The 57,671-nt window shown below is 43.9% G+C and carries 59 protein-coding genes, 1 tRNA gene and 1 pseudogene (1 of these 61 running past the window's edge); 42 read left to right on the forward strand and 19 right to left on the reverse strand.

Annotated elements, in window-relative coordinates:
- Positions 1-991, reverse strand: a 991-nt coding sequence (locus HQK80_00460) for a hypothetical protein (protein MBF0220695.1), incomplete at its 3' end; no start/stop codon positions are given.
- A 301-nt stretch (positions 992-1,292) separates the two neighbouring features.
- Between HQK80_00460 and HQK80_00465 the strand changes: the two genes are divergently transcribed.
- The 3 genes from HQK80_00465 to HQK80_00475 all read left to right on the forward strand — a co-directional run bounded on the left by HQK80_00465 (position 1,293) and on the right by HQK80_00475 (position 4,061).
- Positions 1,293-1,643 carry a transposase gene (locus HQK80_00465; protein ID MBF0220696.1) on the forward strand — a complete coding sequence of 117 codons (351 nt, stop codon included), beginning with the start codon at positions 1,293-1,295 and terminating at the stop codon, positions 1,641-1,643.
- Positions 1,644-1,783: 140 nt separating this feature from the next.
- The gene (locus tag HQK80_00470) at positions 1,784-3,025 is read left to right on the forward strand and encodes an ATP-binding protein (GenBank protein MBF0220697.1); all 1,242 of its coding nucleotides are present in this window, start codon (positions 1,784-1,786) and stop codon (positions 3,023-3,025) included.
- Between the two features lie 169 nt (positions 3,026-3,194).
- A complete protein-coding gene (locus HQK80_00475; protein MBF0220698.1) occupies positions 3,195-4,061 on the forward strand; it encodes a hypothetical protein in 867 nt (288 codons plus the stop codon).
- Positions 4,062-4,377: 316 nt separating this feature from the next.
- Here HQK80_00475 and HQK80_00480 read toward each other — a convergent pair whose 3' ends face one another.
- From HQK80_00480 to HQK80_00500, 5 genes are all read right to left on the reverse strand, one after another.
- Complete coding sequence (locus HQK80_00480) at positions 4,378-5,037, reverse strand: small multi-drug export protein (GenBank protein ID MBF0220699.1); 660 nt, start codon at positions 5,035-5,037, stop codon at positions 4,378-4,380.
- Between the two features lie 192 nt (positions 5,038-5,229).
- Complete coding sequence (locus tag HQK80_00485) at positions 5,230-5,409, reverse strand: hypothetical protein (GenBank protein MBF0220700.1); 180 nt, start codon at positions 5,407-5,409, stop codon at positions 5,230-5,232.
- A 60-nt stretch (positions 5,410-5,469) separates the two neighbouring features.
- On the reverse strand, positions 5,470-5,631 hold the full coding sequence (locus tag HQK80_00490) for a hypothetical protein (GenBank protein MBF0220701.1): 162 nt from the start codon (positions 5,629-5,631) through the stop codon (positions 5,470-5,472).
- A gap of 146 nt (positions 5,632-5,777) precedes the next feature.
- Complete coding sequence (locus HQK80_00495; protein ID MBF0220702.1) at positions 5,778-6,098, reverse strand: hypothetical protein; 321 nt, start codon at positions 6,096-6,098, stop codon at positions 5,778-5,780.
- A gap of 90 nt (positions 6,099-6,188) precedes the next feature.
- Positions 6,189-6,371 carry a hypothetical protein gene (locus tag HQK80_00500; protein MBF0220703.1) on the reverse strand — a complete coding sequence of 61 codons (183 nt, stop codon included), beginning with the start codon at positions 6,369-6,371 and terminating at the stop codon, positions 6,189-6,191.
- A gap of 360 nt (positions 6,372-6,731) precedes the next feature.
- On the opposite strand from HQK80_00500, the gene HQK80_00505 reads away from it, so the two are divergent.
- From HQK80_00505 to HQK80_00615, 23 genes are all read left to right on the forward strand, one after another.
- Positions 6,732-7,520 (forward strand): response regulator, encoded by a 789-nt coding sequence (locus HQK80_00505; protein MBF0220704.1) that lies wholly within the window; start codon positions 6,732-6,734, stop codon positions 7,518-7,520.
- A 579-nt stretch (positions 7,521-8,099) separates the two neighbouring features.
- Positions 8,100-9,317 carry a response regulator gene (locus HQK80_00510; GenBank protein MBF0220705.1) on the forward strand — a complete coding sequence of 406 codons (1,218 nt, stop codon included), beginning with the start codon at positions 8,100-8,102 and terminating at the stop codon, positions 9,315-9,317.
- Between the two features lie 85 nt (positions 9,318-9,402).
- On the forward strand, positions 9,403-9,852 hold the full coding sequence (locus HQK80_00515) for a response regulator (protein MBF0220706.1): 450 nt from the start codon (positions 9,403-9,405) through the stop codon (positions 9,850-9,852).
- A gap of 58 nt (positions 9,853-9,910) precedes the next feature.
- Positions 9,911-10,426 carry a CBS domain-containing protein gene (locus HQK80_00520; GenBank protein MBF0220707.1) on the forward strand — a complete coding sequence of 172 codons (516 nt, stop codon included), beginning with the start codon at positions 9,911-9,913 and terminating at the stop codon, positions 10,424-10,426.
- A 38-nt stretch (positions 10,427-10,464) separates the two neighbouring features.
- The gene (locus HQK80_00525; GenBank protein ID MBF0220708.1) at positions 10,465-11,958 is read left to right on the forward strand and encodes an SLC13/DASS family transporter; all 1,494 of its coding nucleotides are present in this window, start codon (positions 10,465-10,467) and stop codon (positions 11,956-11,958) included.
- A gap of 175 nt (positions 11,959-12,133) precedes the next feature.
- Positions 12,134-13,558 (forward strand): sigma 54-interacting transcriptional regulator, encoded by a 1,425-nt coding sequence (locus tag HQK80_00530; GenBank protein MBF0220709.1) that lies wholly within the window; start codon positions 12,134-12,136, stop codon positions 13,556-13,558.
- Between the two features lie 25 nt (positions 13,559-13,583).
- Positions 13,584-13,937 carry a hypothetical protein gene (locus HQK80_00535; GenBank protein ID MBF0220710.1) on the forward strand — a complete coding sequence of 118 codons (354 nt, stop codon included), beginning with the start codon at positions 13,584-13,586 and terminating at the stop codon, positions 13,935-13,937.
- Positions 13,934-15,667 (forward strand): two-component sensor histidine kinase, encoded by a 1,734-nt coding sequence (locus HQK80_00540; protein MBF0220711.1) that lies wholly within the window; start codon positions 13,934-13,936, stop codon positions 15,665-15,667. Before HQK80_00535 ends, HQK80_00540 begins: the two co-directional genes overlap by 4 nt.
- Positions 15,668-15,675: 8 nt before the next feature.
- The gene (locus HQK80_00545; protein ID MBF0220712.1) at positions 15,676-16,053 is read left to right on the forward strand and encodes a response regulator; all 378 of its coding nucleotides are present in this window, start codon (positions 15,676-15,678) and stop codon (positions 16,051-16,053) included.
- Between the two features lie 58 nt (positions 16,054-16,111).
- Positions 16,112-16,801 carry a HAMP domain-containing histidine kinase gene (locus HQK80_00550; GenBank protein MBF0220713.1) on the forward strand — a complete coding sequence of 230 codons (690 nt, stop codon included), beginning with the start codon at positions 16,112-16,114 and terminating at the stop codon, positions 16,799-16,801.
- 177 nt (positions 16,802-16,978) lie between these two features.
- The gene (locus HQK80_00555; protein MBF0220714.1) at positions 16,979-17,494 is read left to right on the forward strand and encodes a Na+/H+ antiporter subunit E; all 516 of its coding nucleotides are present in this window, start codon (positions 16,979-16,981) and stop codon (positions 17,492-17,494) included.
- Positions 17,494-17,799: a pH regulation protein F gene (locus tag HQK80_00560; GenBank protein ID MBF0220715.1), complete on the forward strand. Its 306-nt coding sequence runs from the start codon at positions 17,494-17,496 to the stop codon at positions 17,797-17,799. The genes HQK80_00555 and HQK80_00560 overlap by 1 nt, the downstream gene beginning before the upstream one ends.
- On the forward strand, positions 17,793-18,134 hold the full coding sequence (locus tag HQK80_00565) for a monovalent cation/H(+) antiporter subunit G (GenBank protein ID MBF0220716.1): 342 nt from the start codon (positions 17,793-17,795) through the stop codon (positions 18,132-18,134). The genes HQK80_00560 and HQK80_00565 overlap by 7 nt, the downstream gene beginning before the upstream one ends.
- Positions 18,131-18,394 carry a DUF4040 domain-containing protein gene (locus HQK80_00570; GenBank protein MBF0220717.1) on the forward strand — a complete coding sequence of 88 codons (264 nt, stop codon included), beginning with the start codon at positions 18,131-18,133 and terminating at the stop codon, positions 18,392-18,394. The genes HQK80_00565 and HQK80_00570 overlap by 4 nt, the downstream gene beginning before the upstream one ends.
- The gene (locus HQK80_00575) at positions 18,391-19,140 is read left to right on the forward strand and encodes a sodium:proton antiporter (protein ID MBF0220718.1); all 750 of its coding nucleotides are present in this window, start codon (positions 18,391-18,393) and stop codon (positions 19,138-19,140) included. The genes HQK80_00570 and HQK80_00575 overlap by 4 nt, the downstream gene beginning before the upstream one ends.
- Positions 19,141-19,548 carry a cation:proton antiporter subunit C gene (locus HQK80_00580; protein ID MBF0220719.1) on the forward strand — a complete coding sequence of 136 codons (408 nt, stop codon included), beginning with the start codon at positions 19,141-19,143 and terminating at the stop codon, positions 19,546-19,548.
- Positions 19,542-21,083, forward strand: coding sequence for a monovalent cation/H+ antiporter subunit D family protein (locus HQK80_00585; protein MBF0220720.1), 1,542 nt, complete (start codon positions 19,542-19,544; stop codon positions 21,081-21,083). Before HQK80_00580 ends, HQK80_00585 begins: the two co-directional genes overlap by 7 nt.
- Before the next feature lie 2 nt (positions 21,084-21,085).
- A complete protein-coding gene (locus tag HQK80_00590; GenBank protein ID MBF0220721.1) occupies positions 21,086-22,564 on the forward strand; it encodes a monovalent cation/H+ antiporter subunit D family protein in 1,479 nt (492 codons plus the stop codon).
- Between the two features lie 27 nt (positions 22,565-22,591).
- Positions 22,592-22,846: a hypothetical protein gene (locus HQK80_00595; protein MBF0220722.1), complete on the forward strand. Its 255-nt coding sequence runs from the start codon at positions 22,592-22,594 to the stop codon at positions 22,844-22,846.
- Positions 22,839-24,638 (forward strand): Na(+)/H(+) antiporter subunit D, encoded by a 1,800-nt coding sequence (locus HQK80_00600; GenBank protein MBF0220723.1) that lies wholly within the window; start codon positions 22,839-22,841, stop codon positions 24,636-24,638. Before HQK80_00595 ends, HQK80_00600 begins: the two co-directional genes overlap by 8 nt.
- A gap of 66 nt (positions 24,639-24,704) precedes the next feature.
- A complete protein-coding gene (locus HQK80_00605) occupies positions 24,705-25,955 on the forward strand; it encodes a mechanosensitive ion channel (GenBank protein MBF0220724.1) in 1,251 nt (416 codons plus the stop codon).
- Positions 25,956-25,989: 34 nt separating this feature from the next.
- Complete coding sequence (locus tag HQK80_00610; GenBank protein ID MBF0220725.1) at positions 25,990-26,250, forward strand: AF1514 family protein; 261 nt, start codon at positions 25,990-25,992, stop codon at positions 26,248-26,250.
- Between the two features lie 164 nt (positions 26,251-26,414).
- Positions 26,415-26,491, forward strand: a tRNA-Arg gene (locus HQK80_00615).
- 207 nt (positions 26,492-26,698) lie between these two features.
- On the opposite strand, the gene HQK80_00620 is transcribed toward HQK80_00615, so the two are convergent.
- A complete protein-coding gene (locus HQK80_00620; protein MBF0220726.1) occupies positions 26,699-26,908 on the reverse strand; it encodes a helix-turn-helix transcriptional regulator in 210 nt (69 codons plus the stop codon).
- A 156-nt stretch (positions 26,909-27,064) separates the two neighbouring features.
- Here HQK80_00620 and HQK80_00625 point away from each other — a divergent pair, with 156 nt between their 5' ends.
- Together HQK80_00625 and HQK80_00630 are read left to right on the forward strand one after the other, a co-directional pair.
- Entirely contained in the window at positions 27,065-27,301 is a 237-nt protein-coding gene (locus HQK80_00625) for a hypothetical protein (protein ID MBF0220727.1), read from the forward strand.
- Positions 27,294-27,856, forward strand: a pseudogene (locus HQK80_00630) (DUF3596 domain-containing protein). Before HQK80_00625 ends, HQK80_00630 begins: the two are co-directional and overlap by 8 nt.
- A gap of 502 nt (positions 27,857-28,358) precedes the next feature.
- Here the strand turns inward: HQK80_00630 and HQK80_00635 are convergent.
- The 9 genes from HQK80_00635 to HQK80_00675 all read right to left on the reverse strand — a co-directional run bounded on the left by HQK80_00635 (position 28,359) and on the right by HQK80_00675 (position 39,776).
- A complete protein-coding gene (locus HQK80_00635; GenBank protein ID MBF0220728.1) occupies positions 28,359-29,588 on the reverse strand; it encodes a cation diffusion facilitator family transporter in 1,230 nt (409 codons plus the stop codon).
- A gap of 14 nt (positions 29,589-29,602) precedes the next feature.
- On the reverse strand, positions 29,603-30,145 hold the full coding sequence (locus HQK80_00640; protein MBF0220729.1) for a phosphatase PAP2 family protein: 543 nt from the start codon (positions 30,143-30,145) through the stop codon (positions 29,603-29,605).
- Positions 30,136-30,993: a (d)CMP kinase gene (locus HQK80_00645; protein ID MBF0220730.1), complete on the reverse strand. Its 858-nt coding sequence runs from the start codon at positions 30,991-30,993 to the stop codon at positions 30,136-30,138. The genes HQK80_00640 and HQK80_00645 overlap by 10 nt, the downstream gene beginning before the upstream one ends.
- 185 nt (positions 30,994-31,178) lie before the next feature.
- On the reverse strand, positions 31,179-31,379 hold the full coding sequence (locus HQK80_00650) for a hypothetical protein (protein ID MBF0220731.1): 201 nt from the start codon (positions 31,377-31,379) through the stop codon (positions 31,179-31,181).
- A 108-nt stretch (positions 31,380-31,487) separates the two neighbouring features.
- A complete protein-coding gene (locus HQK80_00655) occupies positions 31,488-31,736 on the reverse strand; it encodes a hypothetical protein (GenBank protein MBF0220732.1) in 249 nt (82 codons plus the stop codon).
- A gap of 298 nt (positions 31,737-32,034) precedes the next feature.
- Positions 32,035-33,396: a sigma 54-interacting transcriptional regulator gene (locus HQK80_00660; GenBank protein ID MBF0220733.1), complete on the reverse strand. Its 1,362-nt coding sequence runs from the start codon at positions 33,394-33,396 to the stop codon at positions 32,035-32,037.
- Between the two features lie 406 nt (positions 33,397-33,802).
- Positions 33,803-34,087, reverse strand: coding sequence for a hypothetical protein (locus HQK80_00665; protein ID MBF0220734.1), 285 nt, complete (start codon positions 34,085-34,087; stop codon positions 33,803-33,805).
- A gap of 93 nt (positions 34,088-34,180) precedes the next feature.
- Positions 34,181-35,386 (reverse strand): response regulator, encoded by a 1,206-nt coding sequence (locus HQK80_00670; GenBank protein MBF0220735.1) that lies wholly within the window; start codon positions 35,384-35,386, stop codon positions 34,181-34,183.
- Between the two features lie 148 nt (positions 35,387-35,534).
- Positions 35,535-39,776, reverse strand: coding sequence for a response regulator (locus tag HQK80_00675; GenBank protein MBF0220736.1), 4,242 nt, complete (start codon positions 39,774-39,776; stop codon positions 35,535-35,537).
- 249 nt (positions 39,777-40,025) lie between these two features.
- Between HQK80_00675 and HQK80_00680 the strand changes: the two genes are divergently transcribed.
- The gene (locus HQK80_00680; GenBank protein MBF0220737.1) at positions 40,026-40,412 is read left to right on the forward strand and encodes a response regulator; all 387 of its coding nucleotides are present in this window, start codon (positions 40,026-40,028) and stop codon (positions 40,410-40,412) included.
- Between the two features lie 86 nt (positions 40,413-40,498).
- Here HQK80_00680 and HQK80_00685 read toward each other — a convergent pair whose 3' ends face one another.
- On the reverse strand, positions 40,499-41,014 hold the full coding sequence (locus tag HQK80_00685) for a metal-dependent transcriptional regulator (GenBank protein MBF0220738.1): 516 nt from the start codon (positions 41,012-41,014) through the stop codon (positions 40,499-40,501).
- 206 nt (positions 41,015-41,220) lie between these two features.
- Between HQK80_00685 and HQK80_00690 the strand changes: the two genes are divergently transcribed.
- Positions 41,221-43,233: a ferrous iron transporter B gene (locus HQK80_00690; GenBank protein ID MBF0220739.1), complete on the forward strand. Its 2,013-nt coding sequence runs from the start codon at positions 41,221-41,223 to the stop codon at positions 43,231-43,233.
- A gap of 63 nt (positions 43,234-43,296) precedes the next feature.
- Positions 43,297-43,947, forward strand: a complete 651-nt coding sequence (locus HQK80_00695) for a metal-dependent transcriptional regulator (GenBank protein MBF0220740.1) — start codon at positions 43,297-43,299, stop codon at positions 43,945-43,947.
- Between the two features lie 199 nt (positions 43,948-44,146).
- Here the strand turns inward: HQK80_00695 and HQK80_00700 are convergent, their stop codons facing one another.
- Positions 44,147-45,520, reverse strand: a complete 1,374-nt coding sequence (locus HQK80_00700) for an HDOD domain-containing protein (protein MBF0220741.1) — start codon at positions 45,518-45,520, stop codon at positions 44,147-44,149.
- 113 nt (positions 45,521-45,633) lie between these two features.
- The gene (locus HQK80_00705; GenBank protein MBF0220742.1) at positions 45,634-48,147 is read right to left on the reverse strand and encodes a response regulator; all 2,514 of its coding nucleotides are present in this window, start codon (positions 48,145-48,147) and stop codon (positions 45,634-45,636) included.
- A gap of 197 nt (positions 48,148-48,344) precedes the next feature.
- Here HQK80_00705 and HQK80_00710 point away from each other — a divergent pair, with 197 nt between their 5' ends.
- From HQK80_00710 to HQK80_00760, 11 genes are all read left to right on the forward strand, one after another.
- Complete coding sequence (locus HQK80_00710; GenBank protein ID MBF0220743.1) at positions 48,345-49,016, forward strand: hypothetical protein; 672 nt, start codon at positions 48,345-48,347, stop codon at positions 49,014-49,016.
- Between the two features lie 172 nt (positions 49,017-49,188).
- Positions 49,189-49,695: a hypothetical protein gene (locus tag HQK80_00715; protein ID MBF0220744.1), complete on the forward strand. Its 507-nt coding sequence runs from the start codon at positions 49,189-49,191 to the stop codon at positions 49,693-49,695.
- 118 nt (positions 49,696-49,813) lie between these two features.
- On the forward strand, positions 49,814-50,884 hold the full coding sequence (locus tag HQK80_00720) for a rod shape-determining protein (GenBank protein ID MBF0220745.1): 1,071 nt from the start codon (positions 49,814-49,816) through the stop codon (positions 50,882-50,884).
- 112 nt (positions 50,885-50,996) lie between these two features.
- Positions 50,997-51,395: a hypothetical protein gene (locus tag HQK80_00725; GenBank protein MBF0220746.1), complete on the forward strand. Its 399-nt coding sequence runs from the start codon at positions 50,997-50,999 to the stop codon at positions 51,393-51,395.
- Positions 51,396-51,512: 117 nt separating this feature from the next.
- On the forward strand, positions 51,513-52,376 hold the full coding sequence (locus HQK80_00730) for a hypothetical protein (GenBank protein MBF0220747.1): 864 nt from the start codon (positions 51,513-51,515) through the stop codon (positions 52,374-52,376).
- 4 nt (positions 52,377-52,380) lie between these two features.
- Positions 52,381-53,373 carry a hypothetical protein gene (locus HQK80_00735; GenBank protein MBF0220748.1) on the forward strand — a complete coding sequence of 331 codons (993 nt, stop codon included), beginning with the start codon at positions 52,381-52,383 and terminating at the stop codon, positions 53,371-53,373.
- Positions 53,366-54,310, forward strand: a complete 945-nt coding sequence (locus HQK80_00740; protein MBF0220749.1) for a hypothetical protein — start codon at positions 53,366-53,368, stop codon at positions 54,308-54,310. Before HQK80_00735 ends, HQK80_00740 begins: the two co-directional genes overlap by 8 nt.
- An 83-nt stretch (positions 54,311-54,393) precedes the next feature.
- Positions 54,394-55,983, forward strand: coding sequence for a HEAT repeat domain-containing protein (locus HQK80_00745; protein ID MBF0220750.1), 1,590 nt, complete (start codon positions 54,394-54,396; stop codon positions 55,981-55,983).
- A 2-nt stretch (positions 55,984-55,985) separates the two neighbouring features.
- Positions 55,986-56,663: a hypothetical protein gene (locus tag HQK80_00750; protein ID MBF0220751.1), complete on the forward strand. Its 678-nt coding sequence runs from the start codon at positions 55,986-55,988 to the stop codon at positions 56,661-56,663.
- Positions 56,660-57,433: a hypothetical protein gene (locus HQK80_00755; protein ID MBF0220752.1), complete on the forward strand. Its 774-nt coding sequence runs from the start codon at positions 56,660-56,662 to the stop codon at positions 57,431-57,433. Before HQK80_00750 ends, HQK80_00755 begins: the two co-directional genes overlap by 4 nt.
- A 37-nt stretch (positions 57,434-57,470) precedes the next feature.
- Positions 57,471-57,671 carry the 5' end (the start) of a hypothetical protein gene (locus tag HQK80_00760; GenBank protein ID MBF0220753.1) on the forward strand. It continues 363 nt past the right edge of the window, so the window shows 201 of its 564 coding nt (coding positions 1-201); the start codon lies at positions 57,471-57,473; the stop codon falls past the right edge of the window.

The raw sequence follows: 57,671 nt of genomic DNA on the forward strand, positions 1-57,671 counted from the left end.
AATAGGTTGTAGGCGGGAAATTATTATACTCTGAGATATCGATATTAAGACCTGCGATGTAAAGAAGATTACGTCCTTTGTACTCATCACCGCGTCGTATTGATTCGACAACTCTGGCAAACTCAAGTTGAACATTGATTTTTGCGGCAAGCAGAGGTGGATTTTTGGCAGTGACAATTTTAGGCATAAATTCGATGAGGTTTCGTTCCAGGAGAATAGACTCATCTGTTTCGTGAAAATCCTCTCGAAAAAAGAAAACATCTGACGTCAAGAGGTTCCCGATGGCTTCGCCTCCTCCCGATTTCCATTGATAATTTGTAGCGTCAATACGTTTTCTGAACTCTTCGGAAACTTCAAAGGCGTGCGATGTACTGTGTACTTCCAGCGGTTTTATGTGACCGTCATTATCGACCTTGGCAATATTGTTTAATCGCAGAACCAGTCCGTTCTTTACTGGGTGTGAGCCAAAATCAACGAAAGAGTTTTTGGCTGTAATCAAATAGCGGCCCCGCTCCCCCCGATGCAGAAAAATACGGTCCCGTGCAAATCGATACTGTTCAAGGTACGGGGTAATAACATGGGTAAGTTTACCGCAAGAGTCAGAAACACAGGTGCCGAGCATTTTAGGGCGTACATATTTACCATAGACTCCACTGTCAGGGTCATAACCGACATGACTGGCCTGGACAATAACGAGATCCTCGCCGTGGTGAGCATGGGGACCATGACGGTTAATGGCAATAATTCCACCAACTCGGCCATGATTGAATGGGAAGGTGCCGAAATGTTTCGTAAGAAGAATAATTGGCAGACCCTGGTTCTCATCAGAACAAAAAGCTCTGGATGGCATGATGTAACCCTTTCTGAACTTCAGTTCCATGCAGAAATTATAGAGTCGGGGAACAAACTCTGCGTAGGGGATGGCCATGCCATCAACCGTGAATGGTGCAAGTTCGCGGATTATTTCAGGGTCACGATATTTATTTGGCACGCCTCTGTCTCCTTCTTGTTGGTGATCTAAATTTGGGGGCATCAAGGTGTTACATTACGAAACAGATACCATTAAATTAACCCATTTTCAATATGAGGAAGAGGAAAAAATGTATGCAGATTCAGAACTCTTGATCTGCGGGAATGGCCGTTGGCACCAAAAACAGATTTTTTTGGCAAATATCTATCCGGCAGGCCTGCCAGCAAGCTCATAAACAAGAAGAGAGTAAATAGGAGAGTAAATAGGGTCAGAGTAAAATTAATCCTTGAATTACTTTACTACACCCTATACAAAGAAAATTATGCCACGACTCCCGAGAATAACACCAATAGATCTGCCGGTTCATGTGATCCAACGCGGAAACAATCGTCAGGTTTGCTTTGTATCTGACGAAGATCACGGAGCATATGCAGGTTGGCTCAAAGAATATTCCAAGAAATACAGAGTTGATATCCATGCCTGGGTTATGATGACTAACCATGTGCATTTACTTTGTACTCCCCGGCAGGCGGGAGGCATAAGTAAAATGATGCAGTCCCTGGGTCGTAGATATGTCCAGTATTTTAATTTCGAATATGACCGGTGCGGGCCGGGATGGTTACAGATCCTGGAGAGTATCGTTGGTCCAGTTATGATTTTAATTTTACTCTGACCCTAATTACATGCTAATTACATGTGTGCTAATTACATGTGCTAATTACATGTGTTTTATGTGACAGCATTCCGAGATTTACGTACTTGAATTCCGATATTTACGTTGATAAATTCCGAAATTTACAATATTTTGAGCCGATGAACATGACATCTCTATACCCGCGAAGAATCGAGGCGCGCATCGCTGAAGCCTTGCTGGACACGCCCGTTGTTCTGCTGGCAGGTCCTCGCCAGGCCGGCAAAACAACACTGGTGGGCCAGATCGCCGAACAGCAGGGGCTTCGCTATCTGACCATGGACGATGAGCTGACACTCTTGTCAGCACGGGAAGATCCGGTTGGTATGATTCGCAGCCTGGATCGGGCTGTGATCGATGAAATCCAGCGTGCGCCCCAATTGTTGCTGGCCATCAAGAAAAGCGTGGACGAAGATAGACGGCCCGGACGATTCCTGCTCACTGGCTCGGCCAACTTGATGGCGCTGCCGACTGTGGCCGACTCGCTGGCTGGCCGGATGGAGACGTTGTCGCTGTTGCCTCTGTCGCAAACCGAAATCGAATCGCGCTCCGCAAACTGGATAGATAGTGCCTTCACTGGTCGGATTCTCAGGGCAGATCAACCTGCCCTGGGTGGTGATCTGATCGAGCGGGTGCTGCGCGGCGGGTATCCTGAAGCGATCTTGAGAACGTCTGCCAAACGTCGTGTGGTTTGGGCACGGCAGTACATTGAGGCCATCATCCAGCGCGATGTCCGCGATGTGGGTGGTATCGAGAAGCTGGATCAGTTGCCACGATTCCTGCGCGCCTTGGCGCAGACGGCTGGCCAGATGTGCAACTACACCCAGCTTGGCGGCCAGGTGGGTCTGGATGGCAAGACGGCTTCTCGCTATGTCAGTGTTTTTGAGCAAATGTACCTGCTCAAGCGTATCGAGGTCTGGGCCCGCAATAGGCTAAACCGGGTGGTCAAGACACCGAAGCTACAGTTCATCGATTCGGGCTTGCTGACCACACTGCTCGATTTGAGCGGCGAAGAGATTCAGCAGGACCGCACGCGGTTTGGCAAGGTGCTGGAGACGTTTGTATTTGGAGAACTGCTCAAGCACACCACCACAGCGGACGGCGACTATCGCCTGATGTACTACCGGGATGCCGACAAGTTCGAGGTCGATGTCGTGATCGAAAATGCGGCTGGAAAATTGGTATGCGTAGAGATCAAAGCGTCGGCCACCGTCAAGGAGAATGACTTTCGTGGGCTGAAAAAACTCGCCAGCCTCGCGGGTGATCAATTCAAGCTGGGGGTGCTGTTGTACGACGGCCCCGAGACGATGCCGCTGGGTGGTGGTTTATGGGCGGCTCCGTTGTCCACTTTGTGGGGGACGTAGAAGTCTAAAGTAAATTTTGTATACAAAGTTTGTGAGTATTTTATAAAGTTATTAATTGAATGTGCTCATTATGTCTTTTTATTGAAGAGAAGAGGAGTTGCCATTGTATAGGCGGTGGTTTTACGCATGGTAACTGTGTCGCGCCAAGACGCTACGTTAGGAGCCTTATTTGGGAAAAAGCAAACGATTTAAACATTTACTGAAATGTGAAGAAAACGGATCTCTTTGGCAGGGTTCTGGCCGCCTTCTGTTGCCCTTTTTTCTGTTACTGTTCATACCAGGCTGTGGCGCGAAAGGAATCTGTACGTCCGGAGATTGTCTTAATGGTGCGGGCAGCTTTACCTATGAGAGTGGCGAGATATATACCGGTGATTTTATAAACGGCAAACCAGTGGGCTCGGGAGAGTTACTTTACCAGGATGGCAAAAAATATACTGGTGAACTTGTTGGAAATTTAGCGCATGGTACTGGAGAGTTGCTGCGGCTGGATGGCTCAAAATATGTCGGCATTTTTATCGATGGCAAGTTCGCTGGGCCGGGGAAATTGGTTTTTCCTGATGGCCAGGAACTCCTCTGTCAAATGGTTGATGGTGTTTTTGTCGGTCAACCTCAGAATGAAACAGGAGGGACGGAGGTTGCGGTTGAAAATGTCGTCAGCGCTCCACCAACCGATGAGGCAGCCGCCGAAGAGGGTATGGAGGAAATAGCTGCCGAACAGTTGATAGATGATGCCGACAGCGAAGAGGTTATAGGAGATGTAAATGACACTCAGGCCGTTGCTGCTGGAACCTGTATCTCAGGAAACTGCATTGATGGTCAGGGCGGCTTTATCTATACAGACGAAAGCTTCTACAGCGGCTTTTTTATAAACGGCAAACCCGAAGGTCGGGGCGAGCTGAACACCAGTAAAGGGGACTATTACATCGGAGAGTTCAAGGGTGGTCTTTATGACGGGCAAGGCAGATTGGAGCTCCCTGATGGCAGCATCCTTGAAGGGGTGTTTGTTAAAGGAAGCCTTGATGGTATAACATATTAAGCAAAGCAAGTTTGGGTCAAAGAGTTTCACGAACATTTTCCCCAAGATTTTAATTTTACTCTGACCCTAATTACCTACTCTGACCCTAATTACCCTAATTAATAATTAATTATAATTTGACCCTAATTAATTATAATTAATTCCCTAATTAATTCCTCTGACCCTAATTAATTCCAATAAGTTCAAATTAAACCAGAAGTAAAACTCTCTCTGGTTGTGGTTGTTACTGTAATGCCGGTATGAGCCTACGACCCGTGCATTTCTGGTTCAGCGCATTGAGCCGGAAGTTTTGTTTCTCTGGTACCATGAGTGCAACTCATTTTTTACTGAAAAAGTTTTTAATGTTTCGGGCGTAGGAGATTAAGACTACGGCGATAATTGCTGCCAATATATAGCGAATTGCATTGAGGTGTAGTTCCAGGTAGTCAAAGAAAGTAGTCCAGATGACAATTGCAGCCAAAGTTCCTAGGAGAGTCGCTGAAAAATTCTTTGCGATTTTAAACTTAAGCAGGGATCCAATAATTGACCCTACAACAGGCCCAGTAACTGGTAGAGGCGCCATAACAAAGAGAAAAAGCCCCAGCCAGCCATACTTCTCTATTTTTGCCTTATGATTTCTTGCTTTACGTTCAAGCTGTATAGCGTAAAATCGTATGACTCTAAATTTAATATAATTATTGATGGAAAGAATTGATATTGAATAGGTAAAGCAGACAATAAGAACTTCCAGATAGAAATTATAGCCAATCGTCCAAACATAATTGAACCCATTCATTATGCACAAGCCAATGCCTGCAGCTCTGCCACCAATGGCATGGGCAGCAAAGGCTAAACTTAAGGCATGCACCATTTTAGCATCAGACGTATAAAAAATCCACGCCGCTCCTACCAGAAGAAGGCTCATGATAACACCCACACAGAAGATCAGCCATTCTATGGTGTTATAAATTCTGATACATTTTATTTTTTTAGCCATCTCAGCTTAATGTCCATACTAATCGGGAAAGTCCTTCTCTCTAATTGAATATTATTGGGCTTATTCAATATCATAATTTAGAAAAGCAGGCAATAAAAGTATACGTAGACGATCTCAAACCGTCATATAAACACTTCTTGGTCCAAATTTCACCCTGAATGGTTATTGCTTAGCGTTAAAAATCGTACTCTATCATGTGAGCCAAACACACTTTACACACTTTAAAAACAGCATGGGCAGCAGCACCAGGTCGCAGAGAATAGCCAGGCCCAGGGTAAGCGAAATCAGCAGGCCAAAATTCCGCAACGGTACAAAGGGGGAGGCTAGAAACCCCAGGAAGCTGCCGCCAGCCACCAGGGTGGTGGAGAGCATAGCCGGACCTACATGGTTGAGGGTATTATTAAGACGTTTGAGGGTGTTGTGCTGATCGTTTTATTGCTGCTGCCAGGTATGTAAAAAATGGATAGTGTCATCCACTACGACTCCAAAGACAATACTGGCCACCTTCACAGTCGCAACACTTAATTCAGATGAAATTGTTCTGGTCAGAACTGTCATCCGGCTGATCTCTTCAGACCCTTGGCTTGGTATCATAGGTAAATCGAATTCGGCGCCATTGGCGGTGGCAATCGACTTGAAGTTATAAGGATTATTGCCGAAAAAAAAAGAGAAAATGGGTAACTATTTCCTGCTCAGCTAATTCAGAAAGTATCGCGGAAAGTTGGCAAGGGGGGATGGTTTTAGAAAACGAAGCAAGCGGGGCATTGTGGCCGGAATTGTCTTTTAAAGGACAAAACCACAGGGAAAAGTGTTGCTGATGAACGGCTCGATAATTCGTCCAGGACAGCAGTCAGATACCAGGCGCCTCCGAGATAGTAGGCGTGTTCTGTTAAACGGGAAAGGCTTGCCTTGATGCGACTGATAATTTCGTCAAGATGTTCCGGTGAACTTTCCTGCTCCGGAAAGAGCAGAATTACGCTGCTTTCAACTTTCTGTAAGGTGAAAATAGTAGAAGAAAGGGCGCGGTCAACCCCAGGGATTTGTTCAAATTCCTGGGCCATATCTTTGAGTTTGGGGTAGGGCAGGTCCGGGAAAAGAATAACGAGTGGGTCACTTAACTGATGCTTTTTACTGAACTCCTGAAAATGCTGTCAGTTCACATCCCCGTCAGTCTGCCAGACATTGATGGAGTTGTCTGCTTTGATGCCAGTGGCTGCGTAACCCAGGACGAGTGAGCATAGAAGAATAAGCAGGTAAATAGGTCGGGCTTGTTGTCGGATAAATTCAGCCAGTTTCAGCCAGGCTGTTGTGTTTTCATCTCTGTCCGTTTTCAAGACTCGAAGTTCCTTTTAAAAGCATTAAAATCTGTAACGCATAAACCATTAGCGGTTAAAAGGTCCGCAATCTAGTCCGCAAAAAAATGGTTATTCGGATTAGTGTTTTGCTGAGCGACCTTGTCAAGAAAAAACTCTACAGATTTTTATGTTGAAGATTTATTTGTTCAGCACAAGGACTCTTCCTGTATCAAATTTAAGGAGCAAAGCGACTTGGCTGAGATACTAATCAATTGCCAGGCCCTCATATTCTTATTGATTGGGATAGTTGCAGTTTTGTGTTAGCATTGATTAACGAAGGGATTTAATGGTCATTATTGTCATAGGCTTAGAAAGTTACTACTCATCTACCATCTCTAAATGAATAACGATAAACGCAACCTTCACATCCTTGTTGTCGATGATGAACCTCTTATACATGTCATTATGAGGGAAATCCTTGAATCCTGCCAACACAAGGTCTCTCTAGCCAGTAATGGCTTGGATGCCTTGCATGCTATGGTAAGGCAAGAAGTTGATTTGGTTTTTATGGATATCCGCATGCCAGTGATGGACGGCTTGACCGCGATTAAATTCCTTCGTAAATGTGAACAGGGGGAGCATCTTTCTCTCATGGAACACCATGAACTTGCCCAATCTCTTTACTCTCGCAGAAAGGGAACTAAAACAACCGTTGTGGCGGTAACAGGAAACATAGATGAGCGCGAAATCCTGTTCGAAGCCGGGATGGATGAGTTTATCGCCAAACCTTTCAAAATAGAAAAAATACACAATATACTGAACGAATTTTGTGGAAAATCATTGGAAGGCTCACCAGCAGATAAGAGAAGACATCCAAGACACAGTATAAAGAACAACACGATTACTGTTTGTAATGGCATCAATGGGCAAGCCATTGACATTAGTATGAGCGGACTGGCTATAAGGTATGGCAATTTCGAATCTATACCGAATGAATGGAGCGTCACTCTGCACAATACAGTTAAAAAAACATCAACACCGTATCTACCCTTAAAACTGATACGAAACATAGAGATGGAGGGCGCACCATCTTCTGGAGTTGAAACAAAAACTGTTGGCGCCATGTTTATTGATCTTGATGCGAGTCAAGAAAACCAGATAAAACAGTTCATTGATAATTTGCCTTGACGCCTTCGTATTGTGTTCTACGCAAAACCTTATAATCGGAGGAAATCATCATCCTCTAATCATTCAATAACCTGATTCGTGCAAATCAGGTTATTTCAACACAGCGACACCATCACAATACTGATCATGCATGTCATGCCCCTGAATGTCTACAGCCGGGGCCAGCATTAAAAAAAAATCCTGGATTCCCGCCAAAAGCACGCGGGAATGACGAGAGAATTGAATGTGACAAAGTAGAACTAACCATCTGGAAATTAGTTTCCCAAGATTGTTGGGTCGGCTTTGCTGCGCATGTTTCTCTTTGAAACATAATGAAACGGAGCAGGGGATGTGTTTCATTATGTTTTGTGCCTATGCTGGCGGGCTTCGCGGAACGGTGAAACGCGTTAGTGTTTCATTGTGTTTCGATATGTTTCTTTGTGGCGGATAGCGCTAGCGGGTGCTTCCTGTCGACTAAACCCCTGTATATACGACTAAAAACATTAATATCGTTTTTGGCACATGATTTGCTAAGGGCTATGGATAGATATCAATCACATGTGTTGGTGCAGCATTAAACGCTACACAAAGGAGTCCAAAATGCCATCAATAGCCTTGTTTTGCGGTAAATTCACCAATGAAGAAGAAACTTTGGAACAACTTCGTTCGCTGCTCGCCTTTGAGGTGGTCACGGATGAGGATATTATTTCTGAAGCCTGCAACAGGAAGCTGGCCGAAAGAAACAAAATGGAACAAGCGGTTTACAAAAAAACATCTGTGTTCAACCAATTTAATTTTGAGAGAGAACGCAATGTCGCACACCTCAAATCTTTGCTGGCAGAGCGCTTGGCAAAAAAACAAAACGTTATTTATGCAGGTTTCATCTCGCTCCTTATCCCCCATGACGTAACCCATGTTTTGAAGGTTCTGGTTGTTGACAGTAAAGAGAGTCGAAGTCGAAGGGCAGTTGCCTCAGGTCTATCTGAAAGTGAAGCCGCCAAGCAGATTCGTGCCGCCGATCAAAGCGCCTATGGCTGGACTGATTTTCTGTTCCAGAAGGAGGCCTTTGAGCAGTCTCTCTACGATATTGTCATCCCTACTGAAGAAAAGAGCGTCGCAGAGATTGGCGCTATTATTCAGAAAAATTGCAACTCGACAGCAGTGCTGGAAAACGAGGCGTCTTTGCAGGCGGTAAATGATTTTGCCATCACTGCTCAGGTTGAACATGCCTTGGCTGTTAAGGGGCAAAAGGTTGAGGTGAAAACACGCAATGGTCGTGTGTGTTTAAAGGTTAATAAGAGTGCTTTCAGCTTCAGCAAGCTTGCTGAAAAAATCTCTGAAATTGCGAGTTCGGTGCATGGGGTTGAAGGCGTTGAGGTGCAACAGGGCAAAGGCTACCGGACGTCAATCTATCGTGACCTTCAGTTTGAACTGCCTCCTAAGGTACTGCTGGTTGACGATGAGAAAGAATTTGTCCAAACATTGTCAGAAAGGCTTGTCACTCGAAACGTTGGTTCATACGCCGTCTTTGATGGTCAACAGGCCCTCGATTTTATCGATGATGATGCGCCGGATGTTATGGTTCTCGATCTGAAAATGCCCGGCATTAGTGGCATTGAGGTGCTGAAAAAGACCAAAAAAACTAATTCCGATATTGAGGTTATCATTTTAACCGGCCACGGCTCTGATGCTGATCGGAAAACATGTATCAGTATGGGCGCCTTTGCCTACTTGCAGAAACCGATTGATGTTGAGACACTGTCAGCAACTATTAGGGAGGCCCACAAAAAAAGAATAGAGGCTAAAGAGTCCGGCTGAGAAGTCCTGTTTGCGTCATTATGAGTATATTTATCCTCGATTGCCTACATTAAAAACAATGAACACTAAAGCTTAGGAGAAGAAAATGGCAGATAAAACAGACAAGCTAGAAGCCAACGTCTTGCTGGTTGATGATGAGGAGCAGTTTCTGGAGGTTCTTTCCGAACGTCTTGAAACTCGGGGATTGCACGTTAATTCAGTGACCAGTGGCGAAGATGCCATTGCCCAGGTTGAGGACAAGAACTTTGATGCCATTGTGGTGGATCTTGCCATGCCTGGCATCAATGGCATTGAAACTATGAAACGGATCAAGGAGAAACGGCCTGACCTGGAAATAATTATTTTAACCGGCCAGGCTACTGTTAAAACTGGTATCGAGGCAATGAAGCTTGGCGCCGAAGATTTTCTGGAAAAACCAGTTGATCTTAATGTCCTAATGGAAAAAATCAAGAATGCCAAGCATAAGAGAATGCTGGTTCTGGAAAAGAAATCCCAGGATGAAATGAAGTCAATTCTGAAGAGTAAAAGCTGGTAATTTTCTTTCACATGCCCTGTAAAAATTTAAAATTTAACAATTGAAGAGGAGAAAGCTTGTGGCTGCCGAAAACCCGATCGTAAGAGATTTTATAATACCAATTGATAGGTATCCCCATTTAAGAGAGACCCAGACCTTAAGTGATGCCGTGCAAGTGCTCATGTCTCACACCTGCGGCGAGAATGAGTATCTCAGGTATGCCGGAATACTTGTGCTTAATGAAAAAAACCAGCTGGTCGGCGGGCTTAATCTGCAAGATATCTTGCGGGCCCTTGATAAGCGTTTTGCCCTGCCAAAAGGCCATGAGGGAAAGGCTGGGGAATATCCTAATCTAGCTATTTTATGGGAAGACTCTTTTTTTCACAAATGTTCCGAGAAAAAAGATATTGCCATCAGTGATTTTATGGTGCCAACCAAAAAAATTGTTAAGGGCGATGATCCACTGTTGAAGGCGTTGTCGATCATGCTGCACGGCAATGAGGTTGTTTTGCCGGTTAAGGAAGAGGGTAGCATCATAGGCGTTATCCGCCTGGAAGAGATATTTTTAGCCCTGTGCGGCGTTTGTAAACTGTAATTATCCCTGTGAAAAAATAGGAGAAGAGGATTCTAGTTATGAGTCAATCAACAACAAATGTAGCACTAGCGGATGAGGCAACGCCGTTTGACTGGAAGCGGCTTATCTTCATGTTTACAGGCATTGGCCTGTTTCTCTTTGTTTATTACTGTCCGCCCTGGCCTGACGCCATAGATCCCTTGGGCGAGCATTTTGTCTTGAGTCAACAGGCCAAAGGAGCCCTGGCTGTTTTCTTGCTGGCCGCAACCTGGTGGGTTTTTGAAGTTGTTCCTATTGGTGTGACAAGCTTGACCATCGGGATGCTGCAAGCGCTTTTTATGATCCGCGACCCCAAGGTGGCCTTTAAGGACTTTATGGACCCTTCCGTTCTGTTTATCTTTGGCTCGATTGTCATCGGCATGGTTTTCACCAAGACCGGCTTGACCAAGCGTATTGCCTATAAGATGCTTTCCATTGTTGGGGAAAGAACAAGCATGATCTATCTTGGCTGCTTTGTTATGACTGCGGCCCTGACCCACATTATGGCTCATACGGCGGTTGCTGCAACGATGTTTCCACTGCTCATGGCCATTCATGCCCTCTATTCGGATGAAGATAAACCATCCAAATTTGGCAAGGGACTTTTTATTGGTATGGCCTATGTGGCAGGGGCTGGAAGTATTATTACCCTGCTTGGTGCGGCTAGAGGCGCGGTAGCCCTTGGTTTTTACAAGGACATTATGAATGTGGACATCAGTTTTTTTCAGTTAACCATGTATATGTTTCCGGTGGGTTGGCTCATGGTTTTCATTCTATGGGGATTTTTCATGCTTTTTTTTAAGCCGGAGAGAGCGATTATCCCAGGTCTTAAGGCGAAAGCCCAGAGAATGTATGTTGAGCTTGGGGCTTGGAGTACCAAAGAAATTTTAACCGCAAGTATCGTTGTCGTGACTATATTGGTCATTGCACTGAAAAATTTTGTGCCGGCCTTGGGCAGTCTGGACAAAACCGGTATTTTGCTCTGTTCAACCATTGCTTTCTTTCTGCTCAATATTCTTACCATTGACGATCTGGAAGAAATTCCCTGGAATATTATTCTGCTTTTTGCTGGCGCCATGTCCATCGGCTTCTGCCTATGGGAAACTGGGGCGGCCAAATGGATGGCAGTCAACTGGTTGGTGCTTTTTCAGAATTCTCCGCCTATTGTCTTTGTCCTTGGTATGGCGTTCTTTGTTATGATGATGACCAACTTTATTATGAACGTGGCAGCCATTGCCATCTCCCTGCCAGTAGCCCTGGTCATTGCTCCATATCTTGGTGTGGGTGGTGAGGTTATTTTGTTCTCCGCACTAGTTGTCTCTGGTATGCCTTTTCTGTTGCTTGTTGGCGCGGCACCCAACGCCATTGCCTATAACTCCAAGCAGTTCACCACCGGAGAATTTTTTCTGTGGGGTGTTCCAGCTAGTATTATCCTTATGGCTGTTACCTGGTTTGCGGTTACGGTTATCTGGCCGCTGATGGGTATGCAGATTTATGTGCCTGTTGCAGGATAAAAAGTTCTACCGCTAATGCTTGCCGGCTGAAATTGATTTTAGCCGGCAACCATTAGCCGGGTAGGTGGCAGCATTAAAGAAATTAAAAAAAGTTCCTTGTTGGAACGATATAAAACATTATAGAACAGTAGAACTGAAGGTAGTTGTAAAATGCCGTGGCAAAAAATAGACTATTATGAGATCAGAAATCCCACGATCAATAGATGAGATAGCTGTAAGTGAGATTGTCAATGGTGTGCCGCACGGCATTGCCATTCTGGATGCCGATCTGCGTATCGTGGAGATGAACAGTTTTCTTGAGGTCTTTACCGGATTTTCGAGCTCTGATGCCCGGGGGGTGTACGCCAATTTTATTTTGCGTAGCAATATTGAACATAATGGCAGGAAATTTCATGAGGTGCTGAACTCAGAGGAGTGCCTGTCCGTTGCTGGTGATATTATCACCCAGCGCCATAAAAAAATCCCGGTCTATTTTACAGTTTCCCCTTTGATGGGTGATACTGGAAAGGCTGTCGGGCTTATGGTTTTTATTGAGGACATATCGGCGTTGCAGTCCTTTGATCAAAAGCGCCGCAATTATGACGGTGCGGCAAATATTTTGGGGCATAGCCCCAAGATGCAGGAGATGTTTGATCTTATGCCGGTGCTGGCTCAGACCGACGCCTCGGTGCTGATTACCGGTGAAACCGGAACGGGTAAAGATATGATTGCCGAAGCTATTCATATGGCCTCGAAAAGATCACGACATCCCTTTATTAAGGTCAATTGCGGTGCTCTGCCGGAAGCCTTGCTGGAATCGGAACTATTCGGGCATACTCGGGGAGCGTTTACCGGCGCAGTAAAAGACAAGCCTGGTATGTTTCGCTTGGCCCAGGATGGGACCATCTTTCTCACAGAAATAGGTGATATGCCCCTTTCTCTACAGGTAAAACTCCTCTCTGTGCTGGACGATAAAGAGTTTTATCCTGTGGGCGGCATTAAAAAGGTTCAGGTTGACGTTCGTATTATTGCCGCAACCCATCGATCTCTTAGAGAACTTGTCAGGTTGGGTGAGTTCAGGGAAGATCTTTTCTACCGACTCAATGTTCTTCGTATGCATTTGCCGCCGCTACGTGAACGGGAGGGGGATATCCGCCTGCTGCTGGACTATTTTCTGCGTGAATTTAATGCTGGCTTGAGTAAAAATATTAAAGGGTATGCCAGTGACTCTATCAAACTTTTGACATGTTATGCCTATCCAGGCAATGTGCGGGAGCTGCGTAATATTGTTGAGTATGCAGTAAATATTTGTCAGGGTGAAAAAATTAAGCAGCAAAATTTACCCAAATATCTGTTTGAGACTATAGCTAAGCAAAAACAACTTAAACAGGAAGAAAAGATTTTTGAGACTGATGAACCGCGTGAACCCTCCGCAAAAGCAGGCCTTAAAAAAAATCTTGGGCTGGCAGATAACGATGTCGAGGGCTGGGGTGTAGTTGAAAAAGAGATGATCATTGAAGCTATGAAAAAAGCCGGGGGGAGACGCTCCAAGGCTGCGCAATTGTTAGGCTGTGGGCGAACGACCCTCTGGCGGAAACTTAACCGGTATAGCTTATCCTGACCGGACAATGTGGAAAGCAGGTTTAATGAAAATCCTTATTACCATACGGGAAGAGAATGTGGCTCCTCGCTTTGATCTGACCTTGGAGGTGCTGATAGTAGAACTTGAAGATCAACAGGTTATGGGTACTCCCAGGACTATGCTGATGAGTCGATCGTCTTCCGAAGAATTGTGTGCGCTTATTATCAAAGAAGGCATCAATACCGTTATTTGTGGTGGTATCGAAGAGAGCCATCTGCAATATCTTGACTGGAAAAAAATCAAAGTTATTGATTCGGTTATAGGTCCATATTCTGAGGCTTTGAAGGCTGTTAATACCGGACTCCTCAAGCCCGGCGTTATTTTGCCAGGCGCCAGACGATGGAGTGCAGTGAAATGAGCGTCTTTGTTCACAAATTAAGGCGATTCTTAAACGCACTGGTGCTGGCGTCTGTTAAAGGTCAAGGTAGAGGATATAGGGGCTTTCGCTTCGTGCTCTATGGGGCAATGTTTGTTATTTTTTTTACTCCACTTGTCGTTGCAACCGGTCTGAGTTCTTTTGAATACAAGAACCTTTTGGAAAAAGAGGAGCAGGAACAACTTCTCTGGCACACCCAGGGCGCTCAAAAAACAATTGAGGCATTTGTTCACGAACTGCAATCCGTGGTAAAGTTTGTTTCCAGGGATTACAGCTACGAAAAGCTCCTTGAAAAAGACAATGTCAGTCGGCTTTTTGCTCACCTGAAAAATCAATACCCTGGATTTGTCGATCTTGGCGTAATTGCCCCCAACGGAATACAAGAAAGATACGCAGGGCCTTTCCAATTGAAAGGATATGACTACAATGATCAGGATTGGTACGTAAAGGTTCTTTCTCGGCGGCTTTTTATCAGTGAAGTTTTTATGGGTTACAGAAAGCTGCCCCATTTTGTTATCGCAGTGAGTAACAAAATGCCTGATAAGGAGGAATATTGGGTGTTACGCCTTAGTATTGACTATGAAACCCTGCAAAATTATGTTTCAACTATCAGCACCAAGGCTTCACAAGACATTTTTCTGGTCAACAGCCTGGGAGTGCTGCAAACCAGGTCAAGCATATTCGGCGTGATACTTGAAAAAAGTCTATTTTTTACCATGCCTCGAAAGGGTGAAATCAACATTCGTGCCGCAGAACATAAGGGCACCAAGTACTTAAAGTCGTATGTTCATATTAAAAATAGTCCATGGATACTGGTTATAGTCAAAGAAGCGTATACCTATGGTGAAAAATGGTCTGCGTTCCGCCTGCGACAGCGCATGATTGTCTTGGGTTGTACGCTGCTGGCACTGGTGGTTATTGTGCCGCTGGTTAACACGATTACCAATCGGCTGCGTGAGGCAGATGAAAAGCGAAACCTGGCTATGACTGAGGCGGAGCATACAGACAAGCTGGCATCCATAGGCAGACTTGCTGCAGGTGTGGGTCACGAAATTAATAATCCCCTGGCGATTATTGATCAAAAATCAGGTTTGATGACGGATCTTCTGGCTTTTTCAGAAGAGTTTAAACATAAAGAAAAACTGATCCAATCCATTAACGGAATCCAGAAGGCAGTTGAGCGCTGCAAGGTGATTACTCACCGACTTTTAGGGTTTGCCAGGAGAATGGATGTGGTTTTTGAACAGATAGATATCAACGATCTGCTCCGGGAGGTACTGGGATTTCTCGAAAGGGAGGCCATTTATAATCGTATTCACTTTGAACTGGTTTTTGCCGACGACCTACCCATGGTGTTCAGTGATCGTGGGCAGCTTCAGCAGATATTTCTAAATATTACGAATAATGCAATTGATGCTATAGGCATGGACGGTGAGGTGGTGATTGCCACCTCACTGAGCGATGAAGGCCTTGTTGATGTGTGTATAAAAGATACTGGGCCCGGCATGTCTTCTGAGCTGATGAAACGGATATTTGATCCTTTCTTTACCACCAAAGAGGCGGGTATGGGTACCGGACTGGGGCTTTCTATAACCTATGGTCTAGTCAAAAAACTTGGTGGAAATATTTCAGTTGATTCGGAAGTTGGTCGGGGGTCAACGTTTAATGTAAGCTTGCCAGTAAATGATACTCGCCAAAGGGGGGCGTTTTAGTGGATGAGATAAAGGTACTCATAGTTGACGATGAAGTCGATTTTGCTTCTGCGCTGGCGGAAAGGCTGGAGCTGCGGGGGTATTTGCCTGGAACCGTTAATTGTGGCAAGGATGCGTTGGCGGTAATTGAGGCTAAATCCTTTCCAGATGTAATTCTTTTGGATCTGAAGATGCTGGATATGAGTGGCTTTGAAGTCCTGGTTAAGGTGAAAGAAAAAGATCCATCCATCGAGGTTATTATGCTGACGGGCCATGGATCGGCCTCCAGCGGTTCTGACAGTATAGAAAAGGGCGCCTTTGATTTTATCATGAAGCCGGTAGACCTTGCGGAGTTAGAGGAAAAAATAAAGCAGGCCTATCAAAAAAGAGTATTGGCTCTTAAATAGCTGTTAGCTTTGAGACTTTAGCTGTTTGCTAAAATAAATACCTTTGAGGTGTTTTGCAATGGATGAGACTATGGAAAATCGCCTACGGGAAAGCCAACTGTTCTGTATTGGGAAATTGCTGGCAAGTTATACCCACGAACTTAAAAATCACTTAGCCATTATTAATGAGTCGAGTGGCTTGATGGGTGATTTGCTTGAGATGACCATGGATGAGGAGGATAAGACCTGCCAGAGGTTTAAGAAAATTATCGGCACAATCGGCGAACGGATAGCCCAGGCCAATACGATGGCCAAGTATTTGAACAGTTTTGGTCATCGCATGGATGTGCCATTGTCAAATTTTAATGTGAACGATCTCTTAACTGAAGAACTTGCCCTTATTGATCGGGGTGCCGGGACTAAAAAGGTGGAGATAAAAAGAGATCTTGAGGCTCAATTGCCATCAGTGTTAAACAATGCTTCTCTGTTGCAATTTGTTGTGTTTATCCTTGTTCAGGAGCTTATTGAGAAGTTCGCCGATGGCGGGGTTATTGAGATTAGGTCTCATGAGCAAGACCAAAAGATTCAAGTGCGGATGACGGCCATGGGTCAAATGGGGCGGACGACAGGGGATGCTGGTTTTGGACAGATTGACGAGGTGCTGCAATTTGTTGTTGCCAAAATGGCAGTTGGTTTTATTCGTAAGCCTCCAGAGGCGGAGACGATCGAGATTATTTTGACCATTCCATTGGTTCCTTTTTTGGGCTAATATCACGACAAACAAATATTCTTTGATTTTATTTATTATTTGGGGTTGAAACCTTCAGGAAGTAAAGGTAAAGGAATCTCATGAAGATTCGCACCTCTATCTAGTGGTTGTGGTCGTAAGAACAAGACTAATGCGGAAACAGTTTTACTTTTCATAGTGAAGGAACGAAACATTTTTATGTCTCATTTTTTGATGTTTTTATTGATGATGCTTCTCTGGGTTCTCATGTCAGGGAAGTTTGATGTGTTTCATCTGACGCTGGGCGTAATCTCATCGGTCATTGTATCCTTGATTTCAACCGACCTTCTCTTTCTGGAGAAGGGGAAATCTGTGGGGGCACGATTGGTTGAAGCCTGGCGGTTTGCTCTGTACGCCTGTTGGCTGGTCTGGCAGATCATTCTTGCTAATTTCCACGTCACCTATCTGGCACTGTCTCCAAAACCGATCAGAGAGACCCTTTCGCCGCGCATTTTTAATTTTAAGACAACGCTACAGACTGATTTTGCCCGATTTGTTCTGGCAAACTCCATAACCCTGACTCCGGGAACCGTTACAATTCGTATTCATGGGGATATTTTTTATATTCACGCGATCACTGAAAAGGCGGCTGGTGATCTGGCTGGTGAATCGATCAGTGACATGGAGCGTCGCGTGGCATGGGTTTTTGAAAACAGCGAGAAACAGAAAAACTAATGGAAAAATTTATTATTTGTGTAGGCATGGCCCTGATTTTCTTAATGTTGGTCACCTTGGTTCGGGTCATTTTGGGGCCCTCAACGATTGATCGGCTTGTTGGGGTTAATTTGATCGGTACAAAGTCTACTATTCTCATCATCATAATGGGGACGCTGCTTGGTCGTGTTGATATGTATGTGGATATTGCCCTGGCCTACGCCTTATTAAATTTTATTACATCGTTAGCCTCGGCTCGTTATTTTCAGAGAAGCCGTGTTGTGCCTGCTGATGAGCCCGAAGATCAGGAAGGAGTGTCATGTTAGATAGCATCGTTGTGATTTTACTCAGTCTGGGTGTCGTGTTTTTTATGGGAACGGTTAATGGTTTGTTGCGCTTTCCTGATTTTTACACCAGGATGCATGCCGCTGGCAAAGGTGACACGCTCTCCTCAATCCTCATCCTGTTGGGCTTGGCACTCTTTACCTTTCATCACCCATCTGTTGCGGCATATCTGACTGGATTTAAGATTATATTTATTGCTGTTCTCGTTTTTATTGCCAGTCCGACGGCAACCCACGCTCTGATGGATGCCGGCTATGAGGCAGGAATTGAACCTTGGGCCGGTGAGTCTGATGATAACGGAGAGGAGTGCCGATGAGCTGGGATTCGAGTCTGTTATGGCAGTTTGATTTTCTTATCCTGCTAATGGTAATTATCTGTGCCGTTGCCGCCCTCACCTTTAAAGATCTGATTACCTGTGCGGTGGTCTTTGGTGCCTACTCGTTCTTTATGTGTCTGCTGTGGACGGAGATGCTGGCAGTTGATGTGGCTTTTACCGAGGCTGCGGTAGGCGCAGGGGTAAGTACGGTTCTCTTTCTCGGTACCGCGCTTCACATAAGAAGGAGGGCTAAAGATTGAAAGTAGTTAGCCTTGTTCTCACACTTGCCCTGGGCGCTTTGCTGCTTCTGGCAACAGAAGATCTGCCTAACTGGGGAGATTCTGATTCACCTGCCAGCTTGCATCTGTCCAATTACTATATCGAAAATTCCATGGAACAGACCTCTGTTCCGAATCTTGTTACGTCAGTGCTGGCCGACTATCGCAGCTATGATACCATGTTTGAGACAACGGTTATTTTCTGTGCCGGGATTACCGTCTTGACAATTTTGAGACGCAGCCATCGTAAAAAGAAAAAAGAGGTTAAACCCAGACCGAAAGGTCAAGACCATGATTTGATTTTGATCTCAGCAGCACGGATGATTGCCCCGATGATGCAGCTGTTTGCTCTGTATGTAGTTGCCCATGGCCATCACAGTCCAGGGGGTGGGTTCCAGGGTGGGGTTATCTTTGGCGCCAGTTTTATTCTGCTCGCTTTAGCGTATGATTTAGAAACGGTTTTGGCTCGCCTCAAAGAGCGGTCGGTTTTAATCATGAGTGGTATAGGTGTGGCGATTTACGTCGGTATCGGCACAATATGCCTGGTTCTGGGCGGTAATTTTCTTGATTATGGCGCCTGGAGTAAAGTTCTAGGTGTGTCGGTGGTGGAAGCCCATTCCCATGGCATGCTTGGCGTTGAAATTGGCGTTGCGATAACGGTTATGTTCATCATGTTTTCTCTTTACGCTGACCTCTCTTCCGGCGGCGAGATGGATGAGGGTCTGTAAATGGATGAGTTGATCACCGCCATAATCGGCAAGTACAATTACTGGGCCTTTTTGATTTTGCTGCTTATTGGCCTGCATGCCATGATCAGTAAGAACAATCTCGTCAAAAAAGTGATTGGCATGTCCATTTTTCAGTCTGCGATTATTTTGTTTTATGTCTCTATTGGCTATAAAAAAGGCGCTTCAATTCCGATCTTGTCCCATGGTCACGGTCCGGAACCAATCCATCAAACCGCCGCTCAGATAGTTGCCGGCATTGCCAACCCGCTTCCCCATGTACTGATGCTCACGGCCATCGTTGTCGGCGTGAGTACGTTGGGGGTTGCTCTGGCAATTATTCAAAAGATCAATCGGGTTTATGATACCATCGAAGAAGACGAGATTTTGGAGAAGATTAAGGAATGTTAAAGGCTCAGCTCCCTATCCTCATTCTGGCGGTTCCGCTGCTGACCTCCTTTGCCATTGCCATCTTTTCCCGCAAAAGCAACGGGTTGGCCTATCTGCTGGTTGTTTTGGCCACGGGTGTATCGTTTGTTTGTTCGCTGGGTGTCTTGCAGCAGGTTCTGGAGACCGGAGAGGTGATTCACTACTTTCTCGGCAATTGGCAACCCCCTTACGGCATCGAACTGGTGATTGATCATCTCAACGCCATGGTGCTTGCCGTTGTTTCCGGGGCCGCATTTTTGACGGCGATTTACTCAAAACATACCGTTCTCGCGGAGGTGCCGGACAGATTCTCAGGAGAAAAAATTCCTGAGCGAGTGCCAAACTATTATACCTTGTACGCCCTCTTGGTGACCGGACTGCTGGGCATCGTCGCTACAGGAGATGCCTTTAATCTTTACGTTCTTCTGGAAATTTCGGCGCTCTCGTCCTATGCGTTGTTGACCTTAGGTCGCGGTCGGGCCTATTACGCCACCTTCAAATACCTGATTATGGGGACAATCGGGGCCTGTCTCTACCTGCTTGGGGTTGGCTACCTGTATATTAAAACGGGTTCGCTGAATATGGCGGATTTGAAAGGTATTTTGAGTAGCCCAGTTCTTATGGAATCCCCGACTATAAAAATCGGTTTTATGCTGATCATTGTCGGTATCTGGGTGAAAATGGCTTTCTTCCCCTTACATGGCTGGCTGCCCAATGCCTACACCTACGCCTCAAATACCACCTCCTGCCTGGTTGCACCATTGATGACAAAGGTTTCTGTCTACATGATGATCCGCCTGATGTTTTCGGTTTTTAGCGCCCAATATATCTTTGAGGTATTGGGCTGGCAGGATGCAGTGGTCTGGTTGGCGGCGGCGGCAATTCTTTTTGGCTCGATTTCTGCCCTTGGTCAGGACAATATGAAACGGATGCTCACCTACATCGTTGTTGCCGAGGTTGGCTATATGGTGGGTGGAACATGGCTGGCCAATGCCAATGGTTTAACTGGTGCAACCTATCATATCTTAAGTGATGCCATGATGACCCTGTGTCTGTTCATGGCTGTGGGGGCGGTGATCTATAAAACCGGTAATCCCTCCCGGAACTCAATGCGGGGTATATTTAGGAAAATGCCAATAACCTCGGTGGTTTTTCTTATTGGCGCCTTTGCCATGATCGGTATTCCGCCAACCTGCGGCTTCTTCTCGAAATGGTACCTGGTGAGTGGTGCAATTGAGGCTAATCATTGGGGCTTTGCCGCCGCATTGCTTATTTCCAGTCTGATCAATGCGGTTATCTTTTTTCGAATTATTGAAATTGGTTACTTTCCAAAGTTCGATGATCAGGAAAACAGTTCAGCGCATCACGAACATACCGATGTTGCGATCTCTGAAGTGCCGCTCAGTATGCTTTTTCCTATGGTGTTGACGGCCCTCAGTCTTATTGCCATTGGCGTGTACTCCAATGAAATTATTACTGGTCTGGTAAGCCGGACAATTCCAGCAGGACTGTTATAGCAATGGATACGTTACCCTTCCTTCAATCGACACCTTTGCTGGCAGTTCTTGTATCCACCGCAGCAGTGCCGCTGATTGCGTTAAGTGGTGGAAAGCCAAACCTGCGCGAGTTCTGGACCTTCCTGGCGGGCTTTATCAAACTGGCTCTGATCCTGTCCATGGCTGGCTATATTCTGGCTGGTAACACCTATACCTACGAACTATGCAAAATTCTACCTGGGCTGTCCCTAAAGTTTACGGTGGACGGCTTTGGTATGCTGTTTGCCCTGGTTGCTTCGTCCCTGTGGCTTATCACCTCGATCTATTCGATTGGTTATATGCGTGGTCTGGATGAACATGCCCAGACCCGTTATTTCTGCTTTTTTGCCCTGGCCCTTTCTGCCACAATTGGCGTGGCCTTTAGCGGTAATTTGCTGACCATGTATCTCTTTTATGAACTGCTCTCTTTGTCAACCTATCCACTGGTTACCCACCATCAGGACAAGGAAGCGCGGACCGGCGGACGTAAATACCTGACCTATCTGCTCTCGACATCCATTGGACTGGCCCTGCCCGCCATGTTGGCAACCTATTTAATTGCCGGCACCCTGGATTTTAATCTGCATGGTATTTTTCCGGCCGAGACAGCTAAGAGCACCTTGGTTATTTTGCTTATCATGTTTTTATACGGCTTTTCCAAGGCGGGCCTTATGCCCTTTCACTCCTGGCTTCCCGGCGCTATGGTTGCACCAACCCCGGTTTCGGCCTTGCTGCACGCGGTGGCGGTTGTAAAAGTGGGCGTTTTTTCAATTGGCCGAGTTTTGACTGGTATTTTCGGGATTACGCTTTTGTCGGCAGACAATCTCAATACGATTGTCTGCGTGATTGCCGGTTTTACAGTCATCGTATCGTCTCTGATAGCCTTGTCTCAGGATAACTTGAAGCGTCGTCTTGCCTTTTCTACGGTGGGGCAGCTTGCCTATATTATTTTAGGCATTGGCTTGGCTTCAAAATTGGGTGTGATTGGCGGCATGAGCCATATTGCCATGCATGCCTTCGGAAAAATCACCCTGTTTTTCTGTGCGGGGGCCATTTTTGTGGCAACCGGTAAGAAATATATTTCTGAAATGGTCGGTATCGGTCGGCGGATGCCTTTTACGATGACCGCCTTCTTTATTGGATCCTTAGGAATTATAGGACTACCACCCGGTGGTGGCCTGATCAGTAAGTTTCTAATGCTCATGGGCGCTATGGAGGCGGATAAACTCTGGGTTTTAGGCATTTATCTAGGCAGTTCATTGTTAAATGCGGCCTATTTTCTGCCTATTGTTTACAGGGCATTTTTCTGTACCGATGAAGAAGCGCTCTTTGAGAAAAAGGTGCAAGAGGCGCCGTTTTGTTGTCTCGTACCCCCGGTTGTCACAGCTTTGGTGAGTGTTGTACTGTTTCTCTTTCCCTGGTTATTTGTGTCATTTGCCGAGGTGATGTACAGTAATTTTTGATAGTTAGGATGCAAGAAGGAATAATTCATGACGAATCCTGAGATTAAATATGGCTATTTTGACCAGCCATCCACCAAAAAAATGTTGTGGCGAATTCTCTGGGGATTTTGTGCCTTGACTGTGGTTCTTGAGGCATTCATCCACCGTGAACATCATTTCGCCTTTGATAATTTTTATGGTTTCTATGCGGTTCTGGGCTTTGCAGCCTGCACTGTCTGTATTTTGGTAGCCAAGGCGCTTGCTTTTTTCTTAAAAGCAAAGGTGGATTACTATGATGAGTAGCAGTTTTCCTCCTGGTTTGCTTCTGCTGGCCGGAGCAGCATTAGTGCCGCTTTTTCGCGGCCACCTGAAAAACATTTATGTGATTCTTCTACCTGTGTTTGCCTTTGGCTTGATTGCCAGCCTGCCTATGGATGCCACTTTTTCAGTGTCCTTAATAGGTTTTGATGTGAACCTCCTCCGGGTCGACAAACTGAGCAAGGCCTTTGGGTATATTTTTACCCTTTCGGCCTTTGCCGCCTTTCTGTATGGGTATTACCAGAAAGGCTCCACCGAGTTTGCCAGTGCCCTGATGTATATTGGCAGCGCCTTGATGGTAGTCTTTGCCGGCGACTTGATTACTCTCTATATCTTCTGGGAGGCCATGGCAATCACCTCGGTATATCTGGTGCTGGCCAGAAAGACCCAAAAAGCCTATCAGGCCGCTTTTCGTTATGTTCTGGTCCATGTCTTTGGTGGCCTGGTTCTCTTGGCGGGCATTATTCTAACCATTAGTCAAAGTGGTTCTATCGCTTTTGAGGCCTTTAGTCCCCAAGGGGCCAGCTTGGGTCATTGGTTGATCTTGGCGGGTTTTCTGGTTAACGCTGCGGCCCTGCCTTTTTCATCATGGCTGCCCGATGCCTACCCCGAGTCAACTGTTCTGGGTGGTGTTATCCTCAGTGCCTATACCTCGAAGACAGCAGTTTATACCTTGATTCGAGGCTATCCCGGTTGGGAAATTCTTATCGTTATCGGCTGCCTGATGTCAGTTTATGGAATTATTTATGCCTTGCTTGAAAACGATATGCGCCGTATTCTGGCCTACTCCATTATCAACCAGGTTGGTTTCATGGTCTGCGCCGTAGGTATTGGCACCCCTCTGGCCTTGAGCGGGGCTGTGGCCCACGCTTTCTGTCATATCATCTATAAGGCCCTGTTGTGGATGTCTGCCGGTGCTGTGCTTTACCGAACTGGCAAGAGCAAATGCACTGACCTGGGCGGGCTTTATAATACCATGCCCTGGACTTTAATTTTTGGTGGCATAGGGGCGCTGGCTATCTCTTCTGTTCCCTTAACTTCTGGCTACACTAGCAAGACTATCATAATAGCCGCCGCCGCCAATCAACACCTGTTGTGGGCCTGGCTAGTTCTGGAAATTGCCTCTGCTGGTGTTTTTCTCCATGCTGGCATTAAATTCCCCTATTTTGTCTTTTTTGCCAAAGATAAGGGCTTGCGCCCCAAAGAGGCGCCCAAAACAATGCTGGCTGCCATGGCTTTTTTGTCGTTTTTCTGCATCTATTTAGGCATGTTTCCAGAGAGGCTTTATAATATTTTACCAGAAACCGGGTTGGTTAAATCGACTATGCCGTTTACCTTTACCAGTATTTATTTTGACCATTTTGGTCATGTGGTCACCCAATCCCAGATGCTCATCTTTTCTGGTCTAGTTTTCTTTCTCTTTTTGCCCCTTCTTAAACGAACAGACACTATTTCAATTGATTTTGACTGGTTTTATCGTAAGGGTGCAAAGTTGATTTGCTTTATTTTGGACAACAGCTTAAACAGCATTAATGCCTATGTTAACAAAACAGTTGCTTTAGGCTGGACCTCAAGGCTCAGCCGGTTTTATACCTTTGGTTCGGCACGTCTGTGCCTGGCAATTGTGAAACCATTCTGGCAGTTATCCGGAATTAGCCAGGGAGAGCTCTTTAAGAGCGAAGAGAAGTTTTTGAGAAAGTTCGAACATGCTAATTTCTCAATCGGCAGTACTGCTCTCTTTGCTCTTGGCTTTCTGCTCTTGTTTTTTCTTTTTTAATCCTGATTGAGCCCCTGTTTGTATATAACGAGTAAGGGGCGAACCCATCTTTAGGCCCGATAAATCGTGAGCACAATTGCTAATATATTAAATAAGCAAGGCTGGCCAGAGTCGATTGTCAATCTTACCCTAACGTGTCTGTCTATAGTTATAATCATCATCGCAGCTTTTTTGCTGCTCTGGTTTTCCCGCCGGTTATTCGTCCCTGTACTGGAGAGAGCTATTATTCGTTCAAGTTTTAAGTGGGATGACTTTTTTGTCGAGCGAAAGTTCTTCGTACACCTCAGTCGTTTAGTGCCGATAATTATCATTTATGCGGCTTCAGATGTTTTCTTTGTTGATCAGCCTGTGCTCAATAAAATTGTTAAGCGCTTGGCAATGACTCTTCTCGTTTTGGGAGGGGCAAAATGTTTGGACACCCTGCTTCTTGTGGTTCGGGATATTTACCAAACAAAACCAATATCACGTGACAAGCCCATAGCAGGATATTTGAGTGTTATAAAGATAATCGTTTACATATTTGCGGCAATTTTTGTTGTAGCAGTTCTCACAGATAAATCTCCATGGGGTATTTTTAGTGTTCTTGGTGGGTTGACAGCTGTACTGCTTTTAATCTTTAAGGACACAATCTTAGGTTTTGTCGCCAGTTTGCAGCTTTCCGGAAATAATATGGTTCGGGTGGGCGACTGGATTGAAATGCCCGAGTATAAGGCTGATGGTGATGTGATAGATGTATCAATTCATACGGTTAAGGTCAAGAATTGGGATAAGACAATTACAACAATTCCAACCTATGCGCTCGTTGCTAATTCGTTTAAGAATTGGCGGGGTATGAGTGAGTCTGGCGGTCGGCGGATTAAACGGTCAATTCATATTGATATGAATTCGGTATGCTTTTGTACAGAAGCGATGCTTGAAAAGTTTTCAAAATTTAGTCTCATCACAGCGTATATTGAGGCCAAAAATAAAGAGATTGCTGAGCATAATCAAAAACTTGGACTGACCGCTAATTCAGAGGTCCTTAATGGCAGAAGCCAGACAAATATTGGGGTGTTTCGAGCCTATGTCAAAGCATATCTACAGAACCACCCTAAAATTCACGACAATATGACCTTTCTTGTCAGGCATTTGGCACCGACCTCAAAGGGACTGCCTATCGAGATTTATGTGTTTAGTAATGATCAGGTTTGGGCCAATTATGAAAGTATCCAGGCAGATATCTTTGACCACATTTTAGCTGTTGTTCCGGAGTTTGGTTTACGAGTTTTCCAGGAACCATCCGGGGCAGATATCCAGGCGTTAGGCCGGGGTCACTGAAAACGATGCATTTTGAAATTGTGATAATGCTACAATGAAGGAAATTATTATCAATATATCTGGGCAAGAGGTCGGGCAGGAAGTTGCCCAGAAAATTGGGCAGGTCATTGCGGAAGCTGATAATCCTGAGAGCATTGTTGTCTCAAGATATAACAGAACCGCGAATGCCTGTTCTCCGTGTTGCTTGAAAGGAAAGTTAGGAGACACTCCTGGTTGGGAAGTTTACGGCAAAAACCATGGCGGTCGCCTAAAAATAACTATCAATGACGGAGACTACGTGTTCATTTTTAGCTAATTTTTGCAGTCCTCTTGGTCATATCATTCATCTGTTTACAAAGGTCTCGAAGATATTGTCTGATAAAAATTAAAGATGCCCAGTACAATGGGGGCTGACGATATACTTGACGATATACTTGTTGCTCAATACGTGAAATTGCGTTATAAAGTTTGCTCTCATATGCGCCCGTAGCTCATCTGGATAGAGTATCGGACTACGAATCCGAGGGTAGCAAGTTCGAATCTTGCCGGGCGCACCAGTCATAGTAAGGGTTTCAGCGTTTTAGCTGAAACCCTTTTTTGCGTTTGGGCCCAAATTGGGCCCTATCTGAGCCAAAGTCAAAATCCATCGTAATTATTGATCTGAAATTTGAATAAAAAATGACCATTAGCCAATATTTTAAATATTCATCCATGGTCGTTGGCCAAGCTGTGTATACTTTTTGGCTGAGAGACCTGATGAGTTATTATGCTGGGTCATCTATATATTCGAAAAGATCTCCTACCTTGCAGCCTAAATAACTGCAGAGTTTATCAACAGCTTCTAGATCGATGCGCGAAGCAGTTTCGTGATATAGCCGGGTGATTGTTCCACGATTAATCCCTGTGTCTCTCGACACATCAGATATTTTCTTTTTCTCTTCCCCAAGTAACCGCGACAAATGACACTTAATCACAATCTGACCTCCAATTGGTATAAAATAATCTACTGTGGATCAAAAAAATGTTGCCATTGATCTAAAATGGTGTAATCTGATCTACAGAAGACCAAAAAGATCTAAGGTGGATTTTTTTGTGTGTTGTTTAATCAATATTACTAGAGGAGGTAAATTATGTCACAAACATTTTTAACAACAGAAGAACTGTCCCAAAAAATAAAATACGATTCAAGAACGATTAGAAACCGTATGAAAGACACCGTTCTTCTTGAGGGGGTCCATTATATAAGGCCTTTTGGTGGCAGAAAGATTCTTTATCTTTGGGAGAAGATCGAGGAGGATATTGAAAAATATTCTCGCGAAAATGCGGTGGGTATTCCTATGGCTAATGGAGGGCTTTGTAATGGGTAAAATTAGAACTCGTTTGGAAAACAACAAACTTTTCTTTGATTTTAAATATAAAGGTATTCGTTGTCGTGAGTACAGTGCATTGACAAATACACCGGCAAATAAAAAGCGGCTTCAAAAAGTAATGGAGACCATTGAGGCAGAGATCACTCTTGGGATGTTTGATTACGCGAAGTATTTTCCCAATAGTTCGAATGCGAAAAAAATCGAAAACAGTATTTCCTTCACGTCTCAGCTGAAAACACCTTTTTTTAAAGATTTTGCCGCTCAGTGGATGGCTGAAATGAAAATTGAATGGCGTGAAACTCACTACAAAACTAACCAGGGGATTTTAGATAAATATTTACTCCCTAAATTTGGCAAGAAGGAGGTCTGTGCGATCACAAAAAGTGAAATCATGGAATTCAGGGCTTCATTGGCGGTTTAACGGGTAGGAAGGGCGGAAATCTCTCTGCCTCAAGTACCAATCATATCATGAACCCACTTAGGATGATTCTCAATGAAGCCGCTAATAGGTTCAATTTTTCATCGCCATACCTTATTAAACAAAATTTTTAGAATGAAAATATAACCAAATTAAAACGGAGGATTCGCAATGAACCCTGCAAATACGGCAATAATGGTTAAAGGCATGTAACTGTGAAAATTATGACTGAGTTGACAGCTTATTTTGCTAAGTTTCAATTATTCCAGACAAACTGCTTATGGAAATTGTTGACTCTGAAGGGTGTGAAGTGCTGAAAAGCATATCTTTACTCGCCTCTGATTGTCTAGCTCATATAAATCTGTTTTATATCATACTGTATTTTGATAATTTACATTCATTCAAGCCGAATAAATTCATTTATTTTCGGGAATAGATGTTTAAATTCACATGAGTGTTATTTTCTTATGCCTGGTGGCAGACACTTCCCCTCATCGAACCGTTTTATCATTCCATAGCTGAAACAAAATATGAAAATCCCCGTTATGGAGATAGAAATTATGATCATTAGGCGAATAAAAAATCAGTCTGGTTCTCTCTGATTTCCTTATTGATGATAAAGCGAAAGCATCAACCTTATTTGGCCAAAAGAGCAACACTGTTGCCAAAATAGTCGCTGAGCAATTGCTGCATATCGTCACTCTGGGTGTGCCTTAGATCAATGCCTAATTGATGCAATAGTAGCCCCGGGCCCTTGCCTTGCAAATCCTCTCGACAACAAACCGAGTCGCCCCCTTTGTTAGAGATATAGCGAGCCAGTTGGATACCTCGCTGCTTCTCTTCCTGGTGGAAAGGGTTTGGCTCAGTGCTAAGATCTGTATACTGCCCTGTCTGCCGATTATATTTGAGCATCGTCAGATAACTTGCTTTACCAAAATGCGCTGATACTTGCCTGCCGTCGTTCTCAGAAGGAATAATAATAGTCACGACAGGGGGCAACTCATAGGCATTCTGGACAAAAATCATATCTATGGCGGGATCGTTTTCCTTGAGCGCCATCCGTACGCTACTCACAATCTCGTTTGCCTGTTCGAGTTCATAGGCTTTTACCCCGAGGTCAAGATATAAAAACCTGAAGCTTCCGGCATTGCGACCAGAGATAGACTTCACCAGGGTAACACCGGGGTGCCTCAAAAGCAGATCGGTATATGATTCTATTTTTTTAGCATCCAGTGAAATATCCAGAAGGACTTTGAGATTATCCCAGATGATAGTGGCCCCCATCTTGACTATTATCAACGCCACAAACAGGGCTGCCCAACGGTCAAAATTAAAGCCAAAGAGTGATCCGATTAAACCAACGAGTACGACAGCGGAAGAATAAACATCTGACACCGTATGATTACCACTGGCCTCGATGCCTGGCGAATTGATCAGCCTGCCCGATTTTGCCTCAAAACGGCCCCAGAAAAAATCTAGAGTCATGCTAACTAATACTGCGGTAATGCCGATCGGGATATTTTGGGGCAGGATGTTTTTTCCGGCAATAAAGACCTGTAGAATCTCATACGCCCCGAACAGGATGGCAAAGCCAATGGCTAAGGCCATTAAATTTTCAATCTTGTAGAATCCTAAAGGAAAACGTTTGAATTTATGCGGAGCCAGCCGCACTCCAACCCAGACCATAAGCGAACCGGCAACATCTGTAGCGGAATGAATTGAATCAGCGAGCAGGCCTGCACTACCCGTCAATATAGCGGCAGTAATTTTAATACCAGTCTCAACCAGCGATTCAAGGGCTGAAAATAACACAACCCATTTGCGCCGGAATTCTCTTTGTTCAGGGGTTAATGTTTCTTGATTCATTTTTTTCTCCTTTCTTATAGTAAGATGAAGCTACTAAACCCATGCGGGAAAAAGGATAAAGCAACCTCAGAGCTAAAGATGCCAATTATTGCACCACAGATAATATCTGACAGGTAGTGTTTCTGAAGCACGATACGGCTAACAGCGATAACTAAGGCTGCTGTTAGCAAAAAAGGTAATGACCAGCTTGAAAATGAGGAAGCAGTTAGACCAATCATAAAGGCTCGGGATGTGTGTAGGGAGGGAAACGAGTATTTGTTCCACTCTGAATAATACGTATCCTTTTCAACGGCATTGGGCCTGGGTCTTTTTATGAGATTTCTTAAAACTATAATAATCGGCAGTTGAATACATTCACCCACAATGAGAGCACTGACCATGGGGGCATGCTGGTTTGCTATTATTAATATAGCTCCATAGGCTGGGAAACAGAAAATACCCGAAGCACTGAAACTGACCAATCTCACGTAGGTAATTAGCCAGGACTTATTAAAAAAAGATTCCAGCGACTTGGACACTTTCCTGTCAAATGTATCAACTATCGAAATCAGTCCCATGACTTTTTCTTCTTGCTACCGCCCACCCCTTCAATAACCGCCGCAAGGAGTTCTTGCTCATAGGCATGTGGGTTCACATAGGCGGCGAATCCTTTTCTAGGCTCCCCTTCCTCACACAGGAAAATCTTTTGTTCTTTGTTGTAGGCGTCAAATTTAACTCCACTCATGCCTTTCTCCCTCAGTTCAGCAGATAATTTCCCCATAACATTATAGCCATTGCCCGGCCGAATCTTCACCCTGGCAAAACTGTCAGTAATGGAAATCTCTTCCCCATCAGCAAGTGAAAAAGCCTTTTGCCCGATCCGTTTAAGCAGATCAAAATTCATTATGTCAACCAGATAGGCGCCTCGTTCCCGCTTCAAAATATTTTTCATGGACATTTCTACGGGTTGGTCAATGTAGATAATAGCGTCAAAGCAATCGATATTCTGGGTGCGCAACAGACGATGGTGTTCATAAATCACGGGTGCCTTCACAAAAGAAATCGTCACATCCATGTCTTGATGATCCAGACAGATAACCTTCATATTCAGTTTCTGGCCAAGGGCCTTGGCCAGGGTTGATTTACCGCAACCAGGCGTACCATCTATAGCTATCCGGTCAGGCATAACATGCTTGTCATCAAAGAGTTTCTCTATGGCTTGTGCCTGCTGGATCACATCCTCCGGCAGCGGTCTGTTTTCAGTTTTGTTATAGAGGATGGATTCAATGATAAATTTAATATTGGTACTAACCCCTTTTTTGCGCAGTATATTCTTAACAAAAAACGTCCCCACAGAAATCGCTATGCCCGCCAATCCACCCTTTCCTGCGGTTGTACCCAGCACTGATTTGATTAAGTTGCTCATAATCATCTCCCTCTGAAGTTAACTTTCTTCCGTTTCTTTATCAAATCACAAATCAGGAAGTAATTACCAGATATCCTTCAATAGTATTCTACTCCAATCGATGCTGAAATAATCATAATGCCGGAACAGACTGGTCACCCTTTCCATTCCGGCATATGCCCATCTCCTCTTGGTTTGATCACAGTTCATGATACAGTTTTCTTCTCAACTGGCACTTCTTGGGCAGATTGCTCTTTCGCGCGACAACCTTCCTGGGACCCATCACGTTTGCGGAGTTGCTGGCATTTTCCTTTTCCGCCGCCTTGCTCTTGCCCGCATCCTTTTCCTCTGCCTTGTCCGTTGTGCTTTCCACCACCTCTCATTTGATTACGACCTTGGCCTCTCATAGTATCACCTCCTCGTCAGTAGTATTTAGCGCCCCGAATACACTATTTGCCTTCCGGGATTAATGCCGATCCACAGTGCTCACTCTCGGCACCTTTTTTTCGGTGTAATTACTGACTAATTTCACAACTACCTTCATTTCGCCCTTTTCCCTGACTGTATCCCTGGCCACGCTCTTGTTCCAGGCTACTTCCAGCCAGATTTCCACCTTTCTTCTTAGATATACTGTCTGTAACAAAATCAACAATTGTCTCCGCTATTTTTTTGCGATCTAAGCTACCCTTGCCAGCAGAGTCAATACCCTCTTTGATGATTTTTCCGAGATTGCTGCTAATCAGTTTCAATATTTCACTTTTCATAGCGTTACCTCCTTTTGTAACTATATTGAAGAGCAAAGGATATGCCATAGGGTAGAAATTTCTGGGTTACCCCTAACAGCAAGGCAACATGGGGGGCAGAGGCCTTTGGGTGTAGTTATCAGAATAATGCAAGAGTGATATGATCAAAGATAAGATTGCAACTAATTGCAGAAGATTGCATTGCTACAGGAAGTGTGTTGGTTTAACGGATGCTCTGGGGCAAGAAGGGCGGGCACCTTAATACTCTTTGGAAACGACAACGGTGCATGTTGCAATTAATCGCAACATGCACCCCCTGTTAAGTGCGGCGAGGAAGAATATGGGTGGGATACTCAATTCCGAGACGTTGCATTTTGCGCCATAATGTTGATTTGTCAATTCCTAGAAAAGCGGAGGTCTGAATACGGCTGCCATTATTATTTTGGAGTGCCTGCAGAATGATCTCTTTCTCCTCTAGTTCAGGCGCAGAAAAACCCTGCGTAAGATCATTTTTATGGGAGTCGCTCTTCACGTAACGCAATTCGTTGGGCAGGTGGATACTGTCTATAACCCTGTTATGACAAAGCATAAAAGCATATTCGATGAAATTCGCCAGTTCACGAACATTTCCCGGGAAATCGTATCGAATCATCAACTCAAGTGCTTTCCGTGAGAGCCTGTTAATATTTTTTCCCTTGATGGCGTTGAATTTTTTGATGAAGTGGTTAATCAGGAGCGGGATATCCTCGCGCCTTTCTGATAATGGTGGTAAATAAATCCGCACAACATTTAGTCGAAAAAAAAGGTCCTCACGGAATAGTCCACTAGATTTAAGTTCGACAAGGGATTTGTTGGTGGTGGCAATAATCCGCACATCGCTTCTGATGCTGGAAGTCGCGCCCAGCGGATCGTACTCTTTTTCCTCAAGAACCCGCAGCAGTTTCGCTTGGAGGGCAGCAGATATATCCCCTATCTCATCAAGCAGCATGGTGCCGCCTTCAGCAAGAGCAAAACGTCCTGGTTTATCCTTCTTGGCCTCTGTAAAAGCACCTTTTTTGTAACCGAAAAACTCAGATTCAAGCAAACTATCAGGTAACGCGGCACAATTGACACCGATAAACTTCCCTTTACGGTTGCTCAGGTTATGGATTGCCTTGGCAAAAAGTTCCTTGCCAGTGCCACTTGGCCCCTCAATCAGCACAGGGTTGCCGCTGGTTGCAATGTCAGGCAGAACCGCCAGGATATCTTGTATTATATGGTTTTTGCTGACAATATCATCAAAGGTATATTTGCTGAGCACCTCTTTGCGAAGAATTTCGATTTCAGAAAGATCCCTGATAGTTTCGACCCCACCGATGATTTCCCCCTGTTTATTGCGAACAACCGAGGCACTGACACTGACCGGAATCGACACACCCTTACGGGTCAAAATATTGATTTCCTGGTTGGTCTTCTCTTTACCGCTCAGCATGGTTTCCTTCAGTATACATGCGGTCTGACAAATATTGGCACGCAACACATCAAAGCATTTTTGCCCCACTGCCTTCTCTTTGGCAATGCCGGTTATCTTTTCAGCTGCCTGATTAAAGAAGGTAATAGTAAAGTCTTTATCAATTGTGAAAACCCCATCCGCAATAGACTCGACAATACTGTCCCGCCATATGTCCTGGTTTCTTGTCATAATTTATTAATTGGAAAATTTCAGGGTACTTCATGTGTTCATGGAGAGTTTTAGTGCCAGCTCTAGTACGAATCAAATTGATACGGACAACTAAAAGTTATCAATACGAAAATGGTATCACAAAACCGATTCTATACAAAATTGAAATCGCAAAAGCTACCTAGATGGCAAATATCAACTAGGCTGATATTATTTAAGAGTTGAGATGTTTGGAATTAATTTTACAGACCCAAAAGTCAAGATATCCTCAACTGTTTGTCTGGAAGAATTCAAAATTTATAGAATCACAAAAAAAAGCACGTGAAAAAAATACCAGGTTTTGAGAGATCTGAATGGTAATCTCAGCCCCAAACTATATTTCATTTAGCGGTAAAGATGTGATCGGCAGAGATTGACAGGGCCAGATTCAAGATGTTTTTGGAAACGCCGTAACACCGGAACAGGCAGTATCCTTATAGCGAGGTCCATCGTAGAGATCATCAAAATCTCTAATTCGTAAGCCAAGTGTTGTCTCACAGGAACAAAGGAAAAAGATATAGCCTTTAGCAAAATTTTTAAAACTCGGTTGGTAACCGATAATGCGAATTCCATCATCTTCAAGCAGATCTTTGCGATAAGGCCAGCTTTTTGTGCATAGAGTACAGTGTTTAAAGCCGGAAGGGATATCTTCTTGAATATCGTCAATGCTCATTGAGTATCCTTTTTGTATGGGAGTTTAATCAGTTCTTGAGTTTGGGATATATCTGAACTGATTTTATTGTATCATTTTGAAAAGAGATTATATTCATGGCTCTAATCTGTTTAATGGCAGAGTAATTGAAAATGCTGTTCCCCGGCCAGGTATTGAATCACAGGATATCGTTCCGTGATGTTCCGATACAATATCGAGCACTATGCACATACCTATTCCGGCCCCTTGACCGCGATCCTTTGTAGTGAAAAAGGCCTCAAACATTTTATCCTGAACTTCAGGAACCATGCCACAGCCATTATCGGAAAAACGGATCGTCACCTGATCTTTCTCATGTACTACCGCGACTGTGATCTCTTTCTCGTTTTGTTCCTGTAGTGCAGCGATAGCATTGGTGGTTAAATTAATGAAAATTTGTTCAAGTTTATGGTGGTTTCCGTAAATTGGCGGCAAATCATCAGGGATTTGGCTGTTAAGATTGATAGCGTGTTGTTTTAGCGGCTCATTCATGACATTCATCGAATCATTAATGACAGCTGACAGGTCAACTTGTTCATGCTGCATCTCACTGGGCCATCTTAACGCACGCAGGTGGTTGGTGAGTTCGATGATTCTGGCGACTTGAGCCGCGGCTTTAGTGAACTTTACGAGCATTTTTTCGGGATTAATCTTGTCGTTTTTTATCGAATCAATAGCTACTTGGATCACGGTGTTAATGTACGTTAGTGGCTGATTAACTTCATGGGCAAGTCCTACGGCCAATTGCTCCAGGTTGGAAAACTTGTCTTGTAAGATAATCTTTTCCTGTTTCTCAAGCCGGATACGTTCTTCGATCTCCTTCCTAAGTTTGATATTGGCATCAGCAAGATCGACAGTTCGTTCGTCAACTAATTGCTCTAGATGATCGCGGTATTTTTTTAGTTCCAGGTGAGCCTTGATTCTGGCATTTATGATTGCCGGGGTAACGGGTTTTGTGATGTAATCCACAGCGCCAAGTTCAAGCCCTTTGGTTTCATCCTCAACTTCGCCCATCGCAGTTACAAAAAAAACAGGAATATTTTTGGTTTTCGGGTTGCCTTTAAGTCTTTTACAAACTTCATAGCCATCCATCTCAGGCATCATGATGTCCAGCAGAATAAGGTCAGGTGGGTTCTTGGACTCAGCAATGTGAAGTCCTTTTTCGCCGCTGGTGGCAATTTTAATCTGATAGCGACTTTTTAGTTGAACGGCGAGAAACTGGATGTTGGCAGGGACATCATCGACAATCAGTATGGTGGGTAGGGAACTCTCGTTTTCCATAATTACCTCGGTTAAAAGCTATCACCACAAGGGTATAAGATTCTTGATTGGTTGTTTTTGCTTTGTCGTTTCTATATTTTGTAAATCTAAGAGATGATTTCTCAGACCAAAAGTGTAAGAATCTAAAAGCGAACAACTCGTCCATTTACTATGCAGTGCCCAGCAGATCTTTCAGGTGTGCTAGGCTCTTTAGGGCTTTTTCGTAATCAAAATTGTCAATTTGTTGTCTTATGCTTTCGATATCGTGTTGATGATTACCTGCAAGGGATCTGACTATTGAATCCCACAGTTCATCATCAACGAGGTTGTTTTGGGTAAGGGCTTGATCCAGGTCTTGAAGAAGTGGTGTAAGGTCAAAAATTTCTAGTTTTGGATCGGCGGCATGATTTGCGATATCATCTGAAGTCTCAAGTGCACCTGCGGTTTCTTGAAGAACAGCGAGTAGAGTTGTTAGTTCTTGTTGAACTAGGTCGAACTCTCCCTGGGCAGTGGTTAGGTCGCCGGTCGCCCCTGTTTTTTCGAGCTTAAAGGCTGCGGATTGTAAAAGATCGGCTCGTAGATGGGCAGCAGCACCCTTAATGCTGTGGGCATGTAGCTTTACCTTGTCGGCATCGCCTAATGCCACGGCGCCTTTAAGCTGTGCAAGTTGGTCTGGCATTGTCCTAATTGCTACGTTAAGCAGTTTTTTGACAATGGAATTATTGAAACCTGGGTTGCGTTCGAAACTGTTTTTGTCAAAGACTTTTTTGGTTACTGTTGTCGGTTTACTAGGTAACTGTGTTTGTGTCGGTTGAGTTATATGCATTGTCTTCTTGACCCATTGATCTATTGTGGATGCCAGTTTTTGGGAATCAATTGGTTTGGTTAAGTAATCGTCCATGCCAGAGAGTGTACATTTTTCCCGGTCGCCATCTATGGCATGGGCGGTCATGGCAACAATCGGAATTCTATCAGTTGTTGATTGACATCGCTTCTGCTCAATTTCTCTGATTAAGCTTGTTGCTTCATAGCCATCCATTATGGGCATCTGGCAGTCCATCAATATAATGTGATATGATCCATTCTCAAACATTTCGACTGCTTCTTGACCGTTATTTGCGATCTCGGCTCGAAACCCGTAATTGCTCAAAATAGCCAGAGCAACCTGCTGGTTTACATCATTGTCCTCCACCAAAAGTATATTTACATCTCGTCGGATCAGATCAGCGATGGAGTGACGGGTTTGGATGTTTTCGGATTCAGGCCCTTCTTTTCTGGTGACAGTAAGTAAGCATTTATGCAAAATCGATTCATTGACGGGTTTTGTCAGATACGCGGCATATCCGGCTTTTTCAAAATGATTGGCATCACCGCGTTCTCCGATGAAAGTCAATATTACCAAAAGCGTAGCCGCAGTTTCAGGGTTTTCTTTGATATGTTGAGTCAGAGTTTCAATTTCAAGATCTGGAAATTGTTTGTCCATTATAGTAACGGTAAATGGTTTTCCGGCCTTTGCTGCTCGGCTTAGTTTGTCAAGACATTCCTGGCCTGAACTTGCCTCTTCATTGGGGCAGTTCCAACCAGCCAGCAGGGTAGTTACATACTCTCGGTTTGTGGCATTGCTGTCTGCGACCAGGATGCGCTGGTCAGAAAAATCTTCAGCGGTAGTTGCAGGAATTGATGATTTCTTTTGTTTTTTAAATTTTACTGTGAATGAGAAAGTGGAACCTTTCCCCTCTTCGCTTTCAAAACCGATTGACCCACCCATAAGTTCGGCAATTTGTTTTGAAATTGACAGTCCCAGGCCGGTTCCACCATACTTTCTGGTAATTGAAGTATCTGCCTGGGCAAATGGATTGAAAAGATCTGATTGCCTCTCAAGCGGAATACCAATACCCGTATCTTTTACCGAAATTTGGAGAAGAACTGTCTCTTTGTCAGCACTCAATAGATCGACTGTTAAGACAATCTCTCCATGGTCGGTGAATTTCAAGGCATTACCGGCTAAATTGGTGATAATTTGTTTGATCCTGCCAGGGTCACCTTTAAGAAGTGGTGGGACTTTCGGGCTTAGAATGCACAAAAACTCAACTCCCTTTTCATGGGCCCGCAGGGAAAGAATATTTGTGATGTCATCCAAGATAGTACGCAGGTCAAAATTGATAATATCTAATTCCATTTTACCCGCCTCAATCTTGGATAAATCAAGGATGTCATTTATGATCGACATAAGAGAGTCAGCGGATTTTTTTATTATTGATGCGTATTTTATTTGACTGGTGGTTAAGTTCGTTTCGAGAAGAATATTGGTCATGCCAATGATACCGTTCATTGGCGTGCGGATTTCATGGCTCATGTTGGCCAGGAAGTTACTCTTAGCAGCATTGGCTAGTATTGCCTCGTTGGCCATATCCTTGGCAATTGTTGTTTGCTCTTCCAGGTGTTCGTTTATTTGGATCAGCTCTATCTCTGTCCTTTTGTTAATAATAACCTGGGATGTACTATGAGCGACGTTTTTAAGAAATAGATCCAGTTGAGGATCTATTGGGAACTGTGAAAAAATAGCCAAAAAACCGATGGTGTTGTTATTGGTGTCTCGAAGTTGATAGCCTGCAACAGAAACCAGGCCGATTTCCTTTGCCCACTGATTATTGTGCACACGCGGATCTGTTGCCGCCCCGTTGGTTAAAAAACTATCCTCTTTGCCGGCAGCGATAAGGCCGATATTATAACAACCGAATGGTATTCTTGCATGTTCGCCATCAATATGCGTGTAGCGCCCTGAACTTGCGACAAGGTGCAAACATTTGTCATGGTCTTCGCACGCTTTTGTGCCCTTTGAGTGAGGGCAGACATCGCATCTGTCACCTGTGTCAGTTAAATAAATACGAACAAAATCGGCATTAACCATTGGAATTAATACCTCTGTTATCTCTTTTAATTTGCTGTTTAAGTCGCCGGGAGCAAAGAGTTTCTTCTGCAGTTTGCTCAGCTCATAATTACGAAATTCCAACTCTTTTCGTTTCGATATCTCTTGATGAATTCCTGACATCAGAAGCGGCTGGCCATTTTTCCCCCATTTGCTAACTTTACCACTGGCCAGGACCCAAACCCATTTGCCACTCTTGTGCTGCATGCGTATTTCAGTTTCGTAATAATCTGAGCTTCCGGTGAAGTGATTTTGCAGTAACTGCTCAGACACCTTAAGATCATCAGGATGCGTAAACCTAGCCCATGTTTCATACGATGAGGGCGAAAGTTCTGAGAGCGTATGGCCGATAATTTCTGCCCAGCGTTCGTTGAAAGAAGTCTCTCCGGTCTCTACATTCCACTCCCATGTGCCGACATTAGTGGCATGAAGAATGCTAGCCATGCTTTGTTTCTTTTGCCTAAGTGCTTTGTGCTGTTTTTCCAGAGCCGACATCATTAAGTTAAATGTTTCACCAAGTTCTATGACAGGGTCGGCGCAAGCATGTTGGAAAACCGGGCAGTCGGGGCATTTTTCCTTTTTCTGACCATATTTGCCCTGAACCTCCCCATGGCAAAGAGGCCCTTCAATTTCCCAGCATCTGAGATTGGCGAGATGGTCGTACGATGGGCAGTTTTTTTCATCGCACTGCATGGCTTCCCAACAGTGTTGTAACGAGGCGTTTTGAAATCTTGCGGAGAGATCGCCATCATCTAGGGTCAGTTTCATTAGTTCTTTTAATTCAGATGCAGTAGAAATAAGCCGCTGATTTATATTTTTGATCCGATCTTTGGACTCTAAGTGGTCGCGTATCTCCTTGTTTAGCTTGTGTGTTACGTTAATAACTACAATGAAGGCAAATATGAAAAAAACTCCTTGGGCAATAACTCCTCCAACTTGGATCAGGTGAAGCAGTTTGGTTTTAGACTCTGAGTATTTTTGCAAAAGCGTTACAGCGAGATCCATCTCCTTGAGAAGGATTAAGTTGTTTTCCATAAGCCACTGTATATTTGGGGCGGCTGTTTCTGGAGATTGGAGCACTAACTCAATTCTTTGGTAAAATACGTGCCAAAGATCAGCGACTTTTTCAAGTTGAGCCAGTGCCTCACCAGTAGCTGGGGGACAATATCTGTATTGCGTATTGTTGAGTTCAATGCCTAACGGTGCATCGCCTGAATCTTTAAGTGCTATGAGGGTTTGATCAAAAACCGCCATGGTTTGCCTGATCTGTTTTTTACCCTCTTCATCTTTTACGGAAGCAAAAATAAACGTCAGTGTTTCTTTGGCTAATTTCTGGGTTAGCATCCGCTGTCGTCCAGCAAGATTGATAACAAGATGATCATTTTCCTGCTGGGTATACTCCCACCAGGTCCCGGCAAACATCGAGAAGGTGATAAGGGCTGAAAGGGTTATCAGGCCTAGAAGTTTTTGTCGTATGGTCATGAACTGTTCTTTGGGTGGCTTGAATTTTTTTGAAATAAATAATGATACAACCTTATGGTATCACAACTTGTTCGCCAGTCAAATGTAAGTTGTCTGATGATAAGGGCCGTATGTAGAAGGAGAAAAGGAACGGAAGAGTTTTCAATTATTTATTGTACAAAGTTTCGAAAACCATTGTAGGCTACTATATGTACATTTTATAAAAGCGACCATAATATAAAAAAATGAAACGATGAAGGGGAAGAGAGTGTGAAAAGTTTAAGAGTACTGGTTGTTGATGATGATAGGGCAACTCGACGGGTTATCAAGTATAGCCTTAATAAGATGGGCCATAGCTTTATCCATGAAGCTCCCGACGGCGATACCGCTTTGGCTATTATTGACGTCAACCCTATCTTTGATTTAATAATTTCCGATTTAAATATGCCACGGATGAATGGGCTTCAGCTATTAAAAGCCATTCGAGCCTTGCCTTCCTACAAAGAAACTCCGTTCATAATGCTCACGGCAGAAGGGACTCAAAGCCACATAGTTGAAGCTGCTCAGGCTAAAGTGAGTCAGTACATCATAAAGCCCTTCACTCATGATTCTCTTGAGGAAAAGATCAATATTCTTTTCCCGGAAAAGGCGCCATGACAACAATACAGACCTTCTTTTTTGTGCCGTGGAGTTGTCATACGCTTTGTGCTTTTGGTGCTTTTCCCATCCACACTCTGTGAACGTTATTTTTCAGTTGTTCCCAGGTGGTTTTTATTGCATGTTTCAATGCAGGTTGTGCATTTTTGCCAATCACGCTCATCTTTAGCGCAGTCAACAATGAAAGACTGTATCCAACCCTCACCAGCCTTCGGGCAGTTATAGATAAAATCAATAAAGGCAACCAGACGTTCTGTCGCCTCTTCGGTAATTGCGTGTTCCATTCGGCAGGCAGTTTCGTTAGCAGTTTTGTGATCAATTTGCAGAACATTGATTAAGAAATTTTCAAGAACATTGTGGTTCCGCGTGATCTGTTTGGCAATTTTTGCACCTTTGCTGGTTAACGTAACAAAGCTGTATGGCTCGTAATTAATCAAACCTTTCTTGTCCAGAGTTTTCAGAGCCCCCGTAACCGATGCACTCTGCACCCCAATTCTCTCCGCAATGTCTTTTGCTCTGGCAACCTTATTTGATTTCTCAAGTTCAAGTATAACCTCAAGGTAATCCTCTAAGTTTTCTGAGAGCTGCCAATCTTTGGGCATTGTAACTTCCTTGAATGTTAGTGAGTAGAGTGCGACTTTTTACAATTTAATGTAGCACTCTAAACAAAATAAGTCAAACCAAGCTAGTTTTTGATGTACAAATAATTATCCATAAGTTATTACTAAGTTAGTCGTCACTAACATTGTCGTTGTTCATAACCTTATGAGTTCCCAACAATTCAGTAATCTCTATATGATTAGTCCCTATGAAAAAATGTGATAAGTGTCATTCCTGTGAGTGTGCTCCTGTTGATTTAGGTCCAGTTGAAAGCGATTCGGCACAGTTGAATTATGTCATCGTTGGGAATATGAACGTTGGAAAATCAACTCTTTTTGCCAGAATCCGTGGAGCGAAAACGGCCAGCGTAAATATCCCGGGTATTACTGTTTCGGTGAAAAGCGGTCGGATTAAATCGACGGGCGGCAAGGTTTTCGATACTCCTGGTATTCATTCTATTTTCTCTTCCAATGAAGATGAAAGGGCATCTAGAGATATTCTTTTGTCGCCCAAGCTTCATGATGGTGAAAAAGGAATTATTCTGGTTGCTGATGCCAAGAATTTGAAACGGTCCATTGCCATTGCGCTGCAATACGTGGAATATGGTCTGCCGATGCTTTTTGTTGTGAATATGATCGATGAAGCCGCATCGCGCGGTATTGAAATTGATTACCAGAAGCTTTCTGAAGAACTTGGCCTGGAAGTCTGCACGACTATTGCCCGGGAAGGGATTGGTGTTAATGAGCTTATTGCTGGCCTGGCTAAAAGCTGTCCACCCAAAAAAATCACGCAATATTCAGACGAAATTGAACAATATCTTGAACTCGTACATAAGTTGCTAGCCCCAACGCAACTTTCATCAAGGGCCCTTGGATTGTTGCTATTGTCTGGTGATCTGGGTTGCGAGCAGTACATCAAAGATAACTTTGGGGCAGGTATGCTGGCGCAGCTGCAGCAGTTGGCCGGTCAATACCGACAAGAGGTATCAGCTTCTATCGAAATTGTGCTTGGCAACCTATACCATAAAGAGGCTGCCAGGATTACTGCTATTGTTCAGGATGTTGAGCCTAAGACAAAGAATCCCTTTATCCTCAAGTTTGGCGATTGGTGCACTAAAACTTCAACAGGAATACCAATTGCCCTGGCTGTTCTGGCCACGATGTATTTGTTTGTAGGCTCTTTTGGGGCAACTTATTTAGTGGACACTATAAATGGCGTTATCTTTGAGGGGATAGTTATCCCGTGGACAACATCGTTAGTGCAGCACATACCTAACGAATTTTTGCGAGATATGATTATTGATCCAGATTTTGGTGTATTGCCAACGGGCGTTTTCCTTGCTTTGGGACTGGTTTTACCTGTGATTTTTTGTTTTTACATTGCCTTTGGTCTTTTAGAAGACTCTGGATATCTGCCGCGCATATCAATTTTGCTGGATCGGGTTTTTCAGTTAATAGGCCTCAATGGCAAAGGGGTGATTCCTTTGGTGATGGGCTTTTCATGTGTGACGATGGCCGTGTTAACAACAAGGGTACTCAATACTGATAAAGAAAAAAATATTACCTGCTTTTTACTTTTTTTATGTATGCCGTGTGCGCCCCTCATTGCTGTCATGCTGATTATTCTCGATAAAATGCCGGCGTCTGCTGGCTTCACAGTTTTTGGTCTGATATTGCTACAAATTTTCATTGCCGGGTTTTTAGCCAATAAAGTTATGCAAGGTGGGCGGACTCCATTGTTGTTGGAAATTCCACCAATGCGCATTCCAAAAATACAGGCCGTGGTTAAGATGTCCGCTCTTAAGACGTTTTTCTTTATGAAAGAAGCGGTGCCTGTCTTTATTTATGCCTCTATTGCCGTGTTTATTTTTCAAAGAATAGGCGGGCTTGAGATGCTCGAAAAGACTCTTGGTCCGATAATCAGTAAAGTTATGGGGCTTCCGGAGCAAAGTATTCAGGTTTTCATAAAAACAATGATACGGCGTGAGTCTGGGGCTGTTGAGTTACAGCATCTAAGAAGTTCATACACAAATTTGCAGCTGGTTGTTAATCTTCTTGTGATGACTTTTATCGCTCCCTGTATCAATGCCATTATTGTATTATTCAAGGAGCGGGGCGGACGTGCTGCTTCAACGATTATGGTAGCAGTAGTAGCTTACGCCATTATTCTGGGCAGTATTGTGAATCATTTCTGCCTCATTTTTGGTATTACATTTACGTGATAGCAGCAAATAGTAGCTAACAGCGATTGCTGCTAAAAAGTCTGGACTACAGGAGCATTTATTATGGATGAGAAATTTGAAGAAATTCTTGAAGCTATATGGGCAGCAGGTGAAAATAATAATTTTTCTGTTGAGGCGATTAGCAAGCGATGTGCGGTTGATTTCAATGATGCAGATCTGAGCGAGTTGGAAAAAGAGGGCATGATTGTCAAAAATGCCGACAAAGTGCTTTTTTCAAGTAAAGGCAAAGAGGTCGCCCAGAGCATCATGCGCAGGCATCGTTTGGCTGAAGTTCTTGTAACCAGTATTTTAAAGGTGAAAAGTTCTGAAATGGAAAAAATCGCCTGTCAGGTTGAGCATTGTCTTCAGCCAGAGGTTGAAGAATCGATCTGTATTCTCCTGGGGCATCCTGAAATATGTCCGGATGGAAAACCGATTCCAAAGGGAAAGTGCTGTGATCACGATGTGAAGGTGGTTAATAATATGGTTGTCAGTTTAAAGGAACTGGCGCCAGGCGAAAAGGGCAAGATTACCTACATTAAACCCGGCAGCCATTCCAATCTGCACCAACTTATCTCTTTTGGGCTCAATCCCGGTGTTGTGGTAACTGTTCACCGAAAAAATCCGGCATTTTGCATCAAATTTGAAAACACCGAACTTGCCATCGATGAAGAGATTGTGAAAAATATTTTTGTGTGGCGGTTGGTGAACTGAGTAGGGTTGAACATTAATTTTCACATATGAGCCTCGTACAAAAAGCTGTCATCCCCAAAGGTTTTTATCGGGGATCCAGAAAAACACCTGGTTCGGAGTCTTCGCTACCTCCCAGACATCGCTTCACTGTTGACTACATGCGGGAAAGACGACTATAAGGTATTGTTTTACGTTTACCTTAAACTAAGTCTAACGGCCACTATTTAACTACCCCAACCATTTCGAAATACTGCTTAATACCAGAATGGATTTTCTCAATGAGAGCCGGGGTCATCGATGTATGACCGTACACCTTGGTCTGCTCAATATCGACCTCTGCAGAATTAGAGACAGACTTATAGTCAAGCGTGTTAGCAAGTAAATTGCCCATTACAACGGCTGTCAGTTCCTTAGGAGCCCTGTCAAAATCCTGATCGTACTTTTCATGTTTTAAGAGAATTTGCTCAAACTTTTCAGGAAAGCCCATATTTTTTACAAACATAGCACCGACAAACGGATGCAGTTTCCTGACAACCTCGGATAACAAGGTCATATCAAGCTCTTTTTCATCTTTGTATACCTGAGCAAAGATACGTATTAAAATCAGTCTACCCAGATCGTGCATCACCCCAGCAGTAAAACAAATAAACGGGTTATCATATTTCAGATGTTCAGCGACCATTCGACTGGCAACCCCGCAGGCTATTGAGTGTGAAGACAGGCTCTGCAAGTCCGCTTCAAAACGGGAATCAGTCAAGGCGTGCATGGCTCGGTTACTCAGGAATACGACAACCTCTTTAACCTCTTGCATGCCAACTCTGGAAATTGCATCATCAACAGAAGAACATTTGTTAGCGCCGCAAAACAGCGCAGAATTGGAGAGAGCAATCAACTTGGATGAAATATTTTGATCCGGTGCTATAACCTTACCAAGGTCTTTAAACGTTGCCTGCTCATTCGCCATTGTTTCCTGAATTTTAAAGATGATGTCAGGCATTGAGGGCAGGTCAAGTTTTTCCGCCTTAGCTGTCTCAAATATTTTCTGGCCGGCTTCCTTCGGAGTCATCTCCCCTGATTGCATTGCAGTACAAAAATCTTGTATTCTACTTGATGAGGTTCCTTTGTTAGAAATTTCAAGCTGAGCCTTTTGCCTGGCAAGTCGCTGATCATCAGATTGGGCATTATGCGGCGCAGACTTCTTCTCTCCCGGGGGGGACATTTTCGACAGAGGACTGTAGGCAGCAAATTTATCCCGGAGCGCTTCAACCACAAAAGGTTTCATGATATAGCCCTGAATCCCAAGCTGGGCACAGGCTATAATTTCTGCCTTGTCTTTCACCCCCGAGGCGATAAAAATCTTGGTTGTGGTGTCTTTGCGTTTCTGGCGAATATTCTTCAGGACAATATAGCCGGACACATTTGGCATCATCATATCAAGAATTATTATCTCTGGCGCCTTGGAAAAATAGAGATCAAGGCCTGCCTTTCCATCATCGGCAAAATACACCTCGAACCAGGCCTCCAGGAATATCCTCTTGTATAACAACTGAATATTCGTATCATCTTCAATAATTAAAACTTTTGGCTTATCCAAAATCTTCTCTTAAGTGTTAACTTATGTTTGATTGCGACCCGAAGATTTTTCACAGTCCCACAGTTTGCTTATTGCCGATTATAGGTTGCCAAACTTCAATATACCACACACCATCATTTGCAGTGAATTTTAACGTTTGCAATATACTCACCTAGTTTCTCTAACAGTTTGCCGGCAGCCTTTTGGTCATGGTCTTTTGCAGCGGTTTCAATTTTTGCCCCAAGTTCTGTTATATACCGCATTCCGTATGCCCCACCCGAACCTTTTACTCGATGACCAGACGACTGCAGCGCCTCATAATCACCGGCAGATGCCACCTTGCGCATCTCTTCAACATCTTCTATCAACTCTTTCAGATATAACAGAGTTAAAGACTCCAAATCAGCATCCACAAAAATATGGTTTTTATCATTGCCTGGTTTTTCGGCAACAACTTCAGAGTGAGGCACAGGAAGGCTCTTCGTAGATTCTGGAGCCTTTAAAAGCCATTTTTCCACCATCGCCAGAAACTGTTTTTTCTGCAGGGGTTTTGAGATGTAATCATCCATACCGGCCTCAAGGCATTTCTCGCGATCACCACTCATGGCGTTAGCTGTCATAGAAATAATTGGCACTCGTACAGAAGGCTCTGGAATATACACGGCCGAATCCAAATCAAGATCTTCTATGCGCATATTTTTCGGGCCCAGCTTTCTAATTGCGCGGCAGGCATCATAGCCGTTCATGACAGGCATCTGCATATCCATCAGAATCAAATCGTAATCCTTTTCACTTGCCAAGTTCACTGCCTCCTGCCCGTTTTCTGCAAGATCGACTGAATAACCAGCCCCGCTAAGGTGGGCCATGGCAATCTGCTGATTAGCAGGGTAATCTTCAACCAGAAGAATTTCCCCGCCCCGAACGTGAACTTCTGCAATGGTATGCCGGGTAACTAATTGAGACGATTGTTCTGCTGAATCAACTACCAAGACCCTCACAGCTACCTGGTTTAACTCTCTTGCGGATACTGGTTTGGGTAGATACCCATTGATACCGGCCTTTTTACATCTCTCACCATCACCTCGCATCCCAATGGGCGTGAGTAGAATAAAAGGCACTCTAGAAGCCAGTTTGAGGTTCATCAAGTTGGTGGCCAGATCGAATCCGCTCATGCCCTTCATTTTGAGATCAGCTATTACAAGACCAAACAAGTTGTCTCCACTCTGATTTTCAAACATTGCCAGGGCTTCTTCGCCACTACCAGCCTCATGACAAACACAGCCCCAGTTTTTCAGGTATTGAACCAATGTGGTCCTGGTGGCGTCGCTGGAATCAACGACTAGAACGTTAAGCCCCACAAGATCAACAAACACTGGGGAACAATTAGTTTCTTGGCCTTTCTGCTGTGCAAAGGGAATCGTAAACCAAAACTCACTGCCCTTGCCCTCTTCACTGGTTAAGCCAATTTTACCTCCCAGTAGTTCCGTTAACTGTTTTGAGATAGCGGTGCCCAAGCCAGTTCCACCATACTTTCTGGTAGTGGAGTTGTCTGCCTGGGTAAAACTTTCAAAAATCGCCCCCTGCTTATCCTGGGGGATACCAATACCGGTATCTTTTACAGAAAAAAGGCAGTTGATCTCATGCTCTTGTTGAGACTCTAGGATCACACGAATAACTATCTCTCCACCCTCGGGCGTGAATTTTATGGCATTCCCAACAAGATTACCTAAGATCTGTCGTATACGGGTAGGATCTCCGACAACCTTGGGAGGGATGTCTGGTGCAAAAAGAGCAATCAGCTCAAGCCCCTTCTGCTGTGATCTATAGGCAAAAACCTTTGTTAAATCGTCGAACAGATATCGTAGATCAAAGGGTAAGCGCTCAACTTCTAACTTGGCAGACTCAATCTTGGCAAGATCCAAAACGTCACAGACCAACTCATTCAAAGCATTGGCCTCTGAGTGAATCGTTTCGATTATTGCCTTTTGTTTAATATCAAGTTCTGTCTCAAGAGCTAGCTCGGCCATACCGAGAACTCCGTTTAACGGAGTTCTAATTTCGTGGCTCATATTGGCCAGAAAGGTGCTCTTAGCAATATTTGCTGCCTCCGCTGCTTCTCTTGCTGCATGCAACTGTTCATTTGAGTCAAGAAGATCTTTGGTTCTATTTTCCACCAACAACTCAAGGTTATCCTTATATGATCGAAGCTCATCTTCTATGACCTGCCGCTTTTGGATTTCTTTATCATACTTTTGCAAAAGATTTTTCTCTCTGATAAGCCGAGTGATTCTCGCCAGCAGCTCATCCTGGGTAAACGGCTTTGCAATAAGGTCTGTGGCTCCAGCCGTTATCACTTCCACATAAGAATGGTGTTCACTATGCCCGGTCATCACGAGTACTTTTATTTGCCGGCAGCAATTTTTCACATACTCCAGAATCGCCATTCCGTCTGCATTCGGCATCATCATGTCAGTGATGACTATATCCACAGGATTGGCTTTCAACAGCTCAATCGCCTCTAAACCATCCGCAGCTGTCAAAAAATTATATCCCGCTGACGAAACATACCTGCCGACCAGATACAAATAGTCACTGTCATCATCAACTAGCAGAATAATTTCTTTGGTATTGTTTTCGTTGGATGTCATAGGGTAATTTTGTATAAATTAATCGGTAAAGGTCGAGTGTCCTGGGTAAATTTCACCTTTTCGCTTTTACGAATTAATCAACGAATTAACTGTTGCAAACAGAAAAAATATTATATAAAGAAAATAAGGAGATATTGGTAGTTTTTGCCGATACAGATACAGATACAGATACAGAATTATCGCGTAAGGAGATGATTATGGCAACCAAAAAAAAATGTAAATCAAATCTGGTCTTTAAAGCAATCTCGGCACCCCTTAATCTCTGCGGCCGTACTCTGTTAGCGGCCTATGATACCTGCGCAGCGCCTCTTTCCTTTCTGGCCGGTGCAACAAAGAAAGCGTCGGGCAAAAACACTCATCAGCAAAGTGCTGCAATTGTTCAACAAATACAAGAGTATAGATCCGACCTCGAAGGGCTATGCACCAGCTTGGGAAGTGAGATATATCATGCCGACAAGTCTGAGGAGGCAACTGCCAATGTCAAAATAATACAAGACGACATTGAAACCCTAAAGCGGATTATCGCCCTTCTCGAAAAGAAGCTGTCAACACTTAATACCCCAGAGCAAAAACAGGATTCTGATACTCTTTCTGAAGCACCACCAGCTGAACCGGAACAAACTCCCAAGGCTGCACAAAAAAGTAGCCAATCATCGACCAAACAGAAACAAACAAAAAACAAAACTACGCACAAACAAGCACTTGCAAAGACTCCCACTATTCCAGCTGGAAACAAATACACTCCGGCCGGATTGAATAAAATGCTCAAAAATGAGCTGTTGGCAATAGCAAAGGAACAATCGATCACCTGTAACGATTCTATGACCAAAAATGAGATAATTTCGTTATTAACCAAAAAGCCCAAATGATTCTTGCGGATTATACGAAAATAGAGTCGTAGATCTACTATTTTCAATTGCATATGAAGCCACGATCAAATACAATGTTGCAAATATTTATCAATGTTTTTCTTAACTTTCATCCAGCCGTGCGGATCAGTTCAATTCCACATTGCCTTGGACGATAAACCGGAGGCAAGATATGAAAATCACAAGTGAAACATATTATCCGGAAGATGCTTCAGCACTAAAAGATATTGGCCGCTATACTTCGGCCACCTTTGAATATTCTTCACTCGTGCTATCAAGCGTATTCGAGCGCGGCAGCAGGTCGTTCAGTGGTGTTACTACTGCTGCGTGCCCCAGCAAAAGTGCCATAAAAAGCCTCAACTCCCTTTTTAAGCCTTTTAAGCAACTAGGGAAACAAGCAAGTAGTCTTGTTCGTCCGTTCACCTGGACAGCAAGACAGGTTGCCGAGGTCGGCGAACGAGGAGTCCCTGTCCACCTTGACAAGAAATCCATTGCGGCATTACAGGGTTCAATGCAACGAATTGAAGAGCGCCTTGCAAATATTGAAAAAAATGGACTGTCTTTCTCCGGTTCGGTACAGCACCCAACTGCAGACGACTTTAAAGAGAAACCAAGTAAAGAAAAAAATATGCTGCTGCGCGCTGTTCTTGAAGACAGTAAGCACACCCTTGACGACTAAACAGCTTTGAAAATATTTTTTTTAAGCTGAAACCATAAAAACTCAATCCCAGGCAACAAAACGGTAGTAATGCGTTGTAGGCCTGGGCAATTATGGAAAAACAATCAAGGAAAACACTATGAGGGAGCACAGATTGTTAAACGTAGGCATTGATCTAGGAACATCCAGGAGTGTTATCGCCTGTGACAACGGAATACGGACATATGTGGCAAGCTGTATAGGCTATCCCAAGGATGCCATATCTCAAAAATTTCTGGGCAGCAACGCCATTTATGGCGATGAGGCCATAAAAAACCGGATGGCATTAAATATCTTCAGGCCATTTGAAGGCGGTCTTCTCAAGTATACTGATGACGAGGCGGACCCGGAGGGTTATCAGAAGGCAGTATCCATCGCCAGGGAACTTCTCAAGTATCTTCTTACTCAGATATCACCCGACAAGCAGACTATTCCTACTAAGATACGAGCCGTAATTGGTACTCCTGCCTTAGCGAGCAAAAAAAACAAAAAATCGCTGATGACTTTGTCGAAAGGTTTGGTTGAATCGGTAATGATAGCCTCAGAACCTTTCTGTGTTGCCTATGGGCTCAACATTTTGCATAACTCCATTGTTGTTGATATTGGCGCTGGTACAGTCGACTTGTGCCGTATGAGCGGGGCCCTCCCAAATGAAGAGGATCAGATTACCACCCATAAAGCAGGAAACGCTATAGACGAAGCCCTGTTAAACCTCATTACTGCCAAATATCCGGAAGCAAACCTCTCCGTGAACATGATCAAAAAATTCAAGGAAGACAATGCAACCATTACCTCTCGGAGTGAGGTGCTTGAAATAACTCTGCCGATTAACGGCAAGCCCACAAAGCTTGATGTCACTGACGAGGTCAAGCAGGCATGCCGCTCCATTGTGCCGGACATAGTCGAAGGTATACAAGCATTGGTTGCCAAGTTTGATCCTGAGTTTCAGGAAGAGTTAAAAGCCAACATCATTCTTGCCGGTGGCGGCAGCCAGATGATTGGCCTGCGGCAAGAGATAGAGAAGTATATGCAGGAACACCTTGGCTCAGGAAAGGTACGTAAAGTTGAAGAACCGCTCTATGCCGGAGCAAACGGCGCTTTGATGCTATGCAAGGATATGCCGGAAGAGTATTGGAAAGAGCTTGAATCATCAGCACTTGTATCAAAATAACCAGGGAAAACCATCAATACTATAATCAGAGTTTTTTTGTATTAACAGTAGTAATACAAAAATAGAGATACAACCACCGCGTAACATTTATTCATCGAAGGGGGAAGTAGATATGGAAGACCAACAGGAAAGAGACCTCAGGTACAAACTTGAACATTTTGGCGACGTTGTAGTTGAAATGATTGAAGGTTTCGGATGCAACATCACTAAGGGCTTCCGCGGCATTTGGCTAACACGTCACATTAATGGTGCCAAGCGGGATAGAAACAATGTCGTCTACCGCATCGGTGAACGCGTAGTTACTCTGCGCAAAGATACCGCTGATCTGTTTGCCGATGACACAGAGATGACAACACTTTTTAGCGAATTCGACGGTGCAGATCAAAAACTCGAAGATATGATTAATGAGCGCGAAGAGCGACTTGACCGCATCAGAGGTAAAATTAAAGCTGCTACTGCTGTTATGGAAGAAGACTCTTTCCCCGATGACATGGCAGCAGCACCAGCATAATTAATACGCTTTACAAACTGCGAAATTAAACGAGTGTCCTTTGGCATTTTGTCAATTAGCGGCAAGTAAGCCCCCTTCATTAATCTTACCGCCGCCGTATACGACTAGGAAATATACATGACTGAAACGTCTGCAACCACACCTGCATCCCAGGCAAACATTGTCGCACAGGTACATGAAGCGCTTGCCAAAGTCAAAGCGGCAGCACGGGTTAAGCAACGTACCGTTGAAAACCTTATTGAATCTGCTCAGGCTGCCCATGGAAAAGTCTTGCAGAAATTTAACGATCATATTGACCTGTTAGAACACGAGAAGGTTCGCCTGGCCAAAGAGGCGGAAGATTCCAAGGACGCTCAAGAAAAAGCAGAGGTTGCGTTGCTCGATGCTAAAGAATCTGTTCTTGCCATGAAAAAGGAGATGGTGGTTCAAAAAGAGGAACACAGCCGTGCCGTAACGGACCTCACCAAAAAAAATAATGACTTAAAAAAAGAAAAAGAAGTACTGGTTAAACGTGTCGGCAGCCTTGAAAAAGACGTTGAAGGTAATGAGAAAAAAATACAGGCCCTGACTGCAGAACTTGAGACCTCAAAAGACGTTGAGAAGTCGTTAAAAAAAGAGATCGCAGAAACGGCCGAAAAACACAGTGCCGAGCTTAAAAAGCGCAATGAAAGTCATAAAGACGCCATTGAGGATCGTAACAAAAAAGCAAAAGAGCAGGCCGACAAAGATCTTTCAGCTATCGAGATACTTAAAAAGCAAAACGGCGATCTTACCACAGAACGCGACGCCTTAGCCAAAAATGTTTTAACATTGGAAGCTGCTGTCGATAACATGAAAGACGAGAAAGAACAAATCAAGAACTCATTGTCGAATCAAATAGCTGAACTCTCCGAAAAGCAGGCTTCTTTAGTATCTGAAAAAGAGGCAATGCAGGATAAATTAGAGCAGTTCCAGCGGGCCTGGGACAACATGGAAAGTTAAGAGCATGCCTAATTTCCGACACGTAATAACCGACTGTATTCAGTCCGGTCGAACCGGCAATAAAGTTGACCTGCACCTTGTTGAGGCAGAAAAGAGCTGCGATGATGCGGCTGAAAGACTGATCAAAGTTCAAAATGAGTTGAAACAGGCTGAAAACCTTTTCAACCAAAGCAGTCGCTACCTGAAAAAACTTTTATCCGATGAGATAGCAGCTAAAATCGAAGTGCCTCGTTTGAGAAACGAACTCGGCGGCCTCAAGGATAAATTAATAACTTTAACCTTTGAAACTGATCGTTGGCAGGAAGTGTGCCGCAAGCAGGAAGGTCAAATCAATGAACTTCTTGAAAAAAAATTAGCTCTTAGCCAAGAGCTCAGCACTACCCAAAAAGCAGCTCAAGAAGCTGAAGAGACACACTGCGTCTTAAAAAAAGAGTGCGAAGACCTCTCAAACGGCATTGAAATTATCAGCGCACTCCAGGCTGAAATCGATATCTTCGAACATATTGTCCCTTGCACTCAGCCCGCTATCGAGGCCGAAAAACTATCATCAACTGAGCTAATAAACGATGTAAACAACATTGGTGTAAAAATACGCAGCGCGCTTGATAACAAGCAGCAAGCTGACGCAAAAAGTGAAGAAAACAGTGCCAGTATCAACACCCGAAACAAAAGCATTGAGAAAACTCAGCTACATATAACCAAACTCGAAGACGAGTGTAGTAGTAAAAACGATGTAATTGCTTCACTGGATCGCGATATCACTGCCCTTACAAAGCAGGTTTATGAACTTCAGCAGCGTTATCAGACTTATTATGAGATTATTGAAGAGAGCAATGCCGTTACGCAAAAGAGAACTGCTCTAATAAACACTGTAAACGCCGAAAATACTAACTTAAAGGACTCACTTCTCGCCTGTAACAAGCTTGAGATGAAACTACGACTTGAAGAGCTTAAAATGAGTGTTTTTCTTAAAGAAACGGAGGAACTCAATGGCTGATTCTTCTGTCATACGGTCGCGTTACACCAGAAATGAAATCATTTCTGTTATGCAGGAAGTTGCCACCTTAATGGGGTCAAGAAAACAAAAGGCCCACTATGTTACTGAAACCAGTAAGATTAATCTTCAGGCCAACTTCATCGCCGAAAAAGTCGCCTCATTAAACGATAAACTAAAAAAACTTCAAAACCAGATCCGCGATGCGGAAGTCACCGCTAAAGAGCCTTCAGAAACCTTACTCCGTTTACGTTCGGCCAAACAAACTTTAACTAACGAATACGCCAGGTTCAACAGTATTGCAGAACAAAGCAGACAGCGGGTAAAGGGCAAAAATAAAGAGACCATAGAGATTCTGATCCAGGAAATTAATGACCTGAGCGAACAAACTATCCCACTGGCCAAAAATCTTTTAAATTCAGCCCAGCAGAAGAATCTCGACATCCAGGAAGAGAAAGTAAACTGTTTTTTATCCATGGCAAAACTTCACACCGATTTCACAGCCGCACTTGGCTATGCAACCGATGAAATGGACAAAAGTGCTGAAAATCTCCAAGGTCTCATTCAGAAGAATGATGATGTCGGCACTCTTTTAGAAACCCTTACCAATCAAGAAAAGAAGCTTTCTGATGATATTCCCCTGTTGGAGCAAACTATAAAGGAAAAGCAAGAGGACAAAAAGGCCCTTGAGAAAGAGCTCGATAAACTCAAAAATACCAAGAAACGGATTGATGCGCTGGAAGACCCTAAGGCTTACATTGATCAGCTTTTATTACAATTTGAAGAAGACAAGTTAAGCTTAGAAGCAAAACAAGATGCTTTGGAAGCAGTTCAACTTATCAATAATGAAGTCAAGACGATTAATACCAGCCTTGAAAACGGCATCAAGGATTATGTCTCTATTTTCAGTGAATTTGAAGAAAATCTAGCCAGCATATAAATTGTCACCCAGATAAGGTTATACATTAAATAAAATCACAAACTGATATATTTCAGCAGTTACGATTCAAAAGGAGACTATAAATGTCAGGTAGTAATGAAAAAAAACGTTCAGCAGTATTACGAGGGATCGCCTCTGTTTTAAACACATGCGGCAATGCAGTGGTTGTTTCGTTTGATGCTGGCGCTAAGCTAACTGGATCTTTTGGAAATACATTCAAGAAACTGTCGGGAATGCCATTTCGAAAAAAATCGTCTGCCACTTCAGAGGCCTATCAGCGGGAATGTGACACGTTACTTAAATCTATCAAAGACTATGAGCAAAAAATTAAATCAGTTTATTACGAAATAGGCAAAGCAAGCGCAAGGCTAACAGAAACTGATGGTGATGAAGCCCAAATTAGTAACTCTGGGACAGTTAAAGAGCTCCTTGAAAAAATTCATGGTTATGAAAATTCAGTAAAAAAAATGCGTGGTCGTATTGCCGGTCTTGAAGAAGAACGTGCCGCCGAAGAAGCCAGAAAAAAAGAAGATGATGGATATCGTCGTGCAACTCTTATGGCCGGTCGGGCACGCAAAGGCAAACAACGCGGTGATGCCAGCCAGTTAACAGCCGACATTAACAACGCCATAAAAGAAGCACTTATTCATGGTACTTTTGAAACGGCATCTGATCGTGCAGTCTTTGACAATGTCGCCACTGATTTACTTGATAAAGAAGCCGAGATCCAGATGCTAGCTGCAGCAGAACTTGGAAAGATGAAAAACATTGCTGCAGTCCCTGTTCTTCACGCTGCTATCGGCATGGCTGAAGGGCACTTGGCCACCGAGATTGTTAACGCCCTGATCTCCCTTGGCGACCCAAGCAGTGTTGATGTCCTTCGTCAGTCTGCCCGTGATACGAGTGCCCGCGTTCGTATCACCTCACTGCGCGGTCTTTATAAACTTGCCCCAGAAGATAAAGATGTTCGCCAACAAATTATCGATTCATTAAGCGACATTAACCCTGAGGTTCGTAAAACCGGTGCCACATTGCTGGGCTGGCTTGATGAAAGCAAAGCTGTTCCTGCCCTGATCCAGTGTCTTACTGATGAAGATGAACGAGTACGAAAAGCAGTTGTTTCCGCCTTGGCAAACATCAGAGATACTGCAAGCATGCTGCCAATCATCCGCCAACTGCGCGATGACAGTACAGAGGTACGAAAAAAAGCCCTCGATGCCATCAAGGTTATATCGGGTCAAGAGGTTGCCTTTGATCTCAGCGCTAAAGGTGACGAACTTCTTGAAATTATTGATTCGATGAAAAAATGGTGGCAGGAAGTCAGGGCAAGCGGTCAGTCAAAACCATTTATCATAGGCGCTACAGATGATCAAAAACCAACAGGATCTAAAGTTTCTAAGGCAGAAAAACCCGCATCCGAATCTGAGCCAGAACCCAAAATAGCTTCAAATCCTGAGCCTGCAGAACCCGCTGCAACAGTTGAAACCAATGAGCCAGAAGTGGCTGATGTTAAAAAAACAACGGACAAAGACAAAGACGCAGATAGTGCCGCTGACAAAAAGGCCGCAAACGACACAACTTCTGCAAAAGATGAAACAGCAGAGCAGGATAAACCCTCTAAAGACAGTAACAAAGACAAAACCGAAACAAACAGTAAAGCTAAAGGCAAATAAGCGTGATCAGAACCGAACAAGACTGGCAGAAGAAAAAAGAGGCTATTCGTAAAAAGAATTTGCCTCATAGAATACGTCAGCGCCTTTCAACATGGCTGGAGAGAAAAGAAAAACTTTTCGAACAGCTCTCAGAGTTGTCTCCTTCGCAGGAAGAACCGCAGGTAATTTATGAAGAAAAACTTTCAATCTCCTCTGAGCTCGAAGAACTGGAGCATGAAAACCTGGCGCTCTATGAAAGGCTTCAGTTTTTGCAGTCAGAAGCCGCAAAAAAACGACAAGTTGAAAGCCTTTCTATTGAACAGGAAGATCGTCTTAAAGAACAGCACCTTAACGCCCTTGCAGAAAAGAATGACCTTGAAATAGAAATTTCCTTCATGCAGGATGAACTAAAGCAGATTGACAATGAACTTAAGACCACAGAAAAAATTTATCTTGGCAACATGCAGCAGTTAGGTCTTCTTATTGAACAGATACGCTTTGTCAGTGGTGAGGTTGATATCTGGGCTGAAAAAATGATCTCCCTTGAAGGGGATGTGCCCCAACAACATAAAGAATTGAATTGCATTATTGATCAAATTGAGTCGGCAAACCAGGCCCTATTCAGCCTGAGTGAACGGCTGCATGCCATTGAGCACCATGTCAAAACAGCCTATTATAAGGGGAAAGGGAGAACTTCATGAGCACAGCAACTTCCACACCGAAAAAGAGTGGTAATACACACTCTGCTTCAACGGTTACAACGAGCGTCAGGGCAGGAGTTCCAGCCAAATCAATTGATGCACCTACTCGTAAATATATCCACGATACAAATGTCGAATCACCATATATTGCCGAGATAACTGGACTTGCGAGCCTTCAGGATGCTACGTATAGCGTCGATCTTGAAAAAACTGTTCAGGACATGGCAGGAATTATCAACAACATGGAGGCCCAATTAGACAGGGTTCTTTCCATGAATGCCATTTTTGAAGAGGATCTGAATACCTCAAAGCAAATTATTACTGAGTTAAAAGAAGAAAAAGTCAAACTCATTGATGAAGTTGCCAGACTTGAAGCTGAAATGCCGTCTAAGCGTGAAATGCAGATGGAAATGGATCAGCTTATTGAAGAGCGCTCCACTTCTCAAAATCACATTCATGGTCTCAACACTGAAATTGACGCCATGAATAAATCAATTGAGGCCTATCGTAAAGAGATTGTGCAGCTGGAGATGGAAAAGAATGATGCTGTTTCAGAGGTAACTTTTCTTGAATCGCGCCAAAATGCATCGCGACAAAAGGCTAACAGCCAGGATCAAAAGATTAACCAACTCAAAGCCGAAAAAGTTACCTATCAGAAAAAAATCATTCGTCTTCAAGATGAGTGTCAACGAGCAATGGAAGAGAAATATTCCCTACTGAGAGAGCTTCAGGAAGCCCAGGATATCCTCAGTGAAGTTTCCAGACATTAGTAATTAATTTAGTCGAGTTTTTTTGAGTTATACCATTATGATTGACACAACAGACAATAACCCAGCCAGCCCGGTAGAACTTCTTCGTACTCTACATGAATTAAAAAGCATGCGAAGTCAGCTTATTGCTGAAAATGAGCAGTACAAGGAAGAGATTCAATCTCTCGCTTCAATATTGGAAACGGCTGGTCTCGCAATTACAAGCAGTGACGAGACGATCAACGCCTATAAAGAAAAG

Source organism: Desulfobulbaceae bacterium (genome assembly GCA_015231515.1).
In the GTDB taxonomy this organism is placed as follows: domain Bacteria; phylum Desulfobacterota; class Desulfobulbia; order Desulfobulbales; family VMSU01; genus JADGBM01.

Bases quoted from the DNA above. Each gene is read 5' to 3' on its own strand.
- HQK80_00725 (MBF0220746.1), top strand. From the start codon at position 50,997: ATGGAAGACCAACAGGAAAGAGACCTCAGGTACAAACTTGAACATTTT.
- HQK80_00690 (MBF0220739.1), top strand. From the start codon at position 41,221: ATGAAAAAATGTGATAAGTGTCATTCCTGTGAGTGTGCTCCTGTTGAT.
- HQK80_00645 (MBF0220730.1), bottom strand. From the start codon at position 30,993: ATGAGCAACTTAATCAAATCAGTGCTGGGTACAACCGCAGGAAAGGGT.
- HQK80_00590 (MBF0220721.1), top strand. From the start codon at position 21,086: ATGGATACGTTACCCTTCCTTCAATCGACACCTTTGCTGGCAGTTCTT.
- HQK80_00665 (MBF0220734.1), bottom strand. From the start codon at position 34,087: ATGAGCATTGACGATATTCAAGAAGATATCCCTTCCGGCTTTAAACAC.
- HQK80_00480 (MBF0220699.1), bottom strand. From the start codon at position 5,037: ATGGCTAAAAAAATAAAATGTATCAGAATTTATAACACCATAGAATGG.
- HQK80_00755 (MBF0220752.1), top strand. From the start codon at position 56,660: ATGAGCACAGCAACTTCCACACCGAAAAAGAGTGGTAATACACACTCT.
- HQK80_00715 (MBF0220744.1), top strand. From the start codon at position 49,189: ATGAAAATCACAAGTGAAACATATTATCCGGAAGATGCTTCAGCACTA.
- HQK80_00505 (MBF0220704.1), top strand. From the start codon at position 6,732: ATGAATAACGATAAACGCAACCTTCACATCCTTGTTGTCGATGATGAA.
- HQK80_00565 (MBF0220716.1), top strand. From the start codon at position 17,793: ATGTTAGATAGCATCGTTGTGATTTTACTCAGTCTGGGTGTCGTGTTT.
- HQK80_00745 (MBF0220750.1), top strand. From the start codon at position 54,394: ATGTCAGGTAGTAATGAAAAAAAACGTTCAGCAGTATTACGAGGGATC.
- HQK80_00550 (MBF0220713.1), top strand. From the start codon at position 16,112: ATGGATGAGACTATGGAAAATCGCCTACGGGAAAGCCAACTGTTCTGT.
- HQK80_00560 (MBF0220715.1), top strand. From the start codon at position 17,494: ATGGAAAAATTTATTATTTGTGTAGGCATGGCCCTGATTTTCTTAATG.
- HQK80_00485 (MBF0220700.1), bottom strand. From the start codon at position 5,409: ATGCTCTCCACCACCCTGGTGGCTGGCGGCAGCTTCCTGGGGTTTCTA.
- HQK80_00660 (MBF0220733.1), bottom strand. From the start codon at position 33,396: ATGACAAGAAACCAGGACATATGGCGGGACAGTATTGTCGAGTCTATT.
- HQK80_00595 (MBF0220722.1), top strand. From the start codon at position 22,592: ATGACGAATCCTGAGATTAAATATGGCTATTTTGACCAGCCATCCACC.
- HQK80_00650 (MBF0220731.1), bottom strand. From the start codon at position 31,379: ATGAGAGGCCAAGGTCGTAATCAAATGAGAGGTGGTGGAAAGCACAAC.
- HQK80_00580 (MBF0220719.1), top strand. From the start codon at position 19,141: ATGGATGAGTTGATCACCGCCATAATCGGCAAGTACAATTACTGGGCC.
- HQK80_00710 (MBF0220743.1), top strand. From the start codon at position 48,345: ATGGCAACCAAAAAAAAATGTAAATCAAATCTGGTCTTTAAAGCAATC.
- HQK80_00510 (MBF0220705.1), top strand. From the start codon at position 8,100: ATGCCATCAATAGCCTTGTTTTGCGGTAAATTCACCAATGAAGAAGAA.
- HQK80_00470 (MBF0220697.1), top strand. From the start codon at position 1,784: ATGAACATGACATCTCTATACCCGCGAAGAATCGAGGCGCGCATCGCT.
- HQK80_00625 (MBF0220727.1), top strand. From the start codon at position 27,065: ATGTCACAAACATTTTTAACAACAGAAGAACTGTCCCAAAAAATAAAA.
- HQK80_00555 (MBF0220714.1), top strand. From the start codon at position 16,979: ATGTCTCATTTTTTGATGTTTTTATTGATGATGCTTCTCTGGGTTCTC.
- HQK80_00730 (MBF0220747.1), top strand. From the start codon at position 51,513: ATGACTGAAACGTCTGCAACCACACCTGCATCCCAGGCAAACATTGTC.
- HQK80_00735 (MBF0220748.1), top strand. From the start codon at position 52,381: ATGCCTAATTTCCGACACGTAATAACCGACTGTATTCAGTCCGGTCGA.
- HQK80_00535 (MBF0220710.1), top strand. From the start codon at position 13,584: ATGAAAATCCTTATTACCATACGGGAAGAGAATGTGGCTCCTCGCTTT.
- HQK80_00515 (MBF0220706.1), top strand. From the start codon at position 9,403: ATGGCAGATAAAACAGACAAGCTAGAAGCCAACGTCTTGCTGGTTGAT.
- HQK80_00530 (MBF0220709.1), top strand. From the start codon at position 12,134: ATGAGATCAGAAATCCCACGATCAATAGATGAGATAGCTGTAAGTGAG.
- HQK80_00585 (MBF0220720.1), top strand. From the start codon at position 19,542: ATGTTAAAGGCTCAGCTCCCTATCCTCATTCTGGCGGTTCCGCTGCTG.
- HQK80_00640 (MBF0220729.1), bottom strand. From the start codon at position 30,145: ATGGGACTGATTTCGATAGTTGATACATTTGACAGGAAAGTGTCCAAG.
- HQK80_00600 (MBF0220723.1), top strand. From the start codon at position 22,839: ATGAGTAGCAGTTTTCCTCCTGGTTTGCTTCTGCTGGCCGGAGCAGCA.
- HQK80_00740 (MBF0220749.1), top strand. From the start codon at position 53,366: ATGGCTGATTCTTCTGTCATACGGTCGCGTTACACCAGAAATGAAATC.
- HQK80_00720 (MBF0220745.1), top strand. From the start codon at position 49,814: ATGAGGGAGCACAGATTGTTAAACGTAGGCATTGATCTAGGAACATCC.
- HQK80_00610 (MBF0220725.1), top strand. From the start codon at position 25,990: ATGAAGGAAATTATTATCAATATATCTGGGCAAGAGGTCGGGCAGGAA.
- HQK80_00655 (MBF0220732.1), bottom strand. From the start codon at position 31,736: ATGAAAAGTGAAATATTGAAACTGATTAGCAGCAATCTCGGAAAAATC.
- HQK80_00490 (MBF0220701.1), bottom strand. From the start codon at position 5,631: ATGATACCAAGCCAAGGGTCTGAAGAGATCAGCCGGATGACAGTTCTG.
- HQK80_00635 (MBF0220728.1), bottom strand. From the start codon at position 29,588: ATGAATCAAGAAACATTAACCCCTGAACAAAGAGAATTCCGGCGCAAA.
- HQK80_00465 (MBF0220696.1), top strand. From the start codon at position 1,293: ATGCCACGACTCCCGAGAATAACACCAATAGATCTGCCGGTTCATGTG.
- HQK80_00495 (MBF0220702.1), bottom strand. From the start codon at position 6,098: ATGGCCCAGGAATTTGAACAAATCCCTGGGGTTGACCGCGCCCTTTCT.
- HQK80_00540 (MBF0220711.1), top strand. From the start codon at position 13,934: ATGAGCGTCTTTGTTCACAAATTAAGGCGATTCTTAAACGCACTGGTG.
- HQK80_00670 (MBF0220735.1), bottom strand. From the start codon at position 35,386: ATGGAAAACGAGAGTTCCCTACCCACCATACTGATTGTCGATGATGTC.
- HQK80_00705 (MBF0220742.1), bottom strand. From the start codon at position 48,147: ATGACATCCAACGAAAACAATACCAAAGAAATTATTCTGCTAGTTGAT.
- HQK80_00570 (MBF0220717.1), top strand. From the start codon at position 18,131: ATGAGCTGGGATTCGAGTCTGTTATGGCAGTTTGATTTTCTTATCCTG.
- HQK80_00695 (MBF0220740.1), top strand. From the start codon at position 43,297: ATGGATGAGAAATTTGAAGAAATTCTTGAAGCTATATGGGCAGCAGGT.
- HQK80_00685 (MBF0220738.1), bottom strand. From the start codon at position 41,014: ATGCCCAAAGATTGGCAGCTCTCAGAAAACTTAGAGGATTACCTTGAG.
- HQK80_00525 (MBF0220708.1), top strand. From the start codon at position 10,465: ATGAGTCAATCAACAACAAATGTAGCACTAGCGGATGAGGCAACGCCG.
- HQK80_00675 (MBF0220736.1), bottom strand. From the start codon at position 39,776: ATGACCATACGACAAAAACTTCTAGGCCTGATAACCCTTTCAGCCCTT.